Annotated in this window: 51 protein-coding genes (1 of these 51 running past the window's edge); 41 read left to right on the top strand and 10 right to left on the bottom strand. The window is 72.4% G+C overall.

Going from position 1 to position 57,671, the window contains the following annotated elements; translation table 11 throughout:
* The 4 genes from A3IG_RS30880 to A3IG_RS0122415 all read left to right on the top strand — a co-directional run.
* Window positions 1-785, top strand: partial view of a cytochrome P450 gene (locus tag A3IG_RS30880; protein WP_018385837.1) — the 3' portion only. Its footprint begins 736 nt before the window's first position; 785 of the gene's 1,521 nt are visible here — the last part of the coding sequence; its start codon lies beyond the left edge, outside the window; its stop codon occupies window positions 783-785.
* Window positions 749-1,894 (top strand): cytochrome P450 family protein, encoded by a 1,146-nt coding sequence (locus A3IG_RS34835; RefSeq protein ID WP_236719154.1) that lies wholly within the window; start codon window positions 749-751, stop codon window positions 1,892-1,894. Before A3IG_RS30880 ends, A3IG_RS34835 begins: the two co-directional genes overlap by 37 nt.
* A gap of 204 nt (window positions 1,895-2,098) precedes the next feature.
* Window positions 2,099-3,178, top strand: a complete 1,080-nt coding sequence (locus A3IG_RS0122420; protein ID WP_026220556.1) for a glycoside hydrolase family 6 protein — start codon at window positions 2,099-2,101, stop codon at window positions 3,176-3,178.
* Window positions 3,179-3,412: 234 nt separating this feature from the next.
* Window positions 3,413-3,907, top strand: a complete 495-nt coding sequence (locus A3IG_RS0122415) for an inorganic diphosphatase (RefSeq protein WP_018385834.1) — start codon at window positions 3,413-3,415, stop codon at window positions 3,905-3,907.
* Window positions 3,908-4,028: 121 nt separating this feature from the next.
* On the opposite strand, the gene A3IG_RS0122410 is transcribed toward A3IG_RS0122415, so the two are convergent.
* Complete coding sequence (locus tag A3IG_RS0122410) at window positions 4,029-5,699, bottom strand: threonine/serine exporter family protein (RefSeq protein ID WP_078500849.1); 1,671 nt, start codon at window positions 5,697-5,699, stop codon at window positions 4,029-4,031.
* A 311-nt stretch (window positions 5,700-6,010) separates the two neighbouring features.
* On the opposite strand from A3IG_RS0122410, the gene A3IG_RS30875 reads away from it, so the two are divergent.
* The 5 genes from A3IG_RS30875 to A3IG_RS0122385 all read left to right on the top strand — a co-directional run bounded on the left by A3IG_RS30875 (window position 6,011) and on the right by A3IG_RS0122385 (window position 11,926).
* Complete coding sequence (locus A3IG_RS30875; RefSeq protein WP_018385832.1) at window positions 6,011-6,979, top strand: MurR/RpiR family transcriptional regulator; 969 nt, start codon at window positions 6,011-6,013, stop codon at window positions 6,977-6,979.
* Between the two features lie 88 nt (window positions 6,980-7,067).
* On the top strand, window positions 7,068-8,489 hold the full coding sequence (locus A3IG_RS0122400) for a hypothetical protein (protein ID WP_018385831.1): 1,422 nt from the start codon (window positions 7,068-7,070) through the stop codon (window positions 8,487-8,489).
* Window positions 8,490-8,533: 44 nt separating this feature from the next.
* A complete protein-coding gene (locus tag A3IG_RS0122395) occupies window positions 8,534-9,301 on the top strand; it encodes a sugar isomerase domain-containing protein (RefSeq protein ID WP_018385830.1) in 768 nt (255 codons plus the stop codon).
* Between the two features lie 77 nt (window positions 9,302-9,378).
* Window positions 9,379-10,830 carry a hypothetical protein gene (locus A3IG_RS0122390; RefSeq protein WP_018385829.1) on the top strand — a complete coding sequence of 484 codons (1,452 nt, stop codon included), beginning with the start codon at window positions 9,379-9,381 and terminating at the stop codon, window positions 10,828-10,830.
* Window positions 10,831-10,894: 64 nt separating this feature from the next.
* On the top strand, window positions 10,895-11,926 hold the full coding sequence (locus A3IG_RS0122385) for an N-acetylglucosamine kinase (RefSeq protein WP_018385828.1): 1,032 nt from the start codon (window positions 10,895-10,897) through the stop codon (window positions 11,924-11,926).
* 39 nt (window positions 11,927-11,965) lie between these two features.
* Here A3IG_RS0122385 and A3IG_RS0122380 read toward each other — a convergent pair whose 3' ends face one another.
* A complete protein-coding gene (locus A3IG_RS0122380) occupies window positions 11,966-12,691 on the bottom strand; it encodes a DedA family protein (protein WP_018385827.1) in 726 nt (241 codons plus the stop codon).
* Between the two features lie 114 nt (window positions 12,692-12,805).
* A complete protein-coding gene (locus tag A3IG_RS0122375) occupies window positions 12,806-13,564 on the bottom strand; it encodes a MerR family transcriptional regulator (RefSeq protein WP_018385826.1) in 759 nt (252 codons plus the stop codon).
* Between the two features lie 217 nt (window positions 13,565-13,781).
* Here A3IG_RS0122375 and dacB point away from each other — a divergent pair, with 217 nt between their 5' ends.
* The 11 genes from dacB to A3IG_RS0122320 all read left to right on the top strand — a co-directional run bounded on the left by dacB (window position 13,782) and on the right by A3IG_RS0122320 (window position 24,863).
* Window positions 13,782-15,305 (top strand): D-alanyl-D-alanine carboxypeptidase/D-alanyl-D-alanine endopeptidase, encoded by a 1,524-nt coding sequence (gene dacB / locus A3IG_RS0122370; protein ID WP_026220553.1) that lies wholly within the window; start codon window positions 13,782-13,784, stop codon window positions 15,303-15,305.
* A gap of 52 nt (window positions 15,306-15,357) precedes the next feature.
* Window positions 15,358-16,509, top strand: a complete 1,152-nt coding sequence (locus A3IG_RS0122365) for a zinc-dependent metalloprotease (protein WP_018385824.1) — start codon at window positions 15,358-15,360, stop codon at window positions 16,507-16,509.
* A gap of 263 nt (window positions 16,510-16,772) precedes the next feature.
* Window positions 16,773-18,068: a tRNA lysidine(34) synthetase TilS gene (tilS, locus tag A3IG_RS0122360; RefSeq protein WP_018385823.1), complete on the top strand. Its 1,296-nt coding sequence runs from the start codon at window positions 16,773-16,775 to the stop codon at window positions 18,066-18,068.
* A gap of 27 nt (window positions 18,069-18,095) precedes the next feature.
* Entirely contained in the window at window positions 18,096-18,635 is a 540-nt protein-coding gene (gene hpt, locus A3IG_RS0122355) for a hypoxanthine phosphoribosyltransferase (RefSeq protein ID WP_040912134.1), read from the top strand.
* Between the two features lie 252 nt (window positions 18,636-18,887).
* Window positions 18,888-20,909, top strand: a complete 2,022-nt coding sequence (gene ftsH, locus A3IG_RS0122350) for an ATP-dependent zinc metalloprotease FtsH (protein ID WP_018385821.1) — start codon at window positions 18,888-18,890, stop codon at window positions 20,907-20,909.
* 189 nt (window positions 20,910-21,098) lie between these two features.
* On the top strand, window positions 21,099-21,704 hold the full coding sequence (gene folE / locus A3IG_RS0122345) for a GTP cyclohydrolase I FolE (protein WP_018385820.1): 606 nt from the start codon (window positions 21,099-21,101) through the stop codon (window positions 21,702-21,704).
* 71 nt (window positions 21,705-21,775) lie between these two features.
* Complete coding sequence (gene folP / locus A3IG_RS0122340; RefSeq protein WP_201787499.1) at window positions 21,776-22,660, top strand: dihydropteroate synthase; 885 nt, start codon at window positions 21,776-21,778, stop codon at window positions 22,658-22,660.
* The gene (locus A3IG_RS0122335) at window positions 22,657-23,115 is read left to right on the top strand and encodes a nuclear transport factor 2 family protein (RefSeq protein WP_018385818.1); all 459 of its coding nucleotides are present in this window, start codon (window positions 22,657-22,659) and stop codon (window positions 23,113-23,115) included. The genes folP and A3IG_RS0122335 overlap by 4 nt, the downstream gene beginning before the upstream one ends.
* 266 nt (window positions 23,116-23,381) lie before the next feature.
* Window positions 23,382-23,741: a dihydroneopterin aldolase gene (gene folB / locus A3IG_RS0122330; RefSeq protein ID WP_018385817.1), complete on the top strand. Its 360-nt coding sequence runs from the start codon at window positions 23,382-23,384 to the stop codon at window positions 23,739-23,741.
* The gene (folK, locus tag A3IG_RS0122325) at window positions 23,738-24,322 is read left to right on the top strand and encodes a 2-amino-4-hydroxy-6-hydroxymethyldihydropteridine diphosphokinase (RefSeq protein ID WP_018385816.1); all 585 of its coding nucleotides are present in this window, start codon (window positions 23,738-23,740) and stop codon (window positions 24,320-24,322) included. Before folB ends, folK begins: the two co-directional genes overlap by 4 nt.
* A 52-nt stretch (window positions 24,323-24,374) precedes the next feature.
* Window positions 24,375-24,863, top strand: coding sequence for a DUF3180 domain-containing protein (locus A3IG_RS0122320; protein WP_026220552.1), 489 nt, complete (start codon window positions 24,375-24,377; stop codon window positions 24,861-24,863).
* A gap of 29 nt (window positions 24,864-24,892) precedes the next feature.
* Here the strand turns inward: A3IG_RS0122320 and A3IG_RS0122315 are convergent, their stop codons facing one another.
* Window positions 24,893-26,053, bottom strand: a complete 1,161-nt coding sequence (locus A3IG_RS0122315) for an ABC transporter ATP-binding protein (RefSeq protein ID WP_018385814.1) — start codon at window positions 26,051-26,053, stop codon at window positions 24,893-24,895.
* A 199-nt stretch (window positions 26,054-26,252) separates the two neighbouring features.
* Between A3IG_RS0122315 and A3IG_RS30870 the strand changes: the two genes are divergently transcribed.
* The 4 genes from A3IG_RS30870 to A3IG_RS0122295 all read left to right on the top strand — a co-directional run bounded on the left by A3IG_RS30870 (window position 26,253) and on the right by A3IG_RS0122295 (window position 30,045).
* Window positions 26,253-26,987: an ABC transporter permease gene (locus tag A3IG_RS30870; protein WP_051087601.1), complete on the top strand. Its 735-nt coding sequence runs from the start codon at window positions 26,253-26,255 to the stop codon at window positions 26,985-26,987.
* The gene (locus A3IG_RS0122305) at window positions 26,984-27,700 is read left to right on the top strand and encodes an ABC transporter permease (protein ID WP_018385812.1); all 717 of its coding nucleotides are present in this window, start codon (window positions 26,984-26,986) and stop codon (window positions 27,698-27,700) included. Before A3IG_RS30870 ends, A3IG_RS0122305 begins: the two co-directional genes overlap by 4 nt.
* Window positions 27,701-27,782: 82 nt before the next feature.
* Complete coding sequence (locus A3IG_RS0122300) at window positions 27,783-28,754, top strand: ABC transporter substrate-binding protein (RefSeq protein WP_018385811.1); 972 nt, start codon at window positions 27,783-27,785, stop codon at window positions 28,752-28,754.
* 301 nt (window positions 28,755-29,055) lie between these two features.
* Window positions 29,056-30,045 (top strand): hypothetical protein, encoded by a 990-nt coding sequence (locus A3IG_RS0122295; protein ID WP_018385810.1) that lies wholly within the window; start codon window positions 29,056-29,058, stop codon window positions 30,043-30,045.
* A 48-nt stretch (window positions 30,046-30,093) separates the two neighbouring features.
* Here the strand turns inward: A3IG_RS0122295 and A3IG_RS0122290 are convergent, their stop codons facing one another.
* Window positions 30,094-31,260: an NADH-quinone oxidoreductase subunit D gene (locus tag A3IG_RS0122290; RefSeq protein ID WP_018385809.1), complete on the bottom strand. Its 1,167-nt coding sequence runs from the start codon at window positions 31,258-31,260 to the stop codon at window positions 30,094-30,096.
* Window positions 31,261-31,305: 45 nt separating this feature from the next.
* On the opposite strand from A3IG_RS0122290, the gene A3IG_RS0122285 reads away from it, so the two are divergent.
* A complete protein-coding gene (locus tag A3IG_RS0122285) occupies window positions 31,306-31,791 on the top strand; it encodes a PH domain-containing protein (protein WP_018385808.1) in 486 nt (161 codons plus the stop codon).
* Complete coding sequence (locus tag A3IG_RS0122280) at window positions 31,788-33,152, top strand: PH domain-containing protein (protein ID WP_018385807.1); 1,365 nt, start codon at window positions 31,788-31,790, stop codon at window positions 33,150-33,152. The genes A3IG_RS0122285 and A3IG_RS0122280 overlap by 4 nt, the downstream gene beginning before the upstream one ends.
* A gap of 69 nt (window positions 33,153-33,221) precedes the next feature.
* Here the strand turns inward: A3IG_RS0122280 and A3IG_RS0122275 are convergent, their stop codons facing one another.
* Entirely contained in the window at window positions 33,222-34,196 is a 975-nt protein-coding gene (locus tag A3IG_RS0122275) for an SAM-dependent methyltransferase (protein ID WP_018385806.1), read from the bottom strand.
* 142 nt (window positions 34,197-34,338) lie between these two features.
* Between A3IG_RS0122275 and A3IG_RS0122270 the strand changes: the two genes are divergently transcribed.
* The 13 genes from A3IG_RS0122270 to A3IG_RS0122210 all read left to right on the top strand — a co-directional run bounded on the left by A3IG_RS0122270 (window position 34,339) and on the right by A3IG_RS0122210 (window position 46,899).
* The gene (locus A3IG_RS0122270) at window positions 34,339-35,568 is read left to right on the top strand and encodes a sensor histidine kinase (protein ID WP_026220549.1); all 1,230 of its coding nucleotides are present in this window, start codon (window positions 34,339-34,341) and stop codon (window positions 35,566-35,568) included.
* Window positions 35,569-35,762: 194 nt separating this feature from the next.
* On the top strand, window positions 35,763-36,440 hold the full coding sequence (locus tag A3IG_RS0122265) for a response regulator (RefSeq protein ID WP_018385804.1): 678 nt from the start codon (window positions 35,763-35,765) through the stop codon (window positions 36,438-36,440).
* Window positions 36,441-36,564: 124 nt separating this feature from the next.
* The gene (locus A3IG_RS0122260; RefSeq protein ID WP_026220548.1) at window positions 36,565-37,491 is read left to right on the top strand and encodes a Rossmann-like and DUF2520 domain-containing protein; all 927 of its coding nucleotides are present in this window, start codon (window positions 36,565-36,567) and stop codon (window positions 37,489-37,491) included.
* On the top strand, window positions 37,488-38,360 hold the full coding sequence (gene panC / locus A3IG_RS0122255) for a pantoate--beta-alanine ligase (protein ID WP_018385802.1): 873 nt from the start codon (window positions 37,488-37,490) through the stop codon (window positions 38,358-38,360). The genes A3IG_RS0122260 and panC overlap by 4 nt, the downstream gene beginning before the upstream one ends.
* Window positions 38,353-40,071: an L-aspartate oxidase gene (locus A3IG_RS0122250; RefSeq protein WP_026220547.1), complete on the top strand. Its 1,719-nt coding sequence runs from the start codon at window positions 38,353-38,355 to the stop codon at window positions 40,069-40,071. The genes panC and A3IG_RS0122250 overlap by 8 nt, the downstream gene beginning before the upstream one ends.
* A gap of 71 nt (window positions 40,072-40,142) precedes the next feature.
* Window positions 40,143-41,168: a carboxylating nicotinate-nucleotide diphosphorylase gene (gene nadC, locus A3IG_RS0122245; protein WP_051087600.1), complete on the top strand. Its 1,026-nt coding sequence runs from the start codon at window positions 40,143-40,145 to the stop codon at window positions 41,166-41,168.
* Window positions 41,169-41,297: 129 nt separating this feature from the next.
* Window positions 41,298-42,095: a type III pantothenate kinase gene (locus tag A3IG_RS0122240; RefSeq protein ID WP_018385799.1), complete on the top strand. Its 798-nt coding sequence runs from the start codon at window positions 41,298-41,300 to the stop codon at window positions 42,093-42,095.
* A gap of 101 nt (window positions 42,096-42,196) precedes the next feature.
* A complete protein-coding gene (locus A3IG_RS30865) occupies window positions 42,197-43,183 on the top strand; it encodes a hypothetical protein (RefSeq protein ID WP_236719153.1) in 987 nt (328 codons plus the stop codon).
* A 76-nt stretch (window positions 43,184-43,259) separates the two neighbouring features.
* Window positions 43,260-44,780: a bifunctional lysylphosphatidylglycerol synthetase/lysine--tRNA ligase LysX gene (lysX, locus tag A3IG_RS0122230; protein WP_018385797.1), complete on the top strand. Its 1,521-nt coding sequence runs from the start codon at window positions 43,260-43,262 to the stop codon at window positions 44,778-44,780.
* Window positions 44,781-44,784: 4 nt separating this feature from the next.
* Complete coding sequence (locus tag A3IG_RS34645) at window positions 44,785-44,943, top strand: hypothetical protein (RefSeq protein ID WP_018385796.1); 159 nt, start codon at window positions 44,785-44,787, stop codon at window positions 44,941-44,943.
* A gap of 494 nt (window positions 44,944-45,437) precedes the next feature.
* Complete coding sequence (locus A3IG_RS0122220; RefSeq protein ID WP_018385795.1) at window positions 45,438-45,869, top strand: BlaI/MecI/CopY family transcriptional regulator; 432 nt, start codon at window positions 45,438-45,440, stop codon at window positions 45,867-45,869.
* A gap of 9 nt (window positions 45,870-45,878) precedes the next feature.
* The gene (locus A3IG_RS0122215; protein ID WP_078500845.1) at window positions 45,879-46,382 is read left to right on the top strand and encodes an amino-acid N-acetyltransferase; all 504 of its coding nucleotides are present in this window, start codon (window positions 45,879-45,881) and stop codon (window positions 46,380-46,382) included.
* A gap of 172 nt (window positions 46,383-46,554) precedes the next feature.
* Window positions 46,555-46,899, top strand: coding sequence for a histone-like nucleoid-structuring protein Lsr2 (locus tag A3IG_RS0122210; protein ID WP_018385793.1), 345 nt, complete (start codon window positions 46,555-46,557; stop codon window positions 46,897-46,899).
* Window positions 46,900-46,970: 71 nt separating this feature from the next.
* Here the strand turns inward: A3IG_RS0122210 and A3IG_RS30860 are convergent, their stop codons facing one another.
* The gene (locus A3IG_RS30860; protein WP_236719151.1) at window positions 46,971-47,618 is read right to left on the bottom strand and encodes an SCO3374 family protein; all 648 of its coding nucleotides are present in this window, start codon (window positions 47,616-47,618) and stop codon (window positions 46,971-46,973) included.
* A gap of 427 nt (window positions 47,619-48,045) precedes the next feature.
* Here A3IG_RS30860 and A3IG_RS0122200 point away from each other — a divergent pair, with 427 nt between their 5' ends.
* On the top strand, window positions 48,046-50,562 hold the full coding sequence (locus tag A3IG_RS0122200; RefSeq protein WP_018385791.1) for an ATP-dependent Clp protease ATP-binding subunit: 2,517 nt from the start codon (window positions 48,046-48,048) through the stop codon (window positions 50,560-50,562).
* Between the two features lie 76 nt (window positions 50,563-50,638).
* Here the strand turns inward: A3IG_RS0122200 and A3IG_RS35765 are convergent, their stop codons facing one another.
* The 3 genes from A3IG_RS35765 to A3IG_RS0122185 all read right to left on the bottom strand — a co-directional run bounded on the left by A3IG_RS35765 (window position 50,639) and on the right by A3IG_RS0122185 (window position 56,654).
* Window positions 50,639-53,692 (bottom strand): NACHT domain-containing protein, encoded by a 3,054-nt coding sequence (locus A3IG_RS35765; RefSeq protein WP_018385790.1) that lies wholly within the window; start codon window positions 53,690-53,692, stop codon window positions 50,639-50,641.
* A 130-nt stretch (window positions 53,693-53,822) separates the two neighbouring features.
* Window positions 53,823-54,485, bottom strand: a complete 663-nt coding sequence (locus tag A3IG_RS0122190) for a dienelactone hydrolase family protein (protein WP_018385789.1) — start codon at window positions 54,483-54,485, stop codon at window positions 53,823-53,825.
* 30 nt (window positions 54,486-54,515) lie between these two features.
* Window positions 54,516-56,654 (bottom strand): erythromycin esterase family protein, encoded by a 2,139-nt coding sequence (locus tag A3IG_RS0122185; protein ID WP_018385788.1) that lies wholly within the window; start codon window positions 56,652-56,654, stop codon window positions 54,516-54,518.
* A gap of 364 nt (window positions 56,655-57,018) precedes the next feature.
* Here A3IG_RS0122185 and A3IG_RS30855 point away from each other — a divergent pair.
* On the top strand, window positions 57,019-57,671 hold a 653-nt coding region (locus tag A3IG_RS30855), incomplete at its 3' end, for a M23 family metallopeptidase (protein ID WP_018385787.1).

Genomic DNA, 57,671 nt, shown 5'->3' with positions numbered 1-57,671 from the left:
GCAAGCCGGGCCCCGACGTGACCTCCTGGTTGATGGCCCACCCCGCGCAGCTCACCGACGAGGAGATGCTCCACCAGCTCGTCCTGCTCCTGGGGGCCGGCACCGAGCCGCAGCAGAACCTCATCGCCAACGGCCTGCGGCTGCTGCTCTCCGACGAGCGGTTCGCCGGCAGCCTCTCCGGGGGCAGCCTGCCGGTGGAGGACGCCCTGGACGAGGCGCTGTGGACGGACCCGCCCATGGCCAACTACGGCGTCCACTACCCCGTGCGCGACGTGGACTTCCGCGGGGTGCGCCTGCGCGAGGGCACCCCGGTGGTAGTGAGCTTCGCCGCCGCGAACAACGACCCCACCCTCGTGTCCGACCAGCGCTCCGGCAACCGGGCCCACCTGGCCTGGAGTGCCGGTCCGCACGGCTGCCCGGCGCAGAACTCCGCCCGCCTCGGCGCCAGTGTCGCCATCGAGAGACTGCTCGACCGCCTCCCCGAGGTGGAACTGGCCGTGCCGCCCGAGGAACTGCAGTGGCGCCCGGGCCCGTTCCACCGCGCCCTGGCGGCCCTGCCGGTGCGGTTCCCACCGGTCGCCGCCGAGTCCCACCGCTCCGTCCGTCCCACCCTGTCCCGTCCTTCCGACGAACCCTCAGGAGACAGCCGATGGAACGCACCGCATCCTGCCCCATCCGTCTCGACCCCTCCGGCGCCGACATCCACGGCGAGAACGTCAGGCTCCGGGAGCGGGGAGCGGCGGCGCTGGTGGAGCTCCCTGGCGAGGTTGTGGCGTGGGCGGTGACGGACCACCTGCTGCTCAAGGAGCTGCTCACCGACCCCAGGGTCTCCAAGAGCGCGCACAGGCACTGGCCGAAGTGGATCAACGGGGAGATATCCCCCGAGTGGTCGCTGTTCTCCTGGGTCGCGGTCACCAACATGTTCACCGCCTACGGCAGTGACCACCGACGGCTGCGCTCCCTGGTCGCCAAGGCGTTCACCGCGCGGCGCACCGCGGCACTGCGCCCCCGCGTCGAGGAGATCACCGCCGACCTGCTGGACCGGCTCGCCGCCGCCCCGGCGGGGGAGCCGGTGGACATGCGGGAGGAGTACTGCTACCCGCTGCCGATCCAGGTGATCTGCGAACTGTGCGGGGTCCCCGACCACCAGCGCCCCGGGCTGCGCCGGGTGGTGGACAGCATCTTCCACACCTCCGCGGGACCGGAGGAGGTCGCGGCCAACTACCAGGAGATGTACGCGATCTTCGGCGAGCTGATCGAGATCAAGCGGAAGGAGCCGGGCGACGACCTGACCACCGGGCTGATCGCCGCCCGGGAGGAGGACGGCGACTCCCGGCTGACCGAGAACGAACTCGTGGACACCATGGTGCTGCTGGTCAGCGCCGGCCACGAGACCACGGTCAACCTGCTGGACAACGCCATCCACGCGCTGCTCACCCACCCGGACCAGTTGGCGCTGGTCCGCGCCGGCCGGGCCTCCTGGTCCGACGTCATCGAGGAGACGCTGCGCAACGAGGCGCCGGTGGCCAACCTCCCGTTGCGGTACGCCGTCGAGGACATCCACATCGGCGACGTCGTGATCAACAAGGGCGACGCGATCGTGGCCGGCTACGCCGCCGCGGGCCGCGACCCGGCCGTCCACGGACAGGACGCCGACCGCTTCGACATCACCCGGGCCAACAAGGAGCACCTGGCGTTCGGCCACGGGGTCCACTACTGCCTCGGCGCGCCTCTGGGCCGCATGGAGGCCATGGTGGCGCTGCCCGCGCTGTTCCAGCGTTTCCCCGAGATGTCGCTCGCGGTGCCCGCCGAGGAACTGGTCCCGGTCGACTCCTTCATCTCCAACGGCCACCGCTCGCTGCCGGTCAGGCTGGGCGCGCCCGCCGAGGCGTAGGGCCGAGCCGGCGGGCCGTTGCCGAACGGGGCGGGAGGGGCACGCGTTCCTCCCGCCCCGGCGCGGCCGGCGGGGGCTGGGCGTCCCCGTTCCCCCGTGGGCGGCACCTCGCCATTCCGATGTGCCCGGTTCTCCCCATCTGGACCAGTCCGTTGTGTCACGATTGATCCGACGTGTTCGCATCGACGTGTCCGAGGTAGAAGCATGCGAATCCGCGTGCTGGCGGTAGCCGTGGCGCTCGGTGTCGCCGTGGGCTGCTCCTCCCCTGACGGGGGGCCGTCGCGGCAGGGCGAGGGATCAGGCGGTCCCCCTCACGTGTCCGGATCGACGGGACACCCCGGGGAGCCGGGGGAACGGGGGCGCCCCATGGACGGGGGTGAACGGTCCGGTCACGAGGGGCCGTACTGGGTGAACCCGCACAGCGGCGCCGCCGCGCAGGCCCGGGACTGGGAGCGGGCGGGGCGGGCCGAGGACGCCAGGCTGATCCGGCGGATCTCGGAGCAACCGGTGGCCGAGTGGCTGGGTGACGACCCCGACGGTGCCCGGCGCCAGGCCGAGACCATCACCTCGGCCGCCTCCCGCGAGGGGCGCCGGGCCCTGTTCGTCGCCTACAACATCCCGCACCGGGACTGCGGCCGGTACTCCACCGGTGGCGCCCCGGACGGGGCCGCCTACCAGCGGTGGATCGACGCCGTGGTGCAGGGCCTCGGGGACCGCGCGGCCACCGTGGTCCTCGAGCCCGACGCGGTGCCCCACCTGGTGGACGGCTGCACCCCGCCGGAACTGCACCAGGAGCGGTACGACCTGCTGTCCTACGCGGTGCGCCGGCTGACCGAGCTGCCCGGGACCACCGTCTACCTGGACGCCGGCAACGCCACCTGGATCAAGAACGTGGGGGCCCTGGCCGACGCCCTGCGGCGGGCCGGGATCGGCCAGGCGGACGGTTTCGCCCTCAACGTCGCCAACTTCCAGACCACCGAGGCCAGCAGGGAGTTCGGGCACCAGCTCTCCGGTGCCCTGGGCGGCGCCCGCTTCGTCATCGACACCAGCCGCAACGGGAAGGGGCCCATGGAGGGCGGCGGCGGTCGCAGGGAGGATTGGTGCAACCCACCGGGGCGGGCCCTGGGCCGACCCCCGACGACGGACACCGGTGACCCGCTGGTGGACGCCTACCTGTGGATCAAGCAGCCCGGGGACTCCGACGGCGAGTGCCGCGGGGGGCCGCCGGCCGGCCAGTGGTGGCCGGACTACGCCCTCACCCTGGCCCGCAACGCGGAGCAGTGACGGGGACCGGGGACGGGGCCCCGCCAGCCCGCGGCCGTCCGCGTTAGTCCGGCGCCGCAGCGGGTAGCCGGCTGGGTGAGAGGCCGTGCCCCACAAGATGCCGTGCCCCCACAAGAGGCCGCGTTCCACGGGGGCCGCGGTGGACCCTGACGATGCGCTCCTCGCCAGGTCTGCGACACTTCCAGGTCTGTAACACTTAATGACCGCAGGTGTGCATTCGATGTTGGAGGAGTCTTGGAGTTCGACGTCACCATCGAGATCCCGAAGGGTTCGCGGAACAAGTACGAGATCGACCACGAGACGGGTCGGGTCCGGCTTGACCGCATGCTCTTCACCTCGACCCGCTACCCGGCGGACTACGGGTACATCGAGCACACCCTCGGCGAGGACGGCGACCCGCTGGACGCGCTGGTCATCCTCGAGGAGCCGACGTTCCCCGGTGTCCTGGTCAAGTGTCGCGCCATCGGCATGTTCCGGATGACGGACGAGGCCGGCGGCGACGACAAGATCCTGTGCGTTCCCGCCGCCGACCCGCGGATGGAGCACCTGCGGGACATCCACCACGTCTCCGAGTTCGACCGGCTGGAGATCCAGCACTTCTTCGAGGTCTACAAGGACCTCGAGCCCGGCAAGTCGGTCGAGGGCGCCTCCTGGGCCGGTCGGGCCGAGGCCGAGACCGAGATCCAGAACTCGATCAAGCGGCTCAAGGAGTCCGGGCTGAGCCACTGAGCCGGTCGCGACGGGCCGCACCCGGCCCGTCCGCCGGGCCGCTGCCTCCCGGGGCGGGCCGTGCCCGCCCCGTGCGCGTTCGTCCCGCCCCCGACCGGGGCGGGGTCGGGCCGCACGTCGCTCAGAAGCCCCGGGTGCGCTTGGCCGCACGGCGGGGGGCCGCCGACTCGGCGCCGGGGACCCGCAGGAACAGCCTGGCCACCTCGCCGCCCAGGTTCACCCCGACCGCTATGGCCAGGGCCAGTGCGGCGGCCTTGCTGAGGTGTGTCCACCCGTGGTCCAGGTGTCCCTGGGCGAACGACAGCAGGCCCAGGTAGATCGCCCCACCGGGCAGCAGGGGGCCGACCGCCGCGGTGACGTACGGCAGCAGGGACGCGTAGCGGTAGCGGGACAGCAACTGTCCGAAGAGGCCGACCAGGCCCGCCGCCACCAGGGTCGCCAGGACGGGGGAGATCTCCGCCTGGTCGTGCAGGGAGCCGTAGACGGTCCAGGCCACCGCGCCGTTCAGGGTGACCAGTGGCAGCGTGGCGCGTTCTGTCTGCAACAACACGGCGAACGCCAGGGTCAGCACCGTCGCCGCGAGGAGCTGTATCGCCGGCCGCACCTCGCCGACCAGGGCCTGCTCCGGGCTCAGCTCCACGCCGATCCTGACGCCCGCGTAGAGCACGAGCAGCACCCCGCAGACGATGCCCACGACCAGGTAGGCGACCTCCAGCAGGCGCGCCGACGCGGTGATGTAGAAGCCGGTGAGGCCGTCGTGCACCGCCGCCACCAGAGGTCTCCCCGGGAGCAGTGCGAACAGGCCACCGGTGATCACGGCGGACCCCCGCACGTCCGCGCCGACGAGTTCGATGACCACGCCGGTGGCCGCGGCCGGCATGGCGGCGACCACGAACTGGTAGAACTCGGGCAGTCCCCGGCCGGCCAGCAACCAGGCGAGCCGGTCGCCGAGGACCGCGGCGACCAGCGCCGCGGCGAAGACCAGTGGTCCACCGCCCACCAGCACGCTGGCCGAGCCGGCGAGCACCCCGCTGGCCAGGGACAGCAGCCAGCCGGAGTAGGGGTGCCGGTTGCGGCGGATGTCGGCGAGGCGCCGGTAGGCGTCCTCCAGGCTCAGCTCGCGCGAGGCGATGTCGTTCACCAGCCGGAAGACCGCTGCCAGCCGGGTGTAGTCGGTGCCGCGCCGGCGCACCACCCGGCTCAGGCCCACCGGCGGCTCCACCAGGGACGGCTGGTAGGAGATCGACAGCAGGGTGAAGGTGACGTTGGGCTCGCACCGGTCGAGTCCGTAGGCGTGGGCGACCGCGTACATCGCCGCCTCGACGTCCTCCGCCCCCTCGCCGCCGGCCAGCAGCAGCTCGCCGAGGCGCAGGGTCAGGTCGAGCACCCGCGGCACCGAGGGGGCGTTGTCCCCGTGCGCGCTGTGCTCCGGGATCGGTCGTTCCGCGGGCTGCTGGGAGCGCAGCAGCGTCCGCGTCCTGTCCTGCCACCGTCCTCGCGCGCGTGGGATGCCGGCGGGAGGGGTGAACGGGTAGCCGTCGGACGGGCCGGGTTGCGCTGGCAGCGGGTGGTTCCCGGTGGTGGAGCTCACGGGCGGGGCGAACGCGGACCCCGGGCCGGGTGGCTGTGGCGGCAGCGGCACCCCCAGCGGTGGGGTGAACGCCGAGTGCGCCCGGTCGCCGTACGGCTCGTGGGCGTCGGGTTGCGTGGGGGCGCCCTGCCCCGGCCTTCCTGCCTTCGTCACCTGTCCTCCCCTGGTACCCCCCTGCCACACCGCTCTCAGACCAACCATGCCTGACCGGCCGTCCGACCGCGATGCCCCCGGCGGTGCGGGGACGGCCGAGGGCCCCGGCCGGGGACGCGGGTGTGCGCGGGCCCGGGGGCGGCAGTGGCTGACGGGCCGCTCGAAAATTCCGTGAATGATTCTCGTCAACTACCTGCGAGCAGTGATAAGTTCCCGTCATCGGGACCAGGGCGGCGCGGTCCTGGAAGTGAACGGCGTGACCGAAGCCGCTCTGACCTCGTTGTTCAGTGAGGTGAGGGGCGTGTAGGCGAGAGCGGGAAGGAATCTCATGGTTATGGACGAGTGAGAGAATCACTCCCATGAACGAACCAACCAGGAGCTCCCAGAGCAAGGCGAGGGGCAGTGGTGACCTGTCGGTCGCCGAGAGCATCACCGTGCGGATCAGGGGACTGTTGCCCTCGCTCACCCCGGTGGAGCGGCGGGTCGCCGAAGAAGTGCTCGCCGACCCGGGGCTGGCCGAGCAGTCGACGATCTCCGAGTTGGCGCGGCGTTGCCAGACGTCCCTGACCTCGGTCACCCGCTTCTGCCGGGCGTTGGGACTGGCTGGCTATCCCCAGCTACGGCTGGCGCTGGCCGCCGACGCCGGGCACCACCGCTCCAGGGGGTGGGCCCAGGAGATCGGTGGTGACATCGGCCCCGACGACCCGATCCACCGGGTGCTCGCCGAGCTGTTGGAGGCGGACGGGCGCGCGCTCGAGGAGACGGCGTCCCAGCTCAACGTCGAGGCGCTGGAGAAGGCGGTCTCGGCGATGGCCGGGGCCAGGCGCCTGGACATCTACGCCGTCAGCGGCAGCGGAACCGTCGGGGCGGAGCTGCACCTGCGCCTGCACCACCTGGGGTTCGCCTCCTACATCTGGTCCGACGTCCACGACGCCCTGGCCAGCGCCGCCCTGCTCGGCGGTTCCGACGTCGCCATCGGGATCTCCCACTCGGGGGAGACCAACGAGGTCGTCGAGCCGCTCGAGCTGGCCAGGGAACGCGGCGCCACCGCCATCGCCATCACCAACTTCCCGCGCTCGCCGCTCGCCGAGGCGGCGGACCTGGTCCTGGCCACCGCCACCCGGGAGCTGACCTTCCGTTCCGGGGGCCTCGCCGCGCGGCACGCCCAGATGCTCGTCCTGGACTGCCTGTACATCGGCGTCGCCCAGCGCGCCTACACCCCGCGCCGCAACCCGCGCGCCGCCACCACCAGGGCGGTGCAGCGGCACCGCAGCCGGTCGGCCCACGAGGACCCGGCGGGCGACGGGTCCGGCGGGACGCCGGGATGAGCACCGCCGGGACCGCGACCGCCACCCCCGGCTCCGGACCACCGTTACCGCGACCAGTGACCGTCCGTCATGGACAGGGGGACGAGGAATGAGACACGAACGCCAGCCGGGGGGCCAGGACCCCACCCCGGCCCGCACCGGTGCGGGGATCGACCGCCGTTCGCTGCTGGGGTACGCCGCCGCCGGCGCGGCGGTGCTCGCGGTCCCGGCCCTGGTCGGTGGCCTCGGTGCCGGCACCGCGCGGGCCGCGGAGGCCAACGGGGTCGTGCCCGACCTGCTCCGCGGCGGCCGGTACCCGATCGGCTTCTGGTGGCCGCCACCTCCCCGGGAGACCACGGCCGCCCGGTACGCGCAGATCGCCGACGCCGGCTTCACCTTCGTCAACGGCGGCAACGGCGTCGTGGACCGGGACCTCAACCTCAGGATGCTGGACGCCGCCGGGGCGCACCGCCTGCCGGCCGTCGTCGTGGACAGCCGGGTCGGGGACATCCAGAACCATCCCCGCGAGCAGTGGCCCGCGCTGGTCAAGGCGGCCCTGGACGACTACGGCGGGCACCCCTCGTTCGCCGGCTTCAACATCCGGGACGAGCCGCACGCCAGCCTGTTCCCGCAGATCGGCGCGGTCAACGACCTGATCCGCCGGCAGGACCCGACCAAGCTGGGCTACGTCAACCTCTTCCCCACCTACGCCAGCTCCGGAGCCCTCGGCACGCCGACCTACGAGGAACACCTGGAACGGTACGTCGCCGAGGCCCACCCGCGGTTCCTGTCGTTCGACCACTACCCGCTGCTCGGCCCCGCCCCGGCCCTCCGGACGGACTACTTCCGCAACTTCGCGCTGGTCCGCCGCCAGGCCCTGCGGTCCGGTCTGTCCTACTGGGGCTTCATCCTGGCCTGCGAGCACCTCGACTACCGACTGCCGACCGACGCCGAACTGGCCTGGCAGGTCAACGTCAGCCTCGCCTACGGCTGCAAGGGCATCCAGTACTTCACCTACTGGACCCCGGACCTGCCCTCGGTGTTCCGGCAGGCCCTGGTGACGGTGGACGGGCAGCTCACACCGCTGTACCACGCGGCCCGGCGGATCAACAACGACCACCTGCGGCCCCTGGGCGCCCAACTCCTCCCCCTGACGTCGGAGTCGGTGACGCACTTCGGCGAGCGGGAGCCGCTGCCGGACGTCGAACCCTTCACCGGTGACGACCAGGTCGCCTCGGTGAGCGGGGACGCCGTCGTCCTCGGCCGCTTCCACGACGGGTCCCGCGGGAACCGGCGCTGGCTCCTGGTCACCAACCGCAGCTTCGACGCCCCGGCCACCACGACACTGACGCTGCGCGGGGCCGTGCGCGAGGTGTTCGCGTTCGACACCGGTCAGGAGGCCTTCACGAGGGTGCCGCTGCGGGGCCCGCGGGACGGACCGGTGCTGACGGTCCGGCTCGCCCCGGGTGACGCCCGGCTGTACCGGCTGCACAGTGACGACTCGGGGGTCGCCCCCACGACCGCGCACTGACCGAGGCCCCCGCCTGACCCTGCACACATGGACGGATAGGAGACGTGGTGTCCACCACCGCACGCATCGACCAGAGCGCCTACATCGCCGTGGTCACCGAGGTGATCGGCCGGTTGACGGCGAGCCAGACGGAGAACGTCCGTGCCGCGGCGGAGGTCGTCGCCGACGCGCTGGCCGCCGGGAGCGTGGTCCAGGCCTTCGGCACCGGGCACTCCTCGGCCCTGGCCATGGAGATCGCTGGTCGGGCGGGAGGTCTGGTCCCGACGAACATGCTGTCCCTGCGGGACGGCATCATCTTCGGCGGTGACGCGCCGGCCGACCTCGACCCGTTCGTCGAACGGGACCCGGCCATCGCCCACCGCATCTACGAGCTGGCGCCCGTGGAGCCGGGCGACCCGTTCGTCATCGCCTCCAACTCGGGCGCCAACGGCTCCACGGTCGAGATGGCGCTGCTGGCCAGGAGCCGCGGGCACGCCGTCATCGCGTTCACCTCGCTGGCCCATTCCCGCGAGATGGCCAGCCGGCACCCGTCGGGCAAGCGCCTGTTCGAGGTCGCCGACGTGGTCATCGACAACTGCGCGCCGTTCGGTGACGCGGCGCTGTCCCTGCCCGACGCCGGCACGGTCTGCGCCGTCTCCTCCGTCACCGCGGCGATCGCCGCCCAGATGATGACGGCCGACGTGGTCGGCCTGCTGCTCGCCCGGGGCGTGGAGCCGCCGGTCTACCTCTCCAGCAACATCCCCGGCGGCGACGAGCACAACCAGCGCCTGGAGGCGCGTTACGCCGGGCGCATCCGCCGCGTCGCCGCCTGACTCCCCGAAGGCATCCCCGTCGAATCCCGAAGGCATCCCCGCCGAATCCCCGAAGGCATTCCCCGCAAGGAGCCCTGATGCACCACGACGACCGTTCCCACACGCCCTCGGCCTCCGGACCGACCAGACCCGGCGACCCCGACACCGCGGCCCCGGGCGGGCCGGTGGGGCACGGCGGCCTCAGCCGCCGGGGCCTGATGGCGCTCGCCGGCCTCGGCACCGCCGCCGCGGCACTCCCGGTGTTCGCCGCCGCCCCGGCGAGCGCCGCGTCCGCCGGCTCCACGGCCAGGCAGAGCGCGACCACCGCCAGCGCCGCCGACGGCACGGTGCCGCGCATGCTCTCCGGCGACCGGTACCCGATCGGCATGTGGTGGCCGCCGCACCCGTTCGAGACCAACGACGAGCGCTACCAGCAGATGGCCGAGGCCGGCTTCACCTTCGCCATCGGCGGCAACTACCTCAACGACGACGTGGTCAGCCGCTGGGCGCTCGGCACGGCCGAGCGGGCCGGTCTCGACTTCATCCCGGTCGACGCCGACATGACCTGCCTCACCCACCGGTTCTCCGCCGGCGGCCCGGCCGACGAGGCGTTCATGCTCAGCGACGCGGAGGTCAGGAGCTCCGTCCAGTCCATACTCGGCCGCTACCCGGGCAAGGCGTTCGGCGGGATCAACCTGTACGACGAGCCGTGGTACGGCCGGTTCGGGACGCTGGCCCAGTACGTCGCGGCGGTGCGCGAGCTGGCCCCCACCGCCCTGCCGTACATCAACATGCTGCCGTCCAACGACGTCAACTACTACCGGAACTACGTCCAGACCGTCCGGCCGCCGATGCTCTCCTTCGACCGCTACCCGCTGGTGCTCGGGGCCGACTACGACGCGGGGTGGTTCGACAACCTCGCCATCGTCCGCACGGTCGCCCAGGAAGCCGGCATCCCGTACTGGACGTTCATCCAGAGCATCAAGTACGCCAACCACCGCATGCCGACCCCGGCCGAGCTGCGCTGGCAGATCGGCATCGCCCTCGCCTACGGGTACAAGGGCATCCAGTACTTCACCTACTGGACGCCGGACCCCGCCCGGGGCGAGGCCTTCGAGCCGGCGCTGATCACCGTCGGGGGCGAGCGGACGGCCCTGTGGTACGCCGCGAAGAAGGTCAACCGGGCGCTGGGCGTCGTCGGCACGGAGATCCTGCCGCTGACCAGTGAGTCCGTCGGGGTGACGGGCAACGTGACGCCGCCCAAGGGGCTGCCGTCCTTCGCGCCCGGCGACTGGGTGGCCGGGGTGTCCGGCGACCCGGTGGTCGTCGGCCAGTTCACCGAGGCACCCGACTCCGCGTCGCGGACCCTGGTGGTGACCAACTGGAGCTTCACCTCCACCGCGAAGGTGCAATTGCGCGTCGCCGGGGGCATCAGTCAGGTGACCGTGGACGCCAAGCCGGGAGAGCTCCCCGCCCACCCGGCCGGCGGGACGGTCCCGCTGACCCTGGAGCCCGGGGCCTTCGCCCGGATCACCCTCGTCCGCGGCTGAGCACGACCGCCCGGCCGGAACCCGCCGGCCGGGCGGTCACACCCACCACCCCCAGGAGGTTCCCTTGGCGAACAGCACGGACCCGCGGTCCGGTTCCGCGGATGCGGGCGAAGCCCTGGTGCTCGGCGGGGACCTCGGGGGGACCTCCACCCGGGTGCTGGTGGCCGACCGCACGGGTCGGCCGCTGGGGCGCGGCGTCGCCGGCGGTGGGAACCCGTTCAGCCATCCGGTGTCCGCCGCGGCCGAGCTCGGCCGCGCGTTGGCGGTGGCCCTCGCCGGTCTCGACCCCACCCGGGTCAGGGCCGCGGTGGTCGGCGCGGCCGGCGGCACCGCGCTGCGCATCCCCGAGGTCGCGGAGCCGTTCCGGCGGGCCTGGCAGGAGGCCGGGCTCACCGTCTCCCCCCGGTACCTGTCCGACCTGGAGGTGGCCTTCGCCTCGGGGACTCCGGCCCCCGACGGCACCGCCCTGATCGTCGGCACCGGCACCTCCGGGGGCGTGGTCGTGGACCACCGGGTGGTCCGGACGGTGGACGGCTACGGCTGGCTGCTCGGGGACGACGGCTCGGGGTTCTGGATCGGGCGGGAGGCGGTCCGGGCCACCCTGCGCGCCCTCGACGCCGGGCAGCGGCTCGGCGTCCTCGGCAGGTCGGTGGTGGACGGGCTGCTCGGTGACCGCACGACCGCCGGTGCGGTCGCGGCACCGGACGACCCGGTCGAGTTGCGGGACGAGTTGATCGCCGCCGCCAACAACCGGCCCCCGGTGCGGCTCGCCGAACTGTCCCGCCCGGTCGCCGCGGCCTTCGACGCGGGGGAGCCGGCCGCCGTGGACATCGTGGAACGCGCCGCGGGGCTGCTCGCCGACACCGTGGGCCTGGTCCGCCGGGGCGTGGGGCCGGACGCCCCGCTAGTGATCGCCGGCAGCGTCGGCAGTGCGGCCTCCCCCGTGGGACGGCGGCTCAAGGAGATCCTTGCCGGCCGGATCGAGGGGGAGCTGCTCACCGCCGGGGACGGGGTCGCGGGCGCGACCTGGCTGGCCCTGCGTGACCTGGACCCGGCCCTGGCCACCGCGGAGACCCACACCCGGCTGGCGCACTGAGCACCCGCCCGGCCCACGGGGGGCCGGGCCGGTGCCGGGTCAGCGGGAGTTGGCGCGGTGCCGTCCGCGCGGACGGGGTTCCGGGCCGTCGCCCTCCGTCCGGGAGGGCACGCCCGCGGGGGACGCCCCGCCGGCCCCCCGGGCGGACTTGCGCCGGGACCGCAGGTACTCGATCACGAGCGGGATCACCGAGAGCAGGACGACCCCGAGCAGGATCTTTTCGATGTTCTGTTCGACGAAGTCGATCTGTCCGAGGAAGTACCCCAGCACGGTGACGCCGGCCCCCCACAGCGAGCCACCGATGCAGTTGTAGAGCACGAACTTGCCGTAACTCATCCGGCTCACCCCGGCGATGATCGGGGTGAAGGTGCGGACCACCGGCACGAACCGGGCGAGGATGATCGAGCCCGGGCCGTGGCGCTCGAAGAAGTCGTGCGCCTTCGTCACGTTCTCCTGCTTGAACAACCGCGAGTTGGGCCGGTTGAAGAGCGAGGGCCCGACCCTGCGGCCGAACAGGTAACCCGCCTGGTCACCGGCGATGGCCGAGGCCGCCACCAGCGTGCAGACCAGCCACAGCGGCTGGTCGATGTGCTCCCCGTTGGACACCAGCAGGCCGGTGGTGAACAGCAGGGAGTCACCAGGGAGGAAGAACCCGATCAGAAGCCCGGACTCGGCGAAGACAATGACCAAGATCCCGATCAGCCCGAAGGTCGAGATCAGGTAGTCGGGATCCAGCCAGCTGGGCCCGAGGGCGATATTCGTCACGGGACGGATGCTCCTGGAGGCGGGAGAGGGCAGGTGACGGGGGTGCAAAGCCCAAGGTATCAACGGCGACGCAGATGACACCGTTCCCGGTTGCGCCCCACGGACACCCCACCCTCACCCTTCGTGCCGGTCCGCGTTCGCCCGGATGGCCGCACCGACGTACCGGCCCAACTCCGGTGCCGGACCGTAGCCCTCGGTGAAGCGGGGATCGGACTCGTAGAGGTCCGCGAGTCCGCGGTGAACGGTGTGGTCGCAGTCGTAGAAGTACCGGCAGACCTGCCGCCTGTGCTCCTCGGCGAGGTCCATCGCCTCGCGGCACGTCGCCGCCGCGCCCGAGCGCAGCAGCTCGGCGAAGCGCGCACCCACCTGGCGCTGCTCCCCGGTGATGCGCCGCCAGTCGTCCTTGGTGTAGCGGGCCGTGCGGCGTCGTGCCTCACGGTACGCGGGGCCGTCGCCCCAGCGTCGGTCGGCCTCCGTCGCGTACTGCTCCGGGTCGCGCTCCCCGAAGACCTCGAAACGTTCCTCAGGGGTGAGGTTGACGCCCATGCGGTGTGCCTCCAGTGTTCGTTCCACGGCTGCCGCCATCGCCTCGAGCCGGGCGGCGCGCCCCAGCAGCAGGGCGTGCTGCCGGCGCAGGTGCTCCGTGGGGTCGGTCTCCGGGTCGTCGAGGAGCGCGGCGACCTCGTCGAGGCGGAAGCCGAGCTCCTGGTAGAACCTGATCTGCTGGAGCCGGGCGAGGTCGCCGTCCGTGTACCGCCGGTGCCCCGCGGGGGTGCGGCGGCTCGGCCGCAGCAGCCCGATCTCCTCGTAGTGGTGCAGCGCGCGCACGGTGACGCCGGCGAACGCGGCGACCTCGCCGATCGGGTGGTCCATGGCGCCGACCGTTCCTCCTGTCCGGTTCCTTCGGGGCAGCCGCCCCGGTCCAGCGTGGCTCCTCACGGTGCGTGAGGTGCAAGTGGAGGACGGCGAACCCCTGCGGTCGCACCCCGCCGCGGGGCTTGATTGAGTGTCCTCACGGACGTGGGGCAGGTGCGGAAGGGGCTGGTCAGAGGTGGATGTGAGGGCCGGTTGGGTCAGGTGGGCCGGCAGGGTGGGCTCGCTCGGCCCGGCGGGGAGGGGGACCTGGCGGGTGGTGGGCTGGTCGGCCGCCACCGGCCTGGCGCTGGCCGGGGTCGTGGTGACCGCGGCCGGCCCGTGGGAGGGCGGCCAGCGGGCCGCGGAGCGCCGGGCCGCCGCGGACCTGCCGCACCACCGCCAGGGCCGCGGGCAGGAAGGGGCCACCAGGGCCGCCCCCCGGGTCCTGACCCCGGTCGGCGCCCGGCAGGCCCCCGGCGGCAAGGGCGCGTCCGAGCTGCCGCTGCCCACCGCCAAGGGGATGCGGCGCGCCCTCGGCCCGCTGCTCGACTCCCCGGACCTGGGCACACGGCGTTCGCTCGCGGTGGTCGACACCACCACCGGGGAACTGGTGTACGGGGTGCGGGCGAAGGCTCCGGCCACCCCGGCGTCCACGATGAAGATCGCGACAGCGGTCGCGGCGCTGACGGTGCTCGGAGCCGACCACCGCATCCCCACCGTCGTCACCACCGGGTCGTCGGCGAGGGAGATCGTGCTGGTCGGCGGGGGCGACCCCACCCTGACCGCGCTCTCCACGGCGGGCTCCGACCGGCCGGCCAGCCTGCGCGAGCTGGCCGGGTCCACGGCCGCGGCCCTGCGGGACCGCGGCGTGCGGAGCGTGCGCCTGCGGTACGACGCCACCGCCTACTCGGGGCCGCGCCACCACCCGATCGGCCGGGGGAACGAGAACATCGCGCCGGTCACCGCCCTGATGGTGGACGAGGGCCGGGTGGACCCCCGCAGCACCCGGCACGCACCCCGGGTGGCCGACCCGGCCCGGGACGCCGCGGAGGCCTTCGCCGACCTGCTGCGGGAGGAAGGCGTCGCGGTGCGGGGGAAGCCGAGCCCGGGGCGGGGGGCGAAGGCGTCCGACGCGCCGCTGGCCGAGGTGCGCTCGCAGCCGCTGGGCACGATGGTCGAGCGCGCCCTGACCACCAGCGACAACGACATCGCCGAGGCCCTCGCCCGGCAGACCGCGCTGGCCAGGAACGAGCCGGCGAGCTTCGCCGGTGCGGGCCGGGCCGTGACCTCGGTGCTCGAGGAGGCCGGTCTCGACGTGGGCGGCGCGCGGATTCGTGACGGCAGCGGCCTCGACCGCGAGGACGAGCTCTCCGCGGAGCTCCTGGCCGACCTGCTCGCGTTGGCCGCCTCCCCGGAGCACCCGCAGCTACGGTCGGCGCTCACCGGCCTTCCCGTGGCTGGTTTCACCGGCACCCTAGAGCACCGCTACACAGCGGATCGGGGCGGTGACGCCGACGGCGCGGACCGGGCCGCGGAGGACACCACCGGCCCCGGCCGGTCGGTGTCCGGCGCCGCGGGCCTGGTGCGGGCCAAGACCGGCACCCTCACCGGGGTGAACACCCTGGCGGGCACCACGGTGGACGCCGACGGCCGGCTGCTCGCGTTCGCCTTCACCGCCTCCGGGACCTCCGACCCGGACCGGGCCACGGCGGCCCTCGACAGGTTGGCCGCGGCGCTGGCCCGTTGCGGTTGTCGCTGATGGTGCTGGGTAGCCCTCCCCTGACCGCGGTCGGCGACGTACGGTGAGGGCTATGACGATCGGTGGAGCGGAGATGGTCGACTGGAACCTCGCGGTGGCGACCGCGACCCGGCTGGTCCGGCCCGGCCCGGAGGTCGACCGGGAGCAGGCGCGTGAGGTGGTCGGCGAGCTGCGCCGGCACGCCGAGGCGTCGGAGCGGCACGTCCGCGAGTTCACCTCGATGACGCCGCCCGACGGGACCCCGGACCTCGGGGGCACCCCCGTGCTCATCGTGGACCGACCCGGGTGGATCAAGGCGAACGTGGCCGGTTTCCGCGAGGTGCTGCGTCCGCTGCTGGACAAGATGCAGGCGCGCCGGGCCAACGTGCCCGGCAGTGCCGTGATCAGTGCGGTCGGCGGCAAGGTCACCGGCGTCGAGGTGGGGATGCTGCTGTCGTTCCTGTCCTCCCGGGTGCTGGGCCAGTACGAGACCTTCGCCCCCGCCACCCACGACCTGCCCGCCGGCCCGGCGACGCTGGAGCCGGGCACCGCCCAGCAGGGCCGGCTGCTGCTCGTCGCCCCCAACATCGTGCACGTCGAGCGGGAGCTGGACGTGGCACCGCACGACTTCCGGCTGTGGGTGTGCCTGCACGAGGAGACCCACCGCACCCAGTTCAGCGCGGTGCCCTGGCTGCGCGACCACATCGAGGGCGAGATCCAGTCGTTCCTCGCCGAGACCGAGGTGGACCCGGCGACCCTGCTGGAGCGGGTGCGCGAGGCCCTCCAGTCGCTGGGCGGCCGGGACGGCGCGGAGGGCGAGGACCGCCCCGAGGTGGGGCGGAGCATGCTGGAGATCGTGCAGACCCCGACCCAGCGGGAGATCCTGTCCCGGCTCACCGCGGTGATGTCCCTGCTCGAGGGCCACGCGGACTACGTCATGGACGGGGTGGGGCCCGAGGTGGTGCCGACCGTGGCGGAGATCCGCGAGAAGTTCCAGCGCCGCCGCCAGCACGGCGCGGGCCGGATCGACCTGGCGCTGCGCAAGCTGCTCGGCCTCGACGCGAAGCTGCGGCAGTACAAGGACGGTGAGCGGTTCGTCAACGCGGTGGTGCGGCAGGTCGGCATGACCGGTTTCAACCGCGTCTGGACGTCCCCGAACACCCTGCCGACCCGCCAGGAGATCGCGGACCCGGAGAAGTGGGTGGCGCGCGTACACTCAAAGTAGGTGCGCGAGCACGCCCCGTCATTGCTCTATTGCGCCGCCAGTCAACCCCGCAGTCACCCATCCGAGGGAGCGTGATCGCCGGGTCCGCGTGCGATGCTCGGGTATCGCCTGACTTCTGCCACGATCGACCAAGAGCCCGCCGGTGATCGCCGGGCCAGATCCGGCCCGAGCGAGCCCACCGGAACTCCCCAGCCCGTGCGTCGCCGCACGGCCCGCCTGACGCCCGCAGGGCCGGGTCGCGCGGCCCTAAGGAGTTGATCTACATGGGTCCCCACCCCGCGGTGGCCGCGATACGCCTGGCGGTCCGCCGGGTCCTCCACGACGTGCTCCGCGACCTCGAGGCGGGCCGGGCCGGCGTGGCCGGCCCGGTCAACGGCACCGGTCGCGACACCGACCCGGCCCCCGGCGCCGCCAGGTCCGTGTTCGATCGACCCGGCGCCCACCGCGACGGCACCACCCGGAACGGCGCCCCCCACGTTCCCGGCGCCCGCCCCGTCGAGCCCGGCTCCCCGGACCGCGGCTCCGCGGAGCCCGTCGTCCTCGACCCCGCCGCTCACGACCCGTCCGCGTCCGACCGCTCCCCCGGCCTGCTGGTCCTCGCCGCGTGCAGCGGCGGCGCGGACTCCATGGCGCTGGCCTCCGCGCTGGCCTTCGAGGCCCCCAAGCTCGGCATCAGGCCGGGTGCCGTCACCATCGACCACGGACTCCAGGACGGCTCCACCACCCGCGCGCTGGAAGTGGCGAACCGATTGCGCGACCTGGGCCTGCACCCGGTCGAGGCACTGGCGGTCACCGTGGGCAACCAGGGCGGCCCGGAGGCCGCCGCCCGCACCGCCCGCTACACCGCACTGGACTTCGCGGCCCGGCGGCACGGCGCCGTGGCCGTGCTGCTCGGCCACACCCGTGACGACCAGGCCGAAACCGTCCTGCTCGGCCTCGCGAGGGGCTCCGGCACCCGCTCGCTCTCGGGGATGCCGGCGGTGAACGGCCGCTACCGCCGTCCCTTCCTCCACCTGGACCGGGACACCACCCGCAGGGCGTGCCACGCCCAGTCCCTGACCGTGTGGGAGGACCCGCACAACGCCGACCCGGCCTACACCCGCTCCCGGGTCCGGCACGAGGCCCTGCCGGTGCTGGAGAAGTCCCTGGGCAAGGGGGTCGTCGAGGCGCTCGCCCGCACCGCCCAGCTCTCCCGTGACGACGCCGACGCCCTGGACTGCTGGGCCACCCGCGCCGAGGCGGAGGTCCGCGAGGACGACGGCGGCCTGGACGCCGCCCGGCTGCTGGAGCTGCCCCCCGCGGTCCGCCGCCGGGTGCTGCGCCGGGCCGCGGTCTCCGCGGGCAGTCCGGCGGGCTCGTTGTTCGCCCAGCACATCGAGGAGGTGGACCGTCTGGTCACCGGCTGGCACGGGCAGGGACCGCTGCACCTGCCCGGGGGGGTTGAGGCCGACCGGCGGTGTGGCAGGCTGTTCTTCCGGCGTCGTCGCGTCGGTGACACCCTCGGTGGCACAAGGAAGTCGGCAGGCGCCCGACAGCCGACACCGGATCCGACCTTGTAGGAAGTAGCGCGGGTGGACGAGAAGGACATGGGCAACGACCTGAAGTCGGTGCTCATCACCAAGGAAGAGATCGACGCCAAACTGGCCGAGCTGGCCGGCCGGATCGACCGGGACTACCAGGGCCGGGACCTGCTCATCGTCGGTGTCCTCAAGGGGGCGGTGATGGTGATGGCCGATCTCGCCCGGGCCGTGTCCACCCCGGTGACCATGGACTGGATGGCGGTCTCCTCGTACGGCTCGGGCACCAGGTCCTCCGGGGTGGTGCGCATCCTGAAGGACCTGGACACCGACATCGCCGGTCGGCACGTGCTGGTCGTCGAGGACATCATCGACTCGGGGCTGACCCTGTCCTGGCTGCTGACCAACCTCGGCTCGCGCGGTCCCGCCTCCCTCGCCGTGTGTACGCTGTTGCGTAAGCCCGAGGCTGCCCAGGTCGACATCGACGTCGCGTACGTGGGCTTCGACATCCCCAACGAGTTCGTGGTCGGCTACGGCCTCGACTTCGCCGAGAAGTACCGGAACCTGCCGTTCGTCGGCACCCTGGCCCCGCACGTGTACGGCGGCTGAGCCGCCAGGCGGTCGGTCGCCGGGCGGCCCCGGCTGGTGCCACGCCGACCGGGGCGCTCCGGGCTTGGGGAACACTTTGCCGTTTCCTCACGTTGGAGCAGATGCAAGACACGTTTGTTAACGGTCGTGCCCGCTTCAGGTGACAATGGCTGAGGTACCGTCCGACAAATCACTGGTGCTCCCTGGTCGCGCCCGACCCGGGCACCACTCAATCTGGCAGGAGGGACGGGGCGGAACGATCGCCCCGCATGGATGGACGTGAAGCGCTACTTCCGTGGGCCGGTCATGTGGATCGTGCTGGCCGTCCTCGCTGTGATCGTGTTGATGCAGGTCGTCCAGAGCTCGGGCGGCTACAAGACGGTGGACACCGGCGAGGTCGTCAAGGCGATCGCTGACGACAAGGTCAAATCAGCAGAGCTGACCACCGGCGACGAGCAGACCATCAAGGTCCAGCTCAAGGACGGGACGAAGGTCAAGGGCAGCAGCAAGGTCAAGGCTTCCTACATCGGTGACCAGGGAGCCGCCCTGGCCGATGTCCTTCAGAAGAAGTACCAGGACAACAAGATCCCGGACTCGTACACCGTCTCGCCCTCCAAGCAGAACCCCTTCGTGGGGATCCTGCTGTCCCTGCTTCCCTTCGTCCTCATCGTGCTCGTCTTCCTGTTCCTGATGAACCAGATGCAGGGCGGCGGCTCACGGGTGATGAACTTCGGCAAGTCCAAGGCCAAGCTCATCACCAAGGACACGCCGAAGACGACCTTCGCTGACGTCGCGGGCGCCGACGAGGCGGTGGAGGAGCTCCAGGAGATCAAGGAGTTCCTCCAGGAGCCCGCCAAGTTCCAGGCCGTGGGCGCCAAGATCCCCAAGGGTGTGCTCCTCTACGGCCCGCCCGGTACCGGCAAGACCCTGCTGGCCCGTGCCGTGGCCGGGGAGGCCGGCGTCCCGTTCTACTCGATCTCCGGCTCCGACTTCGTCGAGATGTTCGTCGGTGTGGGTGCCTCGCGGGTCCGTGACCTGTTCGAGCAGGCCAAGCAGAACGCCCCGGCGATCGTCTTCGTGGACGAGATCGACGCCGTGGGCCGGCACCGCGGCGCGGGCCTCGGCGGCGGGCACGACGAGCGGGAGCAGACCCTGAACCAGCTCCTGGTCGAGATGGACGGCTTCGACGTCAAGGGCGGCGTGATCCTCATCGCCGCCACCAACCGCCCGGACATCCTCGACCCGGCCCTGCTGCGCCCCGGCCGTTTCGACCGGCAGATCGCGGTGGAGCGCCCGGACATGCAGGGTCGCCTGGCGATCCTGAAGGTGCACCAGAAGGGCAAGCCGATCGCGCCCGACGTGGACCTGTCCGCGGTGGCCCGCAGGACCCCCGGCTTCACCGGTGCCGACCTGAGCAACGTGCTGAACGAGGCCGCGCTGCTCACCGCGCGTTCGGACAAGAAGCTGGTGGACAACCAGACGCTGGACGAGGCGATCGACCGGGTGGTGGCCGGACCGCAGAAGCGGACCCGGATCATGAGCGACAAGGAAAAGAAGATCACCGCCTACCACGAGGGCGGCCACGCCCTGGTGGCGGCGGCGTCGCCGAACGCCGACCCGGTGCACAAGATCACCATCCTGTCCCGCGGCCGGGCCCTGGGCTACACGATGGTCCTGCCGGACGAGGACAAGTACTCCACCACCCGCAACGAGATGCTCGACCAGCTCGCGTACATGCTGGGCGGGCGCGCGGCGGAGGAGTTGGTGTTCCACGACCCGACCACCGGTGCGGCCAACGACATCGAGAAGGCCACCGCGACCGCGCGGGCCATGGTCACCCAGTACGGCATGACCGAGCGGCTGGGCGCGATCAAGTTCGGCTCGGACAACTCCGAGCCGTTCCTCGGCCGGGAGATGGCCCACCAGCGTGACTACTCCGAGGAGGTCGCGGCGCTGGTGGACGAGGAGGTCAAGAAGCTCATCGAGGCCGCGCACAACGAGGCCTGGGAGATCCTGGTGGAGAACCGGGACGTGCTGGACAACCTCGTCATGGCGCTGCTGGAGAAGGAGACGCTGAACAAGGAGCAGATCGCGGAGATCTTCGCCCCGGTGGTCAAGCGTCCCGCCCGCCCGGCCTGGACGGGCTCCGCCCAGCGCACCCCGTCCACCCGGCCGCCGGTGCTCTCGCCGAAGGAGCTGGCGCTGACCAACGGCGTCGCCCAGCCGAGCAACGGCAGCGGCCCCGGCGACTCGGTGCACCTGCCGGGCCCGGAGGACCCGTCGGACGGCAACTGACGACGTACGCCGACCGGGGCCAACCCGGAATGGATGCCGCATTTCCCGGGCTCTAGCCTGGGGAGTGCGGCATCCGGCGTCTCGGGGCAGTCCGGAGCCCCGGTTGCTCCAGGTGGCTCCCGGTTCGGGCGGCGGGTGCGGCCCGTGCCGTGCCGGTAGCGCACTTCAGATCCGAGGAATGAGGCACAGATGACCGATCCCGTGACCCTGGACGGCTCCCAAGGGGCCGCGGGCGTCTTCGACCACGAGCGCGTCGAGAACGCGGTGCGCGAGCTGCTGATAGCCGTGGGGGAGGACCCTGACCGGGACGGGCTGCGGGACACTCCGGCCCGGGTGGCCCGGTCGTACAAGGAGATCTTCGCCGGGCTCTGGCAGGACCCGCACGACGTGCTGACCACCACGTTCGACCTCGGCCACGACGAGATGGTGCTGGTCAAGGACATCGAGGTGTTCTCCATGTGCGAACACCACCTGCTCCCGTTCCACGGCGTGGCGCACATCGGCTACATCCCGGCCTCCTCGGGCAAGATCACCGGCCTGTCCAAGCTGGCCCGGCTGGTGGACGTCTACGCCCGCAGGCCCCAGGTGCAGGAACGTCTCACCACCCAGATCGCCGACTCCCTGGTGAGCATCCTGGAGGCACGCGGGGTGATCGTGGTCATCGAGTGCGAGCACATGTGCATGTCGCTGCGCGGCATCCGCAAGCCGGGCGCCAAGACCACCACCTCGGCGGTGCGCGGCCAGCTCCGCGACGCCACCTCGCGGGCCGAGGCGATGAGCCTGATCCTGGGCTGAACCCGCGGGCCCCGCGGCGTCGCCGGCGGTCCCCGAGCGGCGGCTCCGCGACAGCCGCCTAGGCTGGACCCATGAGGACGATGCGCGGCCAGGTGGCCGGACTGGCCGAGTACCACAGGTGTGCGGTCATGGGTGTGGTCAACGTCACGCCCGACTCGTTCTCCGACGGCGGGCAGTGGTTCGACGCGGAGAAGGCCGTGGCACGCGGGCTCGACCTGGTCGCCACCGGGGCCGACCTGGTGGACGTGGGCGGCGAGTCCACCCGCCCCGGGGCGCTGCGGGTGGACGAGGCCGAGGAGCTGCGCCGGGTGGTCCCGGTGGTGCGGGCGCTCGCCGACGCCGGGGTGGTGGTGAGCGTGGACACCATGCGGGCCAGCGTCGCCGAACGCGCCCTTGAGGCGGGGGCGGCCCTGGTCAACGACGTCAGCGGCGGTCTCGCCGACCCGGCGATGGTCCCGATGGTGGCCGCCGCCGAGGTCCCGTTCGTGGTGATGCACTGGCGCGGTCCCAGCGTGGACATGCACGCCAAGGCGGAGTACGCCGACGTGGTCGGTGAGGTGCTGCGGGAGCTCGGCGACCGGGTGCGGGCCGTGGTGGCCGGCGGGGTCGCCCCCGAGCGGGTGATCGTGGACCCTGGGCTCGGGTTCGCCAAGAACGCCGAGCACGACCTCGCCCTGCTCGCGGCGCTGCCCAGGCTCCGTGCCGAGCTGGGCCGGCCGCTGCTGGTGGCCGCCTCCCGCAAGCGGTTCCTCGGTCGGGTGCTGGCCGGCGCGGGGCAGACCCCGCCACCGCCCAGAGGACGGGACGCCGCCTCGGCCGCGGTCTCCGCCCTGGCCGCGAGGGACGGCGCCTGGGCGGTCCGGGTCCACGAGGTGGCCGCCTCGGCCGACGCCGTCCGTGTGGCCCAGGCCCTGGACGACGCCACCCCCGACACCCCGGCCGGGAGGACCGCGTGAGCGGGGTGGACGTCGAGCAGGTCGAGCAGGCCAACACCGCCTTCTACGAGGCGATGGAGCGCGGTGACCTGGACCGGATGGCGGAGGTCTGGCTGGACGACGAGATCAGTTGCGTCCATCCGGGGTGGCCGGTGCTGCGGGGGCGGGTGGACGTCCTCCGCTCCTACGCCCTGATCATGGCGAACACCGAGTACATCCAGTTCTTCCTCACGGACGTGCAGGTCACCGTGGACGGCGAGACCGCCCTGGTGACGTGCACCGAGAACATCCTCAGCGGCGGCCCGGCGGAACCGGACGGCGGTGCGGGACCGCTGATGGGCGAGCTGGTGGTGGCCACCAACATCTTCCGCCGCACGCCCACGGGCGACTGGCGGCTGTGGTCGCACCACGGCTCACCGGTCCTCGCCGGCGCCGAGGAGGACGAGGCCGAGGACGAGCCCTCCGAGGGACCCTGACGGGTCCCGTGTCCGGGCCGGACACGGGACCCGTGCCCGGCCCGGACGGGCGGACACGGTGTAGGACTCCCCGGCTCTGGGTAAGGAGGCGGCGCGGCGTGAGGGGCCGCCTGCCGGCGACTTGTGCGGTCGTGTCCGGTATTTTCGCATCCCACTGACCGTTTCGCCGGTCAGCCCGCGAAGTACCGCAGATCGTCGCCGCCCGTTTCGGTGACCTCGCCCAGCATGTGTCGTACCGTCGGTCAACGCCTAGGAGGAGGTTTCTCGTGGACCGTGTCGCGCTGCGCGGCCTGAAGGCGCGTGGACACCACGGCGTGCTGCCGTCCGAACGCGAACTGGGCCAGCCGTTCGTGGTGGACCTGGTGCTCGGCCTGGACACCAGGCCCGCGGCCGCCGCCGACGACCTGCGGCAGACGGTCCACTACGGCGTCGTGGCGGAGCAGGTCGTGGAGGTCGTCCGGGGGGAACCGGTGGACCTGATCGAGACGCTCGCCGAGCGGATCGCCCAGGTCTGCCTGAAGCACGACGTCGTGCGGGAGGTGGAGGTGACCGTGCACAAGCCCCAGGCGCCGATCACCGTCCCCTTCGACGACGTCACCATCACCATCACCCGGAGGCGTACATGAGTTCGGACCCGGCGGCGCAGCCCGTTCCCGCCTCCGTCGAACAGCAGGTGGACGCGGCCGACACCACGTTGCACAACCCGAAGGCGGCCGTGCTGTCGCTCGGCAGCAACCTGGGCAACCGGCTGGAGACCCTTCAGGGCGCGGTGGACGCGTTGGAGGACACCCCCGGGCTCCGGGTCAAGGCCGTCTCCCCGGTGTACGAGACAGAACCGGTCGGGGTGGTGGGCCAGCCGAACTACTTCAACGCGGTGGTCCTGATCAAGACCACGCTGCCCCCGTTCTCGCTGCTGGAACGTGCCGGGGCGATCGAGGAGGCGTTCCACCGGGTCCGGGAGGAACGCTGGGCGCCGCGCACCATCGACGTGGACATCGTCACCTACCAGGACGTGGTCTCCACCGACCCGGCACTGACCCTGCCGCACCCCCGGGCGCACGAGCGGGCGTTCGTCCTCGCGCCCTGGGCGGACGTGGACCCGGACGCCGTGCTGCCCGGTCGGGGCCGGGTGGTGGACCTGTTGGGGACCGTGGGCCGCCAGGGCGTGATCCACCGCGAGGACATTTCGCTGCACCTGCCCGAGTAGGGTCGGGTCGGTAAGGCGACGGGGCCGATGTGAACGTGAGGAGCCCAACGCGGTGAAGCGACTTCGGGTGCGGGTGCTGGCCGGGATCACACTGGTGACCGGGGTCCTGTCCTGGGGTGGAGCCCGGCTGTGGGACTCGATGGGGTCACTGCCGGCGGTGCCGGTGGCGGCGCCGATCGTGTTGGCGATCATCGCGGTGGTGCTGGGCGCCACGGCGCTGTCGTTCCGTTCCCGGCTGAGGGCGCAACGGGAGCGGGAACCCGGCGCCAAGGGCCTCGACCCGCTGTTGGCGGCCCGCGCGGTGGTGTTCGGCCAGGCGAGCGCGCTGGTGGCGGCGCTGGTCGGGGGGATGTACGGCGGGATGGGCGCGTTCCTGCTGGGCCAGCTCGAGGTTCCGCCGCGGCGGAACCAGGCCGTCTACGCCGGGCTCTCGGTGGTCGCGAGCATCGCGGTGATAGTCGCCGCGATCTGCCTGGAGCGGGTGTGCCGGCTCCCGGACGACGACGAGTCGCACGGCCGGGGGCGCCGGAACGGTTCCTGAGACGGCCGGGTGCGGGCGGCACCCGGTCCTCACACGGTGGCGATCGAGTCGAAGACCACCTCGGCGCGCGGCACCCCCTCGCTGTCCGCGTCGATGGAGCGGCGCAGCGCCTCGTGCAGGCTGGACGGGGTCAGCACCCCGAGGAAGCGGTTGTCGTCCAACACCGCTATCCACCCCGCGTCGTGCTGGAGCATCACGCTGAACGCCTGCTTGAGATCGGCTCCGACGGGCACCCAGGCCTCCATCCGGCGGGCGTGCTCGCGGACCGTGCCGGGCCGTTCGGGGGACATCGTCTCGGCCGAGACCCAGCCGTGCAGGCTGCCGTCGTCGTCCAGCACCACGGCCCACCGGGCGCCGTCCGCCCCCATCCGGGTGATCGCCTTGGCGACGGGGTCGTTGAGGTGGACCACCGGGGGCTGTTCCAGGTCGCCGGTCTCGATCTGGGTGACGGACAGGCGCTTCAGCCCCCGGTCGGCCCCGACGAAGTCGGCGACGTAGGGGGTGGCCGGGGCGCCGAGGACCAGTGCGGGGGAGTCGTACTGCTCGATCCGACCGGCGCCGTAGACGGCTATCCGGTCACCGAGCCGGACCGCCTCCTCGATGTCGTGCGTGACGAACAGCACCGTCTTGCGTACCGCGTCCTGGAGCCGCAGGAACTCCGTCTGGAGGTGTTCGCGCACCACGGGGTCCACGGCGCCGAACGGCTCGTCCATCAGCAGGACGGGGGGGTCGGCGGCGAGCGCCCTGGCCACGCCCACCCGCTGCCGCTGGCCGCCGGAGAGCTGGTCGGGGTAGCGGCTGCCGAACGTGGACGGGTCGAGCCCCACCAGGTCGAGCAGCTCGGCGGCGCGCTCCCGTGCCCTGGCCCGCTTCCACCCCAGCAGGGCGGGCACGGTGGCCGTGTTGTCCAGCACGGTCTTGTGCGGGAACAGCCCCACCTGCTGGATGACGTACCCGATGCGGCGGCGCAGTCTCACCGGGTCGATCCCCGCGATGTCCTCGTCGTTCAGGAGGATGCGACCGGAAGTCGGCTCGATCAGCCGGTTGACCATCTTCATGGTGGTCGTCTTGCCGCAGCCGGACGGGCCCACCAGGGTGACCAGTTCCCCTTCCTTCACTTCGAACGACAGGTCGTCCACCGCGGTGGTGCCGTCCGGATAGCGCTTGCTCACGTGTTCGAACCGGATCATCGTTCCCCACAGGTGCGACAGCGCCCCGGAAGGGCGTCGGGCCGTACTCGACCGTACCTCGCGTAGCTGGCGTGAGTGACGGTGTCGCACGTTAGTCTCGGCTGAGTGGGCCTCGGCCGGTGGACGTGGCGCACGGATATTCGCGGCGAACGGGGGAAGGGAGAGCCGCGTGATCTCAGCAGATGCGGCGGCGTACCCGCTGACCGCCCAGTCCGACAACTGTCTTGTCTCCAACGAGTGGGTGTGCGGGGAGTACCTGCGCACCCGTAAACAGGAACTGATCGACGCCACGGTGCAGCACCTGGAGCTGACCGGCGTCTCGATGCTGATCGGGCTCGCGGTGGCCTTCCCCCTGGCCCTGCTCGCCCGTCGCTGGCGGTTCGCGGCCGGCGGCGTCCTCGGCCTGACCACCGTCCTCTACACGATCCCGTCGCTGGCGATGTTCTCGCTGCTGCTCCCGGTCTACGGCCTCTCGGCATCGGTCGTGGTCACCGGCCTGGTCCTGTACTCCCTCACCATCCTGGTCCGGAACATCCTCGCCGGGCTGCGCGGCGTTCCCGAGGAGGTGCGCGAGGCGGCCCGCGGCATGGGCTACGGATCGGTCCGGCTGCTGTTCGGGGTCGAGGTCCGGCTGGCGCTCCCGGCGATCATGGCCGGGGTGCGGATCGCCACCGTCTCCACCGTCTCCCTGGTCACCGTCGGCGCCATCGTCGGCCACGGCGGCCTGGGGAACCTCATCTACTCCGGCATGGAGAACCTCTTCAAGGCCCAGGTGCTCACCGCGTCCACGCTCTGCGTGCTGATCGCGGTCACCGCCGACGTCCTGCTGCTGCTGGTGCAACGGCTGCTCACCCCCTGGGCGCGCGCCGGCGCGGCGTCGGGTCGGCGGCTCGGACGCCGGACCGCGCCCTCCCCGGAGGTGGTGCGGACGTGAACGCCCTCCCCGACGCCTGGACGTGGCTCACCACCGGCGCCAACTGGTCGGGGACGGCCGGGGTGTGGCACCGGCTGGGCGAGCACGTCTACCTCACCGTGGTCTGCCTGCTCATCTCCGGCGCCCTCGCCCTGCCGGTGGCGCTGCTCCTCGGGCACCTGGGCCGCGGCGGCGCGCTCGCCGTCAACATCGCCAACGTGGGCCGGGCCGTCCCCACCTTCGCCGTCCTGGTGCTGCTGCTGCTCAGCCCGGTGGGCACGCACGGGGACTGGCCCACGGTCATCGCCCTGGTGCTCTTCGCGGTGCCGCCCCTGCTCACCAACGCCTACGTCGGCGTGCGCGACGTCGATCCCGACGTGGTGCAGGCCGCACGCGGGATGGGCATGACGGGCCCCCAGGTGCTGTGGCGGGTGGAGGTCCCGCTCGCCATGCCGTTGATCATGACAGGGGTCCGTTCCGCCGCGGTGCAGGTGGTGGCGACCGCCACGCTCGCCGCGCTGCCGGGCGGCGGTGGCCTCGGCCGGATCATCACCGCGGGTTTCGCCCGGCAGAACACCCCGCAGGTGGTGGCCGGCGCGATCCTGGTGGCGGTGCTGGCGATGCTCGTCGAGTGCGTGTTCGTGGTCCTCCAGAAGCTGTTCGACCCCAACCGATCGGGGCGCGGGCCCGCGCCGGCCGCCACGCCCCGGACCGCCGCCGACGTCGCGGCGTGACCGACGGGACTGACCGTGCTGTTACCCCCTCCGCGTTGTTGTCCCGCCCCTACTGATCTTTTTCCTGGATGGTGACCTAGTGATGAGCACATCGACGACTGCCTCCGCCCGCCGCGGCCGGCGGGCCACCGCCGCGGTGGCCGTGGGCGCCGCGGCGCTCCTGGTTCTCACCGGCTGCGGTGACGGCGACAGCCTGGAGGACGAGGGCGGTGACAGCGGCGGCGACAAGGGCTCGTTGGTCATCGGCGCCGGTGACTTCACCGAGGGCAAGGTGTTGGCCGAGCTGTACGCGCAACTCCTGTCCGACGCCGGTTACCAGACCTCCACCAAGACGGCCAAGCGCGAGCTGTACCTGCCGGAGCTGGAGAAGGGCGCGGTGGACATCGTCCCCGAGTACGCCGCCACCCTCGCCGAGTTCCTCAACCGCAAGGTCAACGGTCCCTCGGCGAAACCGGTGGCGTCCCCGGACGTGCAGGCCACCGTGCGGGAGCTGCGGACCCTCGCCGACAAGGCGGGGCTCAAGGTGCTCGAGCCCGGCAAGGCCGTGGACCAGAACGCGTTCGCGGTGTCCAAGGACTACGCGAAGGAGCACAACCTCACCACGCTCTCCGACCTGGGCAAGGCCAAGCTGAAGGTCAAGCTGGCCGCGGGTGACGAGTGCCCCGACCGCCCGTACTGCGAGCCCGGCCTGGAGAAGACCTACGGCATCGACATCACCGAGGTCGATCCCAAGGGCGTGGGCACGGTGGCCGCCAAGCAGGCGGTGAAGACCGGCTCCGACCAACTGGTGCTGACCACGACCACCGACGCCACCCTCGACCAGTTCGGCCTGGTGCTGTTGGAGGACGACAAGCACCTGCAGAACGCCGACAACGTGGTGCCGGTGGTCAACGCCAAGGACGCCGGGTCCGCCGAGATCGCCGAGGTGCTCAACAAGCTGACCGAGGTGCTGACCACCGAGGACCTCACCGAACTCAACAAGAAGGTCGACGCGCGGCGGGAGAAGCCCGGCGACGTGGCCAAGGAGTACCTGAAGTCCAAGGGCCTGATCTGAGCCCTGGCACGGTCCGGGCGGGCGTCGGCAACGGTGCCCGCCCGTCCGGTCCGGGCGCTTGGTCCGGACCTGAATGGCTGGTTACGGGCACGTCCAGTACCGGCGCGGACACCGGTCGTATTAGGTCCTGGCAAATCGGCCCGGCGTCCCCCAAAAGCACCGCGCGCGCGCTAAGTTTCAGCCCATGCCACGTGGACGACACCGCCACTCATCGCCGTTGCGCAGGTTCCTTCCCCTACTGTCGGCCGCAGCGCTAGCCATAGCCTGCGCCGGCGGCGCCTGGCTGAGCGATGACCCGCTGGTGCTCCGCGTGATCGTCGCGGTGGCCGCAGCCGCCGCGGGCGGCGGCGCGGTCCTGCTCCACCGGCGGGACCGCGCTGCCGAGCGCGAGTTCGCCCGGGTGCACGCCGAGCGGCTGCGCGAGGAACGGCGCATGGAGGAGCGCATCAGTGATCTTGAGTCCCAGGCCGAGGAACTGGGGCAGGTCCGCGCCGCGTTGAGCCGCAAGCTCAACGCCAAACGGTCCGAGCTGACCCGGCTCCGCGGAGAACACGCCGACCTGCTCCGCCGCTACGCCAAGGCCGAGTTGGAGCGCGCCGCCGCCCTGGAGAGCGCCCGGTTGGCGCAGACCCCGGGCACCGCGGTGGCCCCCAAGCTCACCCCCGTGGCGTTCCTGCGGGCCAACGCGGCGCTGGACGCCCTGGCGCGCGGGCCACGCCACCCCCAGCCGCGGGCCCTGGGGTCCACCCCCGCGGGGCCGCTGGCGGTCCGTCCGGCGGGGACGCAGCCGCGCCGGGCCCCGGCGCTGCCCGCCCCCGGCGCGGTCCCCCAGGTCGCCGCGGCCCGGGCCGAGCTGGCCCGGACCGAGAGGCCCGAGCCCCTGGAACCGGCCCGGCACCGGCACGACCAGCCCGCGGCGGAGCGGGCCAGCGGGCACCAGCCCGGCGGGGGCGCCGACGCCACGGAGGTGCGGCCGGTCGCCGACCGGCCGTCCGAGCCGACGTCAGCCCCCGCACACCACCTGCCGGCCCCGGTCCGCCCGGCCGCCGCGGTCGCCGTGGTGCCCCAGGCGGCCCCGAGGCCCAGGACGGTGCCCGAGCCGGGCTTCGACTACTTCGGCCTGGGACGGCCGCTGGCCGCCCGCGCCGCCAGCCCACAGGGGCCCGCGGGCTCCGAGGACCTCGCAGACGTCATCGGCGACGAACTCACCCACGAGGACCCGGCGGTCATCGACCTCACCGAGCACGACGAGACCGAGACCATCGACGTCCGCGAACTCCGCGCCCTGTAGGCCCCGTCCGGTGCCCTCCGCGGCCGGGGGGCACCGGACGGGCCGACGTCACTTGTCCACGTCCCCCACGACGAAGAACAGCGATCCCAGGATCGCCACCATGTCGGAGACCAGGGTCCCGGGCAGCAGTTCCACCAGCGCCTGCACGTTGTTGTACGAGGCGGAGCGCAGCTTCAACCGCCACGGGGTCTTCTCGCCCCGGGAGACCAGGTAGTAGCCGTTGAGGCCCAGCGGGTTCTCCGTCCAGGCGTAGGTGTGGCCCTCGGGCGCCTTGAGCACCTTGGGCAGCCGCTGGTTCACCGGGCCCGGGGGCAGCTCGGCGAGTCTTTCCAGACAGGCGTCGGCCAGGTCCAGGCTGTTGTGCACCTGGTCGAGCAGGCACTCGAAACGGGCCAGGCAGTCGCCCTCCGTCCGGGTGACCACCCGCAGGACGTCGGCCAACTCCCCGTACGCCAGGTACGGCTCGTCGCGGCGCAGGTCGAAGTCGACGCCGGAGGCGCGGGCGACCGGCCCGCTGACGCCGTAGGCGTGCACCGTGCCCGCGTCGAGCCGGCCCACGCCCCGGGTGCGGCCCCGGAAGATCTCGTTGCCCAGCACCAGGTCGTCCAGCCGGCCCATCTGGGACCGCACCCGGGCCACGGTGGTGCGGGCCCGCCCGGTCCAGCCGGCCGGCAACTCGTCCTTGAGCCCGCCGACCCGGTTGAACATGTAGTGCATCCGGCCGCCGGAGACCTCCTCCATCACCCGCTGGAGCTCCTCGCGCTCGGTGAACGCGTAGAAGATCGGGGTGATCCCGCCCAGCTCGAGCGGATAGGAACCCAGGAACATCAGGTGGTTCAGGACCCGGTTCAGCTCCGCGAGCAGGGTGCGGAGCCACACCGCGCGCGCGGGCACCTCCATGCCCAGCATCCGCTCCACGGCCAGGACCACGCCCAGCTCGTTGGAGAACGCCGACAGCCAGTCATGCCGGTTGGCCAGCATGATGATCTGCCGGTAGTCCCGCGCCTCGAACAGCTTCTCCGCGCCGCGGTGCATGTACCCGACGATCGGTTCGGCCGCGGCGATCCGCTCCCCGTCCAGAACCAGCCGCAGCCGGAGCACGCCGTGGGTGGAGGGGTGCTGCGGACCGATGTTCAGCACCATGTCGGTGCCCTGACCGGTACCCGCGCCGAAGGAACCCGCCGCGCCGCCGATGCCGACCGTCGTCTCCGTCATGTTGCTCAGTCTGCCACCGCCACCACCCGGTCGTAGGGTTGGCGCATGGACCCCGCCTTCGCCCCGCCGGCCACCGGCTGGACGATGCCGTCCCGGGCACTGCTGCGCATGCGCCGGGTGGTGCTGGTGGCGGTCGCGGCGCCGGTGACCGCGGCGGTGGCGGTGCCGGTCGGACTGCTGGTGTCCCCGGCCCTGGCGGCGGTCGCGCTCGTTCCCGCGGCGCTGGCCGCCTGGGCCTGGCGGGCCCTGGGAAGGAACTGGCGTTCCTGGGGGTACGCCGAACGGGAGGACGACCTGCTGGTGCGCCGGGGCGTGCTCTGGCGACGGCTCACCGTGGTGCCGTACGGCCGCATGCAACTGGTCGAGGTGGTGGCCGGGCCGCTCCAACGGCACTGGGGGATCGCCACCCTGGAACTGCACACGGCCGCCGCCACGACCGACGCGGCGATCCCCGGGCTGCTCCCGCCGGAGGCGGCCCGGCTGCGGGACCGCCTGACCGAGCTGGGCGAGGCCCGCTCCGCGGGCCTGTGAGGGAGCCGGCGGGCCGGACGGCGCCGGGCAACGGGCCGTGGTCGGCGCGCCCCGTCGTCAGTGGGCCGGCCGGGGCCGAGCCGGCGGGCCGGGACTTCCGGCGACTGCACCCGATCACCCCCTGGCGGCGCACCTGGGCGGTCCTCGCGGCCGTCGCCGCCGTGGTGCTGCGGGACCCGCGGCAGGCCGGGGAGTGGAGCGGGCACCTCACCGGGTGGCGGACGGTCCCCGCGGTGGCGGGGCTGCTGGTCGTGGCGTTCGGCTACGGCTTCGTCTCCTGGTGGTTCACCCGCTACCGGATCGACGAGGTGGAACTGCGGGTGGACACCGGGGTGCTCTTCCGCCGCACCAAGCACCTGCGGATCGACCGGCTCCAGGCGGTGGACGTCAACCGCCCCCTGGCGGCCAGGCTGCTCGGCGTCGCCTCGCTCACCCTCGACCTGGCCGGTGGCAAGGACAAACTGGCCTACCTCACCGAACGCGACGCCCGGGCACTCCGTGCCGAGCTGCTGGCCAGGGCCGCGGGGGTGGCCCCGGACAGCGGGGAGGCCCCGCAGCGCGAGCTGGTGCGGGTCCCGCCGGGGGCGCTGGCGGCCTCCCTGCTGCTCCGGCCGGCCACCTGGGGGTCGGTGCTGGGGTCGCTGCTGGTCGCCGTGGGCCTGCCGCTGCTCACCGGGGACTGGTTCTGGCTGGTCCTGGCGCTGCCGGCGCTCGCGGGCACGGTCCACAGCACGCTCCGCCGCTTCGCCGGGGAGTTCGGTTGGACGGTGGCGGAGTCCCCCGACGGACTCCGCCTGGACCACGGGTTGCTCGACCGGGCGCACGAGACGGTGCCGCCCGGCCGGGTGCAGGCGCTCACCTTCCAGCAGCCGCTGCCCTGGCGCCGCGCGGGCTGGGTGCGGGTACGGCTGGCCGTGGCCGGTGGGGGGAACGACGTGCTGCTGCCGGTCGCCCCCTGGGGGGTGGCACTGGGCATCGCCGGACGCATCCTGCCCGGGGTGGACCTCACCGCGGTCCCGGTGCTGCCGGTGCCCGGCCGGGCCCGCTGGCGGGCGCCGCTGTGGCGCCGGTTCGCTTCCTACGGGGCCGACGCGGAGGTGTTCGTGACCCGGTACGGGCTGCTGGTGCGCACGGTGCGGGTGGTGCCGCACGCCAAGGTGCAGAGCGTGCGGCGCACCCAGGGCCCGTGGCAGCGCCGGCTCGGGTTGGCCAGCGTGCACGTGGACATCGCGGCCGGGGACCCGTTGACCGCCTGGCACCGGGACGCCGAGGAGGCCGACGTGATCGTCGCCGAGCAGGCCGCGCGGTCCCGCACGGGCCGCAGGTCGGCGCCCCCCGAGAGGTGGATGACCGACCGGTGAGGGGAACGGCCGCGTCCGGGCGGTCCGGTGCGGCCGGCGGGCCGTCGGCCCCGCCGGGACCGCGGGCGGTCAGCCGGACAACGGCACCGGGACCCCCACCCCGTGCAGCAGCCAGCCGAACCCGCCGAGGCCGTCCGGCTCGGTCAGCTCCGCGGCCTCGCCCGCGGCGGCCAGCGCCCGCACGTAGCCGACCGGGTCGGTGGAGGCCAGCGCCAGCGGGGGGCGGGAGCCGTCCACGCCCAGCGCCCGCAGGGCGGCCCGCTGGGTGGTCAGCACCCACTCGCCCCCGGGGACCGCCGCCGCGCAGGCGTCCAGCGCGACGTGCGCGGTGAGGTCGCACCCGCCGTCGGGCACCGGCGGCACCTGGCGGCCCTCCCGGAAGCCGGTCAGGGTGCCCCACGGCGGCCTGGCCTCCCGCCGGTGCGCGTAGTCCACCGCGACCGCGAGGCCCCCTCGCAGCGTGGCCACGGCCGCGGCCCACGCCTCGTCCCGCGGACCGCCCACCTCCGCCCTGGCACGCGGCTCCCGCAGCGGCCACCAGCGCGCCAGCCAGTCGAGCTCCGCCCGGGGCAGCGGCCCGCCGAGCCGTTCCCGGCCCCGCTGGTCCACCAGGACCAGGCGGACGGTGCCGTCCCGGTCCACCTCGGCGACCTCCACCGGCACGTTGTCCAGCCACTCGTTGGCGAAGAGCAGACCGGTGACGCCCGACGGCGGGGTGCCGGTCCACTCCACCCTGGGGTCCAGGCCCCGCGGCCGGGGGGCCCGTTCCACCGCGACCACCCGCAGCCGCGGGCCGAGCCCGGACAGCTCCGTCAGCAACCGCAGGGCCAGCTCCCCCCGCCCGGCCCCCAGGTCCACCACGGTCAGCTCCGGGGGCCGCCCCAGCGCGTCGTCCACCCGCCGCGCCAGCTCCGCGACGGCCCCGGCGAACAGCGCCGAGGCGTGCACCGAGGTGCGGAAGTGCCCGGCCGGCCCGCCCGTCCCCGCCGTGTAGAAGCCGTCGGGGCCGTACAGTGCCCGTTCGGTGGCCTCCCGCCACCCCACCCAGCGGTTCCCGGCCGACGCCTTCCGGACAGGGCCAGGTCCTGTGACGTCACCCACGTGCGCCGTCTCCACCCTTGGGAGTAGGCGGGATCGACCTCGGGGGTGACCCCGTACCGCCACGCGCCTGCATACGCTGGGTTACGTGCAACGTCTCTACACCTTTCTGCGCGAGCATCCGACCGGGGTGGACGTCTTCTGGGCCGTCCTCCTGTTCGGCATTCAGACGATGTACTTCGTCGCCGCGAAGGTGACGGGTAACCGGGACATCGCGGACTTCGCCCCGGAGACGTTCTTCCCGGTCGCCCTGCTGCTGGCCCTCGTCGTGGCGTTGCGCCGGCGGTACCCGGAGCGGATGCTGCTGCTGGCCTGCGGGGTGGGGCTGGCCCAGTTGGCGCTCAACGTGGAGACCGGGCCCGGGAACTTCGCCTTCCTGGTCATCATCTACACGGTCGCCTACGGGGAGGTCCGCTGGGCCTCCCGGCTGGCCCTGATCGGCGGGCTCGTGGCCTCCCCGGTCAGCACCGCGCGCTGGCCGCAGGAGAACGGTCACGACGGCAGCGAGGTCGGCGCCGGCCAGTTGGTCTTCGGCGCACTGGTGATGACCATACCGTTCGTGCTCGCCTGGGTCCTGGGAGACTCCCTGCGCACCCGGCGTGCCTACTACGCGCAGCTCGAGGAGCGCGCGGCCCGGCTGGAACGGGAACGGGAGGCGCAGGCCAAGATCGCGGTGGCCGCCGAGCGGGCCCGAATAGCACGCGAACTCCACGACGTGGTGGCGCACAACGTCTCCGTCATGATCGTTCAGGCGGACGGTGCCGCCTATGTGATGGACTCCTCACCCGGACAGGCCCGGCAGGCCCTGGAGACCATCTCCACCACCGGCCGCCAGGCGCTGACCGAGATGCGGCGGCTGCTCGGGGTCCTGCGCACCGGGGACAGCGAGGGCGGCGAGTACGTTCCCCAACCCGGTGTCGAGCAGCTCTCGGACCTGGTCGAGCAGTGCCGCGGTGCCGGGCTCGAGGTCCGGCTCGAGGTCGGCGGCGCCCCACGGCCGCTGCCCAAGGGCGTCGAGCTCACCGCCTACCGGATCGTCCAGGAGGCCCTGACCAACACCCGCAAACACGGTGGACCGCAGGCCAGCGCCACGGTCCGGCTCACCTACGGCGACTCCGACCTCGACATGCTCATCGAGGACGACGGCCGGGGAGCCGACAAGGCCCTGTACGCCTCGGGCGGTGCCGACGGCCTGGGGCACGGGCTGATCGGAATGCGTGAACGCATCGGGATGGTCGGCGGCACCTTCGACGCCGGCCCGCGGCCCGGCGGTGGGTTCCGGATCAGCGCGGTGCTCCCCCTGAAGGCCTCGCGCTGAACGTCCGGTCGGCCCCGACCGCCGCCCCCCGCCCCCACGACCAGCCCCCACGACCAGCCCCCACGACCAGCCCCGCCCGATCTCCCCCGCCCGATCCCCCAGCCAGCCCCGTGCCCCGAAGCTCCGCACCGAAGACCCCGAAGACCCCGGCGCGACGCCCGGTGCCGCCACAGACAAGCCAGAACAGGAGTCCCGTGACCATCCGAGTGATGCTCGTCGACGACCAAGCGCTGCTGCGCACCGGTTTCCGCATGGTGTTGCAGGCCCAGCCGGACATGGAGGTCGTGGCCGAGGCGGAGAACGGCGCCGAGGCGCTGACGGTGCTGGAGTCCACCGCCGTGGACGTGGTCCTGATGGACGTCCGGATGCCGCGGATGGACGGGGTCGAGGCGACCCGGCGGATCTGTGGTGAGTCCGGGGAACGGGAGGGGGCGCCCCGGGTGCTGATCCTGACCACCTTCGACCTCGACGAGTACGCGTTCTCCGCGCTCAAGGCCGGGGCCAGCGGCTTCCTGCTCAAGGACGCCAGACCAGGAGAGATGCTGGCGGCGATCCGCTCGGTGCACTCCGGTGACGCCGTGGTGGCCCCCACCACGACGCGGCGGCTCCTGGACCGGTTCGCGCCCATGCTGCCGAGCTCCCCGCAGCCGGCTCGGGAGGACCTGGGGCGGCTGACCGACCGGGAACGCCAGGTCCTGGTGCTGGTCGCCCAGGGCCTGTCCAACGGGGAGATCGCCCAGCGCCTGGTGGTCTCCGAGGCCACCGTGAAGACCCACGTGGGGCGCATCCTCACCAAGCTCAACCTGCGGGACCGGGTACAGGCGGTGGTGCTGGCCTACGAGACCGGCCTGGTCCGGGCGCAGGCCGACTGAGTCCGGGCCGGGCGGCTCCGTCTCCGGTGCCGCCCGGTGCCGTCCCGCGGCGCCGGCATCCGTACGATGGAGCCGGAACGACGTCCGGTACCCGCGGCGGACTGGAACGGAAGGGCATCAGCCAGTGAACGCACCCACAGGGCGGCCGGCGCAGCCCGCCGAACCAGGAGGGCGACCGGCCAGGCTCGCCGTCGGCGTGGTGGGCACGGGCCGGGTGGGCCCGGTCCTCGGTGCCGCCCTCAAGCTGGCCGGGCACCGCCCCGTGGCCGCCTCCGGGGTCTCCGACGCCTCCCGCGGCCGAGCCGAGGCCCTCCTGCCGGGGGTTCCCCTGGTCGAGCCCGCCGAGGTGCTGGCCAGGTCCGACCTGGTCCTGCTCACCGTCCCGGACGACGCGCTACCCGACCTGGTGGCCGGGCTCGCCGCCACGGGCGCGGTGCGCACCGGGCAGCTCCTGGTGCACACCTCCGGGCGGTACGGCGTCGGCGTGCTCGACCCCGCCCGGCGGGCCGGCGCGTTGCCGCTGGCCCTGCACCCGGCGATGACCTTCACCGGCACCGAGGTGGACGTGGCGCGGCTCGCCGGCTGCTCGTTCGGGGTCACCGCGCCGCAGCGGCTGCGGCTGGCCGCCGAGGCCCTGGTCGTGGAGATGGGCGGCGAACCCGAGTGGATCGAGGAGGAGGCCCGCCCGCTCTACCACGCGGCGCTGGCCCACGGTGCGAACCACCTGGTCACCCTGGTCGCCCAGTCCCTGGAGCTGTTGGCGAGCGCCGGGGTGCAGGCGCCCGACCGGATGCTGGGGCCGCTGCTCGGGGCAGCGCTGGACAACGCGTTGCGCTCGGGCGACGCCGCGCTGACCGGCCCGGTGGCCCGGGGCGACGCCGGCACGGTCGCCGCCCACCTCGCCGAGCTGGGCCGGGTCTCCTCCCAGGCGTGCGACTCCTACCTGGCGTTGGCCCGGGTCACCGCCGACCGGGCGTTGGCCAACGGACTGCTCCCAGCCGAGCGGGCGGAGGACCTGCTCGGGGTGCTCGCGGACGGAGGCCTGCGATGAACCCGACCCTGGTGCACACCGCCGAGGAACTGCGCGCCGCCAGGTCCCTGCGCCCCGGCCCCGTCGCCGTGGCGATGACCATGGGCGCGCTGCACGACGGGCACGCCGAACTGGTCCGTGCCGCCGCCGAACGGGTGCGGGGGCCGGCCGGCGGGGGATCGGTGGTGGTGACCGTCTTCGTCAACCCGTTGCAGTTCGGACCGGGCGAGGACCTGGACCGCTACCCGCGCACCCTGGACGCCGACCTGGAGGTCGCCGGGGCGGCGGGCGCCGACATCGTCTTCGCCCCAGACGTCGCCGAGGTCTACCCCGGCGGCCAGCCCCAGGTCCGGATCAGCGCCGGGCCGATGGGGGAGCGCCTGGAGGGCGCGGCCCGCCCCGGCCACTTCGACGGGATGCTCACCGTGGTGGCCAAGCTGCTCCACCTCACCCGTCCCGACGTGGCCCTCTACGGGCAGAAGGACGCCCAGCAGCTCGCCCTGATCCGCCGGATGGTGGCCGACCTGAACTTCCCGGTGGAGATCGCCGCCGTCCCCACCGTGCGGGAACCCGACGGGCTCGCGCTGTCCAGCCGCAACCGCTACCTCACCCCGGCCCAGCGCGGGACGGCGCTGACGCTGTCCCGGGCGCTGTTCGCCGGGCGGGCGGTGGCCCACCACGGCCCGGAAGCGGTCCGCCGGGCCGCCCGCGCGGTGCTCGAGGAGCCGACCGAGCTCGCCGTGGACTACCTGGCGCTGGTCGACCCGGCCGACTTCACCGAGGTCGGCGACGACCACCGGGGCCCGGCGGTGCTCGCCGTCGCCGGCCGGGTCGGCGACACCCGCCTCATCGACAACGTCCCCCTTGACCTCGGGCGGCACCATGCCTGACCGTTCCCGTGCCCGGCTGCCGGCACCCGCCCCCGGCTGGGCGGCCCACGCCGACGTGGTCGTCGTCGGCTCGGGCGTCGCCGGGCTCACCGCCGCGCTGCGCTGCGCCGCCTCCGGCAGCAAGGTGATCGTGGTCACCAAGGCGCTGCTCGACGACGGCTCCACCCGCTGGGCGCAGGGCGGCATAGCCGCGGCCCTCGGCGAGGGCGACACCCCGGAGCAGCACCTGGCGGACACCCTGGTCGCCGGCGCCGGGCTGTGCTCGGAACCCGCGGTGCGGGCCCTGGTCACCGAGGGCCCGGCGGCGGTGCGCCGGTTGATCGACAGCGGTGCCGCGTTCGACACCGGCACCGACGGCGAGATCCTGCTCACCAGGGAGGGCGGCCACCACCGGGACCGGATCGCCCACGCCGGAGGGGACGCCACCGGGGCGGAGGTCTCCCGGGCCCTGGTGACCGCAGTCCGCGCGGCCGGCATCGAGACGATCGAGCACGCCCTCGTCCTGGACCTGCTCACCGACGCCCGGGGCGCGACGGCCGGCGTCACCCTGCACGTCATGGGGGAGGGGCAGCGGGACGGCGTGGGGGCGGTGCACGCGCCCGCGGTGGTGCTGGCCACCGGCGGGATGGGCCAGGTCTTCTCGGCCACCACCAACCCCGCGGTGTCCACCGGGGACGGCGTCGCCCTGGCGTTGCGCGCCGGAGCCGAGGTGTCCGACCTGGAGTTCGTCCAGTTCCACCCCACGGTGCTCTTCCTCGGGCCCGACGCGGAGGGCCAGCAGCCGCTGGTCTCCGAGGCGGTGCGCGGGGAGGGGGCCCACCTGGTGGACGCGGACGGGGTGCGGTTCATGGTGGGGCAGCACGAGCTGGCCGAGCTGGCTCCCCGTGACATCGTCGCCAAGGGCATCACGCGGCGGATGCGGGAGCAGGGCGTTCCGCACATGTACCTGGACGCCCGGCACTTCGGCGCGGAGATGTGGCGGCGCCGGTTCCCGACCATCCACACCGCCTGCCTGGGACACGGCATCGACCCGGTGACCGAGCTGGTCCCGGTCGCCCCCGCCGCGCACTACGCCAGCGGTGGGGTCCGCACCGACCTGTGCGGGCGCACCTCGGTCCGCGGCCTGTACGCCTGCGGTGAGGTGGCCTGCACGGGTGTGCACGGGGCCAACCGCCTGGCTTCGAACTCGCTGCTCGAGGGCCTGGTGTTCGCCGAGCGCATCGCCGCCGACATCGTCGGGGCCCGCCCGACGGCGGGGCCGCCGGTGCTGCCCGAGCCGCTGCCGTCGCCGCTCCCGGAGGCCGCCGCCCGGTACGAGATCCAGCGGATCATGACGGAGGGCGCCGGGGTGCTGCGCGGTGCGCGGAGCCTGGAACGCGCGGCCACCCGGCTCGACGCCATCGCTGAGGGGGCGGCGGAGGACTTCGCCCGCGACGGCAAGGCGGCGCCCGTCTGCGTGGAGACCTGGGAGACCGCCAACCTGCTGCTGGTCGCCAGGTGCCTGGTCGCCGCGGCCACCGCCCGCGAGGAGACCCGTGGCTGCCACTGGCGCGAGGACCGACCGGAGCGGGACGACACCCGCTGGCGCCGCCACCTGATCACCCGTCTCACCCCCGCCGGAACGCTGTCCCTGCGGGCCACCGACAGCGCCGACTTCCCGGTGGGCCCGGCCACCGAGCCGGCCGCCGAGCTCGGAAGGAGCACCCCTTGACCCGCCCTGACCGCCCCCGGCCCACCGAACTGCTGCCGACCGAGGACGCCTACGAGAGCGCCCCGGGCGACCTGCCCGCCGACCTGCCCCTCGAGCTGTCCGGGGACCTGTCGGACGGCGGTTGCGGGGACGACTGCGACTGCAGCGGCGTCTTCGAGGTGTCCGCCACCCGGTGCGGACTCGACCCGGCCCTGGCCGAGCTGCTCGCGGCGGCGGGACTCGACCCGGAGGCGGTCGAGGACGTCGCCCACCTGGCGATCGCGGAGGACCTGGACCACGGGGTGGACGTCACCAGCGTCGCCACGATCCCCGAGGACTCCGTCAGCACCGGCGACTTCACCGCTCGGGAGGCGGGCACCGTCGCCGGCCTGCGCGTCGCCGAGGCCGTCCTCTCGGTGGTCTGCACCGAGGAGTTCGAGGTGGAACGGCACGTGGAGGACGGGGAGCAGGTCACGCCCGGCCAGGTGCTGCTGTCCGTGCGCACCCGCACCCGGGACCTGCTCACCGCCGAGCGCAGCGCCCTGAACCTGCTCTGCAAGCTGTCCGGCATCGCCACCGCCACCCGCGCCTGGGCCGACGCGTTGGCCGGGACCGGGGCCAGGGTGCGCGACACCCGCAAGACCACCCCCGGGCTGCGTGCCCTGGAGAAGTACGCGGTGCGCTGCGGCGGCGGCGTGAACCACCGGATGTCGCTGTCCGACGCGGCGCTGGTCAAGGACAACCACGTGGTCGCCGCCGGTGGGGTCGCCGCGGCCTTCCGGGCGGTCCGCAGGGCGTTCCCCGACGTGCCGGTCGAGGTGGAGGTGGACCACCTCGAGCAGATCCCGCCGGTGCTGGACGCCGGTGCGGACCTGATCCTGCTGGACAACTTCACGCCGGAGCAGACCCGGGAGGCCGTCACCCTGGTGGGAGGCCGGGCCCGGTTGGAGTCCAGCGGCCGGCTGACCCTGGACAACGCCCGGGTCTACGCCGAGACGGGGGTGGACTTCCTGGCGGTGGGCGCCCTCACCCACTCCGCCCGCGTCCTGGACATCGGCCTCGACCTCCGCCCGCCCGCCCCCTCGTCCACCACCCCCGGGGGTGCGCCCGGTCGGTGAGGCGGCGCACTGGCCGTCGTTCCCGGTGCCCCCCCCGGGGCGGGGCCGGCCGCCGTCGTCGTCAGTGACCACACACCGTGCCCCGTCCCGTGACCGTCGCCGTGAGGTCCAGCCGAAGGAAGAGTCGCCATGCTCCTGACCATTGACGTCGGTAACACGCACACCGTGCTGGGCCTGTTCGACGGGGAGAACATCGTCGAGCACTGGCGCATCTCCACCGATGCCCGCCGCACCGCCGACGAGCTGGCGGTGCTGCTCCAGGGGCTGATGGGCATGCACCCGCTGCTCGGTGACGAACTGGGCGACGGCATCGACGGCATCTCGGTGTGCTCCACCGTTCCCTCGGTCCTGCGCGAGCTGCGGGAGGTGACCCGGCGCTACTACGGGGACATCCCCTCTGTGCTGGTCGAGCCGGGCGTCAAGACCGGGGTTCCGGTGCTCACCGACAACCCCAAGGAGGTGGGCGCCGACCGGGTGATCAACGCGTTGGCCGGGGTCCACCTGCACGGCGGTCCCTGCATCGTGGTGGATTTCGGCACCGCCACCACGTTCGACGCCGTCAGCGCCCGGGGGGAGTACCTGGGCGGCGCCATCGCCCCGGGGATCGAGATCTCGGTGGACGCCCTGGGTGCCCGGGGCGCCCAGCTCCACAAGATCGAGCTGACCCGGCCGCGCAGCGTCATCGGCAAGAACACCGTGGAGGCGATGCAGTCCGGGATCCTCTACGGCTTCGCCGGGCAGGTGGACGGCCTGGTGCGGAAGATGGCCGGTGAACTGGCCGACACCCCGGAGGACGTCACCGTCATCGCCACCGGCGGGCTCGCCCCGTTGGTGCTCGGCGATTCCACGCTGATCGACGTGCACGAGCCGTGGCTGACCCTGGTCGGTCTCCGACTGGTCTACGAGCGCAACGCGCCGGTGTCATGAGGCCGCCGGGACCTGCGCCGTGTGGGTACACGATCGGCATATCAGGACGCGCCCTAGAGATTTAATTCGGAATTGTCCTGATTTGACGTACAGTCCCATCCATGCCCACGCCACACGGGTCCCGAGGCGGCATGGCGTTCAGCGCGGATGAGCTGCGCGTGGTCCGGCGTGCCCTCGCAGAGGCCCTTCACCCGACAACGACACCCGCGACCACCGACGCCACACCGGACCAGTCCCCGGCCCTGGCCGACCCGGCCTGGGCCGAGGCCGTCCAGGAGTACGTCCGTCTCGCCGAGGCCGTGGAGGAGGCGGCGCGCGAGGGCGGCAGGATGCGCAGGTTCGCCCTGGCGGACCTGCACCGCTACCGGACCGCGCTGCCCGGGTCGGCGGGCGGCTACCTCGAACGACTCACCGAGGCGCTGCACGGTGGCTACGTGCCCACGCCGGCGGACCTGTCGGCGTTGCGTTCGCTGCGCGCCCTGCCCTGTGGCTCGGAGGAACGGGCCCGAAGGACGGATCTGCTGAGGCGCTGTCACCAACTCGCCGAACTCAGGGGGCGGAGCGAGACGCCCACCGTCCCGCGGCGCGCCCCCGTGCCGGCCGCGCCGACGCTCGGCGGACTCGGCCGGGGCAGGGCGATCGACGTGCTCCTCCGCGCCTCCCCCCACGAGGCCCTGCGAGGAGCGGCGGAACCCGGCCAGCCGGGCGAGCCGGCCACCCCCGAGCCGGCCACCTCCGAGCCCGCCGCCCCGAAGCCGAAGCCGAAGCCGAAGCCCGGTCCGCCCCAGCCCGGCCCCCGGGAGCCGGCCGCCCCCCAGCCGGAACCGACCCCGTCCCCGGAGCCCGCTCCGGCCCAGGAACCCGCGCAGCGCGGTCGGCGGCGGACCCCGACCCCGGCCGAGATCTGGCCGCCCCGCCGCCAACCACCGCCCCGGGAACCCGAACGGGAACGCGAACCCGACCGGGAGCGCGACCGGGAGGGGGACGACCGACTGGCCCCGGGCCGCGGCCCGGCCACCCGCCTCGGCCGCGCCCACCCGTCGCCCGCCCACCCGTCGCCCGACCGCCTGGAACTGGCCACCGGCTGATCGGCTCGGTCCGGTGCGGGGAGCCGTGCGAGGAACTGCTTTTCGCTGGGGATCCCGGCCTCGTTACCCTGGTCCCGTGACAGAGCAGAACACCGTCCCCGCGCCCGACAACCTCCCCGAGCAGTTGCGGATCCGGCGCGAGAAGCTGGACCGGCTGCGCGCGGCCGGGGTCGATCCCTACCCGGTCGGCTTCCCGCGCACCACCACGCTTGCGGATCTGCGGGCCAAGCACACCGACCTCGTCCCCGACACCGCCACCGGTGAACGGGTGGGCGTCACCGGTCGGGTCGTGCTGAGCCGGACCGGCGGGAAACTCTGCTTCGCCACGCTGCGGGACGGCACCGGCGACCTCCAGGTCATGCTCTCCCTGGACAAGCTCGGCGAGCAGCGGCTGGCCGACTGGAAGCGCGACATCGACCTCGGCGACCACGTGGGCGTCGAGGGCGAGGTGATCACCTCCCGGAGGGGCGAGCTGTCCGTCCTCGTGGACCGCTGGGAGCTCACGGCCAAGTGCCTGCGCCCGCTCCCCGAGAAGCACCGGGGCCTGACCGACCCGGAGGCGCGGGTCCGGCAGCGTTACGTCGACCTGATCGTGAACCCGGAGGCCCGGGAGATGCTGCACCTGCGCAGCAGGGTGCTGCGCTCGCTGCGCCGGACCTACGAGGAGCGCGGCTTCGTCGAGGTCGAGACGCCGATGCTCCAGCCGATCCACGGCGGGGCCAACGCCCGTCCCTTCGTCACCCACATCAACGCCTACGACATCGACCTGTACCTGCGGATCGCCACCGAGCTGTACCTGAAGCGCCTGATGGTGGGCGGCACCGAGAAGGTCTTCGAGATCAACCGCAACTTCCGGAACGAGGGCGCGGACGCCACGCACAACCCCGAGTTCTGCGCCCTGGAGTCCTACGAGGCATACGGCGACTACCACACCCAGGCCGAGCTGACCAGGGCGCTGGTGGTCAACGCGGCCCAGGACGCGCTGGGCGGCACGGTGGTCCGCGGCACCGACCACCACGGGAACGTCCAGGAGATCGACCTCGCCGAGCCCTGGCGCGAGGTCACCGTCTACGGGGGCGTCTCCGAACGCCTGGGCGTCGAGGTCACCCCGCAGACCTCGGTGGACGAGCTGCGCAAGCTCGCCGACGCCGCGGGCATCCCGTACGAGCAGCAGTGGGGCCACGGCCAGATCGTGCTGGAGATGGTCGAGCGGCTGCTCGAGGCCAACGCGGTCGAGCCGACGTTCATCAAGGACTACCCGGTCGAGGTCTCCCCGCTCACCCGTGCCCACCGCAGCGTGCCCGGCGTGGCGGAGAAGTGGGACCTGGTCATCTTCGGCACGGAGCTGGCCACGGCCTACTCCGAGCTGATCGACCCGATCGAGCAGCGTGCGCGGCTCACGGCCCAGTCCCTCCTGGCGGCCGGTGGCGACCCCGAGGCGATGCAGTTGGACGAGGACTTCCTGCGTGCCCTGGAGTACGCCATGCCCCCGACCGGAGGCCTGGGCCTGGGCGTGGACCGGCTGATCATGCTGCTCACCAACAAGAACATCCGCGAGACCGTGCTGTTCCCGCTCGTCAAGCCCGAAGGAGTGTGAAGCCGTGGACTACATCGCCGCGCTGGTGCCTCCCGCGGTGATGGCTGTCGCCTTCACCATGGTGATCCGCACCATCATCAAGAGTCAGGGCGGTGCCAACAAGGCCAAGGAGGACGCGGCGGCCGACGCCGTCGCCGCCTCGGAGCGCGCCGCCCAGCACTGACCCGGGGCCTCCAGACCGTCCACGCCGTGGCCGCTCCTCTCTCCCCGAGGTGCGGCCCCGGCCGGCCCTGGGGCCTTCCGTGCCCCCTTCCGTGCCTCCTCCGGGCCCTGGCCCCTTTCGCCCCAACGGCCACCGAGGGCCGCCTGCACGGCCCGTACGGGCCCACCCACGCGGGCCGCCGGCACCAGCCCCCTGAACCGCGTCCAGGGCCCCGCGTGCCGCGCCGCCCGGGCGCCACGAGAGCCCGGGGGTCCCGCACGTCGTGCCGTTCGGGCCCCCGTCCCGGCACCCCCGTCCCGGCACTCCCGTCCCGCACTCCGCGCCGCGGTGTTCCGGACACGCGGCGGAGCAGTGGCCATCCTCTCCGGCTTTTGTCATCATTCAGCGGGAAAACGACGTATTCCGTGCATTTGGTGCCCAAAGAATTCGCCGGGGAGATGGGTCGCTGAGGCGGTGCGGAGATGCGGGCGCGGAGATGGAAGGAGGCGATCCGTATGCCGCGGCGGCTGGGCGAGCTGGAGGACGCGGTGATGACCCGGGTATGGCAGTGGAACCGACCGGTTACTGTTCGTGAAGTTCTCGAAGATCTACAACGCGGCCGAAGCATCGCCTACACCACCGTGATGACGGTAATGGACAACCTCCATCGCAAGGGCTGGCTGCGCCGGGAACGTGAAGGGCGCGCCTATCGGTATGAGGCGGTTTCCACCCGCGAGGCTTACGCCGCGGCCCTGATGAACGACGCCTGGTCAACCAGTGACAACCCGGCCGCGGCCCTCGTCCACTTCTTCGGGATGATGTCCCCGGAACAGCTCGAGGCGTTGCGGGACGCATTGCGAGTTGTGCCCGTGGCAGACCCCCCTCGGGCGCCCGATGCCACCTCTAGTGCGCATCCCACCGAACTCCAGGGCCGGTCAGAGCGATAGCGTCGCTCCATGGAAATCACCATCCGGCGAGCCAGGACCAGCGATGTGCCGGCTGTGCGCCGCCTCGTTGACCGCTACTCCGCCGAGCACATCCTGCTGGACAAGCCCACGGTCACGCTTTACGAGGACGTCCAGGAGTTCTGGGTCGCGGAACGCGACGAGGACGGTGAGGTCATCGGCTGTGGGGCCCTGCACGTGATGTGGCAGGACCTTGCCGAGGTGCGCACCCTTGCGGTCGATCGCACGTATCGCGGCCAGCGGGTCGGTCACCGGCTACTGGAGAAGCTGTTGCAGACCGCCCGCTGGCTCGGCGTTCGGCGCATTTTCTGTCTGACCTTCGAAGTTGAGTTCTTCTCCAAGCACGGCTTCGTGGAGATCGGCGAGACCCCCGTGGACGGGGATGTGTACTCCGAGCTGCTGCGTTCCTATGACGAGGGCGTAGCGGAGTTCCTGGACCTCGAACGGGTGAAGCCGAACACCTTGGGCAACAGTCGGATGCTACTCCAGCTCTGAGGCGTCTGGCGAGAGTGTGGTGCGGAACTGCCCTTCCCGGCGGCGGAACTGCCCCTTGCCGGGAGCGGGTATGTCCCCCTTGCTCCCGTCGATCGAGCCCAGGGGTTTGAGTTTTCTCGCGAAAGGCGGTTTCCTTTTCCCAGGTAATCCGTTTTGGAGGAAAGGGAAGCCGGTGGCACAGAAGGTTCAGGTCCTTCTAGTCGACGACCTCGACGGCGGCGAGGCGGACGAGACCGTGACGTTCGCCCTCGATGGAGTTTCGTACGAGATTGATCTGGCGTCGGACAACGCGGACAAGCTGCGCAAGCTGCTGAGCCCCTACGTGGAGAGCGGACGCAAGACCGGCGGTCGCGCCGGTCGTGGTCGGGGCCGCGGCGGGCGTGCTGGCTCGGGCGGCGGGACCAGCCAGGACACGGCGAAGATCCGGGCCTGGGCGAAGGACAACGGTTTCGAGGTGAACGACAGGGGCCGCGTTCCGGCCACCATCCGCACGGCCTACGAAAAGGCGCACGCCTGATCAGACCTCCCCGGCGGGGGAGGAACAGCAAGGAGGCACGGACGCAGTAGGTCCGCTCGTCCGCGGCCGGGTCACCCCGATCCCGAGCCACGGTGGCCACCGTGGCGGGTGGGTGGGAACAGTCGGGACCGGTGGCACGCGTTGGCGATCGCCGCCACCAGGCGCGTCAGGTCGGGGGACCCGACGCCCCGCACCCCTGACAGACCCACCGCGGGCAGGACGTCCTCAGCGCCGGGCCAGGGAGGTCGCACCCACACCGGCAGTGGCCGGCGGGCGACGCTCCGACGGGCCCGGAACGGGGGGACGGGGTAGTGACGTGTCGCATCGTGCGGGGTCGGCGCGGGCATGCGCCCGCCCGCCCCGCACGCGCCCAGATCCAGGGAGACACCGCCCCAGTCGAGCCATTCCAGCAGTCCGGGCAGCTCCTCGGCGCTCGACGGGGCCACCAGGAACCACACGCGCCCCTCGCCCGTGGCGACCGGCCCGGTCTCGTTCCGGCCCAGGCGGTGGAGCACGGCGAGCCCGGCGCCCAGCGGGACGTGCAGGGTGTCGAAGCGCACACCGGTCACCAGGTCAACGGTGTGGTTCCCGCTCCCGTCCGTCGTTCGAAGGGAAACCGGCCACCCCAGCAGGTCCCGGTACCAGGCGGCGAGCGGCTCCAGCCCCGGTAGGACCGGCCGCACGGATTCGGTAGTCGTTGCTTCCGTCGCTGTTGTCATACCGTGGGAAACGCGCCCCTCCCACCGGAGTAACGGAATGTGAAGCTCCGCTACCGTGGGTGGAGTGGCCCCGGGTGTCGGGATTAGCGACCTGAAGCGCGATGGGGCGCTCGTTGTTCGCCGACAGCGGATACGTCCTGTTCACTCCGCATGGTTGGCCACGCTTGACGGGTAAGAGACGGTAAGCAGTCGGCGCATCGGGAAGGGCGTTCGCCACGGGCGTACTACAAACAAGTGCATCTGTCTGGCCTGCGGGAACATCGTCTCGGAGGATCGGGTTGGAGCTGTTGTCGGCTGTCGCGGGCGCAAGCCCCCGGGCAGGGAGTCGACGGTTGAAGTGAGCGGTCCCTTCCCCGGGACTAGCATGCGGAAGGACAGGGAGGGGACCGTCCCCGATCTGCCCGACCGCTCTGAGGAGCGATAAACGATGTTCGAGAGGTTCACCGACCGCGCGCGGCGGGTTGTCGTCCTGGCTCAGGAAGAGGCCCGGATGCTCAACCACAACTACATCGGTACTGAGCACATCCTCCTGGGCCTTATCCACGAGGGTGAGGGTGTCGCTGCGAAGGCCCTGGAGAGCCTCGGGATTTCGCTCGAGGCGGTCCGCCAGCAGGTGGAGGAGATCATCGGACAGGGCCAGCAGGCGCCGTCCGGTCACATCCCCTTCACTCCCCGTGCCAAGAAGGTGCTGGAGCTGTCCCTGCGTGAGGCGCTTCAGCTCGGTCACAACTACATCGGCACCGAGCACATCCTGCTCGGCCTGATTCGCGAGGGCGAGGGCGTTGCCGCCCAGGTCCTGGTGAAGCTGGGCGCCGATCTCAACCGGGTGCGGCAGCAGGTCATCCAGTTGCTCTCCGGATACCAGGGCAAGGAAGCCGCCACTGCGGGCGGACCGGCCGAGGGCACGCCCTCGACCTCTCTTGTGCTGGACCAGTTCGGCCGCAATCTGACGCAGGCCGCTCGGGAATCCAAGCTCGACCCGGTGATCGGGCGCGAGAAGGAGATCGAGCGGGTTATGCAGGTCCTGTCCCGCCGGACCAAGAACAACCCGGTGCTCATCGGTGAGCCCGGTGTCGGTAAGACCGCCGTGGTGGAGGGTCTGGCCCAGGCCATTGTCAAGGGCGAGGTGCCGGAAACCCTTAAGGACAAGCAGCTCTACACACTGGATCTGGGTGCTCTCGTTGCCGGGTCCCGTTACCGCGGTGACTTCGAGGAGCGCCTGAAGAAGGTACTCAAGGAGATCCGCACCCGCGGCGACATCATTCTGTTCATCGACGAGCTGCACACCCTGGTGGGTGCGGGTGCCGCCGAGGGCGCGATCGACGCCGCCAGCATTCTCAAGCCGATGCTGGCCCGCGGTGAGCTCCAGACCATCGGCGCCACCACGCTGGACGAGTACCGCAAGCACCTGGAGAAGGACGCCGCGCTCGAGCGCCGTTTCCAGCCCATCCAGGTCGCCGAGCCGTCGCTCTCGCACACCATCGAGATCCTCAAGGGTCTCCGGGACCGGTACGAGGCGCACCACCGCGTCTCCATCACCGACGCCGCCCTGGTGGCCGCGGCCCAGCTCGCCGACCGCTACATCTCCGACCGCTTCCTCCCCGACAAGGCCATCGACCTCATCGACGAGGCCGGCTCCCGGATGCGCATCCGCCGGATGACCGCTCCGCCGGACCTCCGCGAGTTCGACGAGAAGATCGCCGACGTGCGCCGGGAGAAGGAGTCGGCCATCGACTCCCAGGACTTCGAGAAGGCAGCCTCCCTCCGGGACAAGGAGAAGCAGCTGCTCGCCGCGAAGGCCAAGCGGGAGAAGGAGTGGAAGGCCGGCGACATGGACGTCGTCGCCGAGGTGGACGACGAGCTGATCGCCGAGGTACTGGCCACCGCGACCGGTATCCCCGTGTTCAAGCTCACCGAGGAGGAGTCCTCGCGCCTGCTCCGCATGGAGGACGAGCTCCACAAGCGGGTCATCGGGCAGAAGGACGCCATCAAGGCGCTGTCCCAGGCCATCCGCCGCACCAGGGCCGGCCTGAAGGACCCCAAGCGTCCAGGCGGATCGTTCATCTTCGCCGGTCCGTCCGGTGTCGGGAAGACCGAGCTGTCCAAGACCCTCGCCGAGTTCCTGTTCGGTGACGAGGACGCGCTCATCCAGCTCGACATGTCGGAGTTCTCGGAGAAGCACACGGTCTCCCGGCTGTTCGGCTCCCCGCCCGGCTACGTCGGCTACGAGGAGGGCGGCCAGCTCACCGAGAAGGTGCGGCGCAAGCCGTTCTCGGTCGTGCTGTTCGACGAGGTCGAGAAGGCCCACCCGGACATCTTCAACTCCCTGTTGCAGATCCTGGAGGACGGTCGGCTGACCGACTCCCAGGGCCGGGTCGTGGACTTCAAGAACACGGTCATCATCATGACCACCAACCTCGGCACCCGGGACATCTCCAAGGGCTTCAACCTCGGCTTCGCCGCCACCGGCGACGTCCGCACCGGCTACGAGCGGATGAAGTCCAAGGTCAGCGAGGAACTCAAGCAGCACTTCCGGCCCGAGTTCCTCAACCGTGTGGACGACATCGTGGTGTTCCACCAGCTCTCCGAGGACGACATCGTGCGGATCGTCGACCTCATGGCGGCGAAGGTGGACGAGCGGCTCAAGGACCGCGACATGGGTCTGGAGCTGCGCCCCGAGGCCAAGCGGCTGCTCGCCAAGCACGGCTACGACCCGGTGCTGGGTGCCCGGCCACTGCGCCGCACCATCCAGCGGGAGATCGAGGACCAGCTCTCGGAGAAGATCCTCTTCGGCGAGCTGCGCCCCGGCCACATCGTGGTCGTGGACGTCGAGGGTGAGGGCGAGAACGCCAAGTTCACCTTCACCGGCGAGGAGAAGGCGGCGCTTCCGGACGCTCCTCCGGTCGAGGCCGCGGACTCCGGTCCCAACCTCTCCAAGGAGTAGTGCACGGCTGGCATGACGAGGCCCCGGCCCGCCCCACCGACGGTGGAGGCGGGCCGGGGCCTCGTTGGTGGTGCGCTCACGAGCCGAGAGCGATGATCTCCGCGTTGGGGAAGAAGGGGGCGTAACGGGATGCGGTGTCGTCGTGGACGGGGTCGATGACCGTCAACGACTGGATGCCGGGGAACTGGTCGGCCACGGTGTCGAGCAGGTTTTCGCTGATGTACAGCGTTGCGAGGTTCGGCAGGGCGGCCAGTTCGGCCCAGTCGGCGGGCGTCAGAGTGCCGGCGCACTGCAAGGCGATCTCTCTGAGGCTGCGCCAGTTGCTCAGTCCACGGAGCCCGTGTACGGGCAGTCGGCCGTTGAGGTAGGCCAGGTCAATCAGCGGCGCGTTCCGGGGGAGCAGCGTGTTCAGATCCGCGGCCTCGGGAGGTGAGCCAATGGTCAGGCGGGTGAGCTGATTGAGTGACAGCAGCACCGACAGCGAGGGCCTGGGGGCGTTGTACACCCCCAGGTCGGTCACCCGCGAATCCACCAGGGGCGTGAGGTCCCGGGTGTTCGGGCACTCCAACAGGACCAGTTCCTTGAGCTGAGGGAACGCGTTGATCCAGGACAGGTCGTCCAGCGACTCGTTATGGAGCAGGTGCAGCGAGACGAGGCGGCTGGAATCCAGGTTGTCCGTCAGCTCGGCGGCGGTGAAGTCGCCGCGGAGCTGGACCCACGGGCGTCCCCCGAGTCGCCGCAGCGCGTGCAGTTCCTCACGGGACCGCACCACGAAGAAGAGGGCGTCCTCGTCCAGGTGGGCGATCACCTCCTCCGCGTAGCGGTCGGTGTCATAGCGGTGCCAGCCCCAGACGAGCTGGGCGCGCACCTCCAGCGACGGGTGGGACCGGAACCGGCTGATCAGCGGGATGGCGGCGTCCGAGGCCACCTGTGTCGCGGCGACGACCACGCAGCGCGCCTCCTCGTCGGTGAGGCCCTCGGGGCCGGGGAGCAGGTCCAGCACCACCGTTCCCGCCTCGGCCAGCACCCGGGCCTGCTCGTTGTCCCGGGGCGGGACCAGGGCCGCGGCCCGCCGTTCCACCTCCTCGCGGACGGCCGGGTCGAGCTCCGTGGCGTGTTCCAGGCAGGCCGTCGCCAGCAGGTGCAGCCGGGCGCGGTGAGACTTCACCCGGTCTCCCCTGGCGACCAGCTTGCGCAGCAGGCGGGCCCGCTCGTCCGGCCGGGCGTGGGCCACGGCCATGCGGATGACGTCCTCCCACTGGTCGTCGTGGGCGTTGCGGACCATCAGGTCGAAGTCGCGGGCCTCCACCGCCGCCTTGGCGCCCAGGTAGTCCTGGAAGGTGCGGTGCACGAAGTCCACCGTGTCCTCGGTCGGCTGGCGGAGCAGTCCGCTGCGGACCAGCAGGTGGCGCAGGATCGCCGGTGCGTCGCCCTGTTCGGAGACGGCCGGCATCGAGGGCAGGGCGTCGGCGATCAGCTCCACCGCCAGGTCACGCTCCAGCTCCACCTGGCCGTTGCGGATCAGCCAGTAGGCGAGCCGTTGCAGCAACTGCACCTGGGCCGCCTCGGACAGCCAGATCCCGTCGGGCTGGCCGACGTCCCGTTCCGTGTCGCGGCGGTCGAGCAGCAGCGAAAGCGCCGCGTCGTAGAGCTCCTTGCGCCCCCGGGGCAGGTGGGCGCGCCGGTCGCGGTGCAGGGCGCAGACCAGGGCGCACATCAGCGGGTTGGTGGCGAGGCGGGACAGGTCGTGCTTGCGGTGCAGGGCGTCCAGCAGGGTGTTCTGGAAGCCGTCGAGGCGTTGGCGTTCGTCCTGGTCGTCGGTGGTGGCGCGGGCGGCGCGGTGCCAGCGCTCGACGAAGGTGCTGACCTCGGGGCGGTTCATCGGGGTGAGGGTGAGCTCGTGGAACCCGGCGTCGGCGAGCCAGCCGTCGGCGATCGCCGATGGGCGGGAGGTCGCCATCCAGAGGTTGTCGGGGAACGCGGTGATCAGGTCGCGGAGCCAACCCCGGGTGCGTTCGCGCTCCCGTTCGGGGATCTCGTCGAACCCGTCTACGAGCAGCAGGGCCCGGCCCGCGGTCAGCACCCGGTCCGCCCAGCCGGTGGGCTGCGCCGAGTGCAGGGGGTTGCCGGTGGAACGGAGCAGCTCGTCCGGCGCGGGGAGCTCCCCGCGCCGGACGACGGTGCGCAGTGGCAGCACGAACGGGACGGTGCCGAGCAGGTGCGGCAGGCAGGTGGTGACGTCCTGGCGGGCGGCGGACACGGCGAGCCACTGCACCAGGGTGGTCTTCCCGGAGCCGGCGACGCCCCGCAGCAGCACCCGGCGCTGCCCGGCGAGTGCCTGGTCGGCGCGTCGCGGACCCTGGGGGGTCTGGGACATCCGCAGGGGGTCGTGCGGCGTGTCCCCGCCGGTGGGCACCGCCTCCAGGCTCAGGTACGCCGAGTCCAGCGGCCAGTCGGCGCGGGAGGACCGCAGGTCGAGGCCGACGATGGTGAGCTTGCCGTATTTCTCCGCCACATAGCGGCGGTAGCGGTCCTCGAACGCCGCGTCCCCCACGGACTGCTCGGGTATCCGGTCGAGGAGCAGGTCGAGCTTGCAGACGGTCTCCTCCAGGGCGCGGCTGTGGTCCAGTAGCGTCCGCGCGACGAAGGTGGACCGCTGGGTGAAGAAGTGCAGGACGTGCAGGCAGCTCAGTTCGAGGAGCTCCCGGTACGCGGCGCTGGCGTCCGCGGACAGGCTGCGTTCCACCTCGGGAACGTGCTGGCGCAGTTGGCGGGCGAACGACCGGTGGCCCAGGCGGACCGCCTGGGCGTCGTCCATGGTGATCTCCCCCAGGGCGAGCAGGGTGGTGGTGAGCGCCTCGACCAGCGCGCCCTCCTCGTCGGGCGGGATCGTGCGCTCGTGCGGTGGCGTCGAGGCGACCGCCCGCCGAACCAGTTCGGTGACCAGCCGGCGGACGTCCTTCTCGGTGAGGGTGCGCTTCTCCCCGCGCCAGGCCACCAGGCCCGCTATCCGGACCGGACGTTCGACGAGGTCCGCCCCCCGGCCCGGCCGGGCGAAGAGCTTGCGGACCAGGGGTGCGGCCACGGCCGAGGTCAGCCGAACGGTGACGCCGAGACTGCCTGGTTCCACCACGTTCCTCCGGATCTCCCCGTGGTCATGTGACCTGACAAGGAACCAGGTTAGGAGGAACGCAGGGGTCGGGGGCGCACACCGGTGAGGACCGGTGTCGTCGGTCCGTGGGCGCGGCCGGGCGCCGGCGTCAGGGCCCGTCGCCAAGGTGCTGGAGGATCCAGTCGCCGGAGAGCCGGGCGACCTCCTCCAGGGCGCCCGGCTCCTCGAAGAGGTGCGAGGCGTCGGGGACGATCTCCAGTCGCTGTTCCTCGGCGGCGAGGCGCTCCATGGCCTCACGGTTGAGGTCGATGACGATGGTGTCGTCGCCACCCACGATCAGCAGGGTGGGCTGGTGCACCAGGGGGAGGGAGTCGCCGGCGAGGTCGGGGCGCCCGCCGCGGGAGACCACGGTGCGCACCGTCTCGGGGCGCCTGGCCGCCGCCACCAGGGCCGCGGCGGCACCGGTGCTGGCCCCGAACAGGGCGATGCCGCGGCTGGCGGCGGGTTCGTTGTCCACCAACCAGTCGGTGAGGATGGCGACCCGCTCGGCGAGCAGGTCGATGTCGAACCGCAGCGCCCCGGTGGTGGTGTCCACCTGCTCCTCGTCCGCGGTGAGCAGGTCCGCGAGGACGGTGGCGATGCCCAGGTTGTTCAGGGCGCTGGCGACGTAGCGGTTGCGGGGGCTCATCCGGCTGCTGCCGCTGCCGTGGGCGAACAGCACGGCTCCCGGGGCGTTCCGCGGCACCACCATGTCGGCGTCGAGGACGGCGTTGGGTGCGGAGACGCGGATGCTCTGCTGAAGCGAGGTCATGATCGGTCCCTCGGTGCCTGGGGCGGTCGGCTAGACGGTGGAGGGGTAGGTCTCGGGGACCTCGCCGCGTTCCCAACTGGCGCTTCGCTCCAGGGGTTCCACCGCGTGGGTCTCGTCGATGTGGATCAGGGCGTCGAACTGGTCGGCCACCCTGGCGTGGAAGTAGTGGCTCTCCCGTTCGGTGCGCGGTCGGTAGATGACGCCGATGCCCCGCTGGAGACGGGAGGCGCGCAGCACCTCGGCACACCGTGGCGTGGACGGGAAGGGCAGCCAGAACTCGTCCCGGCCCACCTCGTGCAGCAACTGCTCAACGCTGTTGTCGAGTGCCGGCCTGATCCTCCTGCGTTCGGCCGGGTCGCCCCAGTTCTCTGCGGCGGTCACCGTGCCGGTGTAGGTGCTCAGTCCGATGATCCGACAGTCGCCGGGGAACCACTCACGGACCAACTGGCCGAGGTTGAGCTCACCGTTGGTCGCGGCCTCGGTGGCCCGGGCGTCGCCGAGGTGCGAGTTGTGGGCCCAGACGACGACCTTCGGTGGCCGGCCGGGGCGTGTGCGCCCCAGGTGTTCGACGAGGGACCTGAGGGTGTCCGCCATGTGCCGGTCACGGAGGTTCCATGTGGATGCATCCGTGCTGAACATGTTCTGGTAGTACTCTGCCGCGTCATGGACGGTGCGGGCGTTCTGCTCGGCGTCGAAGAACTCGTCCTCGGCGATCAGCCCGTCCCGGTGGGCGTATTCCTGCGCGTGGTGCCGCAGGTCCACGAGTTCGTCGATGATCTCGCGCTCGCACGAGTCGCCGGCGCCGAAGGCGGCGCGGAAGCCGTACGCCTGGGCGCCGCCCTCACCGGCGTTGTGGTGGTCCAGGCAGGCATAACGCTCCCTGGCGCGGGCCGCGGCATCCGGATCGATCCGGTCCAGGTACCCGATGACCTCGTCGATGGACCGGTAGAGGCTGTACAGGTCGAGCCCGTAGAAGCCGACCCTGGCCCGAGCGCCGTCGGCCTGGTCCTGGTTGACCCGGTCGTTGTGCTCCCGCAGCCAGTCGACGAACTCCAGCACGGTCACGTTCCGCCACATCCAGGCGGGGAAGCGTTCGAAGCCGCGCAGTGCCTCCTCGGCGGTACCGGCCTCACCCTGCCCCTGCACGTAGCGGTTGACCCGGTAGGCGTCCGGCCAGTCCCCCTCCACGGCCACGGCGCCGAACCCCTTCTCCTCGATCAGACGCCGGGTGATCTGGGCACGGGCCGAGTAGAACTCGTGGGTTCCGTGCGACGCCTCGCCGATCAGCACCAGGTGGGCGTCCCCGACCAGGTCGAAGAGCGCCTCGTCGGAGGGAACCCCGTTACGGACCGGCATCGCCTCGTCACGAATCGCGGCATGCGCAACGGAGGGCGCCGAGGTCGGTGTTGCCGGAGTGACCGAAGTGGTCTGGGTCGCGCTCGGAGACGGTGGGGTTGGCGTGGCGTGGGGTGCTGGCCGTTCGTATGGGGGTGGCGTGGGCACCGGCCGGTCCGATGATCGTGCGGTCACCGCTTCCCGAAGCAAGTTCCGCACCTCGTCGTCGGTCGTCTGGGCGAAGTCCCAGTACGAGGCGCCGACGGCGATGAACGGGGACGGGGTGGTGGCGCACACCACCTCGTCGGCGATCCGGCTCAGGGCGTCGCAGGCCGAGTCGGGGGCGGCCGGCACGGCAACGACCGTGCGGGAGGGGCGCGAGCGGCTCACGGCCTTCAGGGCGGCGCGCATGCTGGCGCCCGTGGCCAGGCCGTCGTCCACCAGGAGCACGGTGCGGCCGGTCAGCTCGGGCACGGGGCGGCCCTCGCGGTACAGCCGCTCCCTGCGCAGCAGTTCCTCACCCTCCCGCTGGGCCACCTGCTCGATGACGTCCGCGGAGATGCCCAGGCCACGGATCAGGTCCTCGTTGAGCACCACGCCGCCACCGCTCGCGATGGCGCCCATGGCGAGCTCCTCCTGCCCGGGCACGCCCAGCTTCCGGACGAGGAACACGTCCAGGGGGACGTGCAGTGCCATCCCCACCTCGTACGCCACCGGGACTCCGCCGCGCGCCAGACCCAGGACGATGACGTCAGGGTCGTCGCGGTAGCGCCCCAGCAGGCCCGCAAGGACCTGGCCCGCCTCGGTGCGGTCGCGGAACACACGCTCTGCCATCTGCATCTCCTCCGTCGCGGAGGTGTGGGATGTCGGGCTACTCACCAGGCTCCATCAATCCGGAAGATCTCGCCAACGAAGCGGTGACGGGGGCCGTCCCCGCCCGTGGTGGGTGAGGTGTGTCACGGGGCTGCTGGGTGGTCCTACCGGGAATAGGGGCGGGGCGTGTGGGGGTGGTGGTGGGGCGGGTGGAGTGGGCGTATTCCGTGCGGTTGTTCCACGATGCGGGGTCGTATGTGGGGCTCTTGGCCGGGGTGGGAGCCACCGTCTACAAAGGTGGAGGCGCTGCGGCCTATGTGCCGAGTTGCCGCTTTCCCTCCGGTATGAACCGGTCCCCCATGTGTAGCTGAGGTGCTCGTTCCTTATGCGCAAGACCTTCGAGACGGCCCGTGCCGCGGTGTCCCACCGGACCCGCGCGGCCCTGTCCCCCCGCACCCGCGTGCGCGCCATCGCGGTCACCGCGTGCGTCGCAGCGAGCGCGACCGCCGTCCCGCTGGCTCTGACCACGGCTGACAACGCCGCCGCCGCCCCCACCGGCGCGGGACAGCGGATCACGCAGACCACCGACCAGGCCGGCACCCACACCGGCACAAACGGCGACCACACCGCCACCCACCGCACGACCCCGGCGAAGAAGTCGGCCACCGACACCGCCAAGCCCGCCAACCAGGCCGCCACGACGGACACTGCCGCCAAGGCTGCGCAGAACCACAGGGCGGCGCAGGCCGCTGCCAAGACCGCGCAGGCCAAGCAGGCCCAGGTCAAGCAGGCCGCGCAGGTGAAGAAGGCGGCGCAGGTGAAGAAGGCTGCCGCTTCGCGTGGTGAGCACGGCAACCCGGTGAACGGTTGGGTCAAGCCGGTGGATGACTACACGCTGTCCGCGAGCTATGCGCAGGCTGGTGCGCGTTGGGCGCACAAGCACTCCGGTCAGGACTTCGCGGTGCCCACCGGCACCCCGGTCCACGCCGCCCACGCCGGTACCGTCGTGGAGGCCGGTTGGGGTGGGGCCTACGGCAA

The organism is Wenjunlia vitaminophila DSM 41686 (genome assembly GCF_000380165.1).
GTDB classification, from domain to species: domain Bacteria; phylum Actinomycetota; class Actinomycetes; order Streptomycetales; family Streptomycetaceae; genus Wenjunlia; species Wenjunlia vitaminophila.
Note: the sequence above shows the minus strand (reverse complement) of the source record. Positions and strands in the feature narration are given on the sequence as shown.

What these genes read in the sequence shown, in the direction of transcription:
- panC (WP_018385802.1), top strand. Translation starts at nt 37,488, where the DNA reads ATGAACCCGACCCTGGTGCACACCGCCGAGGAACTGCGCGCCGCCAGG.
- folP (WP_201787499.1), top strand. Translation starts at nt 21,776, where the DNA reads ATGAGGACGATGCGCGGCCAGGTGGCCGGACTGGCCGAGTACCACAGG.
- tilS (WP_018385823.1), top strand. Translation starts at nt 16,773, where the DNA reads ATGGGTCCCCACCCCGCGGTGGCCGCGATACGCCTGGCGGTCCGCCGG.
- folE (WP_018385820.1), top strand. Translation starts at nt 21,099, where the DNA reads ATGACCGATCCCGTGACCCTGGACGGCTCCCAAGGGGCCGCGGGCGTC.
- A3IG_RS0122390 (WP_018385829.1), top strand. Translation starts at nt 9,379, where the DNA reads ATGCACCACGACGACCGTTCCCACACGCCCTCGGCCTCCGGACCGACC.
- A3IG_RS0122290 (WP_018385809.1), bottom strand. Translation starts at nt 31,260, where the DNA reads ATGACGGAGACGACGGTCGGCATCGGCGGCGCGGCGGGTTCCTTCGGC.
- A3IG_RS0122420 (WP_026220556.1), top strand. Translation starts at nt 2,099, where the DNA reads ATGCGAATCCGCGTGCTGGCGGTAGCCGTGGCGCTCGGTGTCGCCGTG.
- A3IG_RS0122215 (WP_078500845.1), top strand. Translation starts at nt 45,879, where the DNA reads ATGGAAATCACCATCCGGCGAGCCAGGACCAGCGATGTGCCGGCTGTG.
- A3IG_RS0122315 (WP_018385814.1), bottom strand. Translation starts at nt 26,053, where the DNA reads ATGATCCGGTTCGAACACGTGAGCAAGCGCTATCCGGACGGCACCACC.
- ftsH (WP_018385821.1), top strand. Translation starts at nt 18,888, where the DNA reads ATGGACGTGAAGCGCTACTTCCGTGGGCCGGTCATGTGGATCGTGCTG.
- A3IG_RS0122400 (WP_018385831.1), top strand. Translation starts at nt 7,068, where the DNA reads ATGAGACACGAACGCCAGCCGGGGGGCCAGGACCCCACCCCGGCCCGC.
- A3IG_RS0122240 (WP_018385799.1), top strand. Translation starts at nt 41,298, where the DNA reads ATGCTCCTGACCATTGACGTCGGTAACACGCACACCGTGCTGGGCCTG.
- A3IG_RS0122410 (WP_078500849.1), bottom strand. Translation starts at nt 5,699, where the DNA reads ATGGTTGGTCTGAGAGCGGTGTGGCAGGGGGGTACCAGGGGAGGACAG.
- folK (WP_018385816.1), top strand. Translation starts at nt 23,738, where the DNA reads ATGAGTTCGGACCCGGCGGCGCAGCCCGTTCCCGCCTCCGTCGAACAG.
- A3IG_RS0122185 (WP_018385788.1), bottom strand. Translation starts at nt 56,654, where the DNA reads ATGGCAGAGCGTGTGTTCCGCGACCGCACCGAGGCGGGCCAGGTCCTT.
- A3IG_RS0122285 (WP_018385808.1), top strand. Translation starts at nt 31,306, where the DNA reads ATGGACCCCGCCTTCGCCCCGCCGGCCACCGGCTGGACGATGCCGTCC.
- hpt (WP_040912134.1), top strand. Translation starts at nt 18,096, where the DNA reads ATGGGCAACGACCTGAAGTCGGTGCTCATCACCAAGGAAGAGATCGAC.
- A3IG_RS0122250 (WP_026220547.1), top strand. Translation starts at nt 38,353, where the DNA reads ATGCCTGACCGTTCCCGTGCCCGGCTGCCGGCACCCGCCCCCGGCTGG.
- A3IG_RS30865 (WP_236719153.1), top strand. Translation starts at nt 42,197, where the DNA reads ATGCCCACGCCACACGGGTCCCGAGGCGGCATGGCGTTCAGCGCGGAT.
- A3IG_RS30875 (WP_018385832.1), top strand. Translation starts at nt 6,011, where the DNA reads ATGAACGAACCAACCAGGAGCTCCCAGAGCAAGGCGAGGGGCAGTGGT.
- A3IG_RS0122200 (WP_018385791.1), top strand. Translation starts at nt 48,046, where the DNA reads ATGTTCGAGAGGTTCACCGACCGCGCGCGGCGGGTTGTCGTCCTGGCT.
- A3IG_RS0122375 (WP_018385826.1), bottom strand. Translation starts at nt 13,564, where the DNA reads ATGGACCACCCGATCGGCGAGGTCGCCGCGTTCGCCGGCGTCACCGTG.
- A3IG_RS0122190 (WP_018385789.1), bottom strand. Translation starts at nt 54,485, where the DNA reads ATGACCTCGCTTCAGCAGAGCATCCGCGTCTCCGCACCCAACGCCGTC.
- A3IG_RS0122220 (WP_018385795.1), top strand. Translation starts at nt 45,438, where the DNA reads ATGCCGCGGCGGCTGGGCGAGCTGGAGGACGCGGTGATGACCCGGGTA.
- A3IG_RS0122300 (WP_018385811.1), top strand. Translation starts at nt 27,783, where the DNA reads ATGAGCACATCGACGACTGCCTCCGCCCGCCGCGGCCGGCGGGCCACC.
- A3IG_RS0122365 (WP_018385824.1), top strand. Translation starts at nt 15,358, where the DNA reads ATGACGATCGGTGGAGCGGAGATGGTCGACTGGAACCTCGCGGTGGCG.
- A3IG_RS30860 (WP_236719151.1), bottom strand. Translation starts at nt 47,618, where the DNA reads ATGACAACAGCGACGGAAGCAACGACTACCGAATCCGTGCGGCCGGTC.